Here is a 56,359-nt window from a genome sequence, read left to right as displayed (position 1 = left end):
GCGCAACAAGGAGACTGGAATGTCGGTGATTGAAACGGTCGAGCAGCTTGAGGCCATCTACGGCGTCACCAACGACGCCTCGACCGTGAAAGTCGCCGACCACGTCACCCCGCTCTATCGCGTCTTCATCGAAAAGGCGCCGTTCGCCGCGCTCGCCACCATCGGACCCGAGGGGATCGACTGCTCGCCGCGCGGCGATCTCTCCGGCTTCGTCCGCATTCATGACCCGAAGACGCTGATGCTGCCGGACCGCCGCGGCAATAACCGGGTCGATTCCTTGCGCAACATCGTGCGCGATCCCAGGGTGTCCCTGATGTTCCTGATCCCCGGCTCCGGCAATGCGGTCCGGGCCAATGGCCGGGCGCATCTTTCGATCGATCCCGAGCTGCTGGCCTCGTTCAAGGTCGAAAGCAAGGCGCCGCGCAGTGTCATGGTGATGACGGTCGACGAGATCTACTTCCAGTGCGCCCGCGCCATCGTCCGCTCCGATCTCTGGAATCCCGACAAGCGCATCGACCCCAAGACGCTGCCGACGCCCGGCCAGATCCTCGCCGAGATGAGCGAGAACAAGGTCGGCGGCGCGGAATATGATCGCGCCTGGCCCGAGCGGGCGGCCGCGACGATGTGGTGATGCGTCTTCCCTTCTCCCGCAAGGGAAGAACTCATCGCGAGATGAATTCGTTTGCCTGCGCTCGCGCCCGGAGAAGTGCCGATGCGCGCCGGTGGCAATTATAAATGGCCATTTCATTGATCGATCGCGCTAAACGCTCGATATTCCAGGCATCGACACTGCTCCTCGAGCCGAAGCCGCGATATGAGAAACGATCACCAGCGCAGTAACAATGACATGCATGCGTGGATGACGCTGCGCTGTTTCTCAGCGGCCACCGGCGCCTGTTGTTGTTGCTGACCGCCGTCTTCTAGCAGCACCTCACCCAGCAGATCCCGAGACAGGAAACGCCGAGACCCCGGTGGACGAGCAGTCATGTCCAAAATTCAATCGAATGCCTACATCATCGAAATCCACGACCGCGCCGCCGGCATCGTTACGAGGGAGACGCGCGGCTTCCGCTTCTTCTCCTCCGAGCGTCTGTTCGACAGCCTCGAGGGTCGCCAGTTCCGCTCGGCGCGCGAGGCGGAGCGCGCCGCACGCGCGGTGTTCTCCGAGCGGAGCCGGCGCGCGAACTGATCAACTCCGGCGGCGCGCCCTGGTGCGTGCCGCCTTCTTTGCGGCGGTGGAGCGGACCTTGGCGCCCTTGGTGCGGCTCGCCTTGCGCGCGGCGGCTGAACGCGACGCGGCCGATCGCTGGCTCGCGGCACGCTTGCCCTGTTTCGACAGTGCGCCGCGCGACGCGGTCGAGCGCGGCTCCTTCTTCAAGACTTCTGCGACCGCCCGCGACACGCGCGGCCGGCGTTTCGGGGTGCGCTTGCCCTGACCGACCTCATAGGCATATTTGGCGCTGCGTCGCGTCGCCTTCTTGACGCGTCCTTTGCGCGGCGGCGGCAGATCGACGCCGGCGCGGCGCGCTTCGGACAGACCGATGGCAATGGCCTGCTTCGTCGAGCGCGCGCCATGCTTGCCCTTGCGGATCTTGTTGATCTGGTCTTTGACGAATTCGCCGGCCTGCGTGGTTGCCGATTTCCCGGCACGCTTGTCTTGCCTGGCTTTGCGAATGACTTCCTGTCTTGGCATGGTCCAGTTCCCTCTGCAATTCACAGGGATGTCTGACCGCAACGCGCAAGACGGACGATTGATCCTGTCAGTTCCTGAGCGCAGCCAGCAGTTCGTCCGGACGTTCGGCCATGATCATGTGGCCGGCCCCCGGCACCACGACGGTCTTCGCATGCGGGATCGCCGCGGCAAGTGCCTTGCCGGCCTTCACCGGAGTCATCATGTCCCGCTCGCCGAGGATGAGCGTCGTGGGCACCGTCACGCTCGCGGCTGCTTGAAGCGCATTCGCGTAAGCATTGCAGGCTGATAAATCCCTGAACAGCACGCCCGGCTCGCAATGCTTCAACACGGCCTGCGCGCCGCCATGCATCCACAGGCCCGGTGCGAGGCTGCCGCCGAGCTCGGCGTTGAAGCCAAGGCCCCAGATCGAGACCATGTCGTTTGCATCCTGCGAATTGGCTTCGGCCGCCTTCAGCAGATCCGGGCCGACAGTCATCGTCGCGGCGGTGCCGATTAGGCTGAGCGCGGAGACCTTGTCGGGGTGACGTGCAGCCGTCTCCAGCGAGATCAGCGATCCCATGGAATGGCCGATCAGATGCGCTTTCGTAACTCCGGCCGCATCGAGCAGGGCCGCCGTCCAGTCGGCCATCTCGGCGATGCTGCCGAGCGAAGGTCCGGGGGAGCGGCCGTGACCGGGCAGATCAGGGGCCAGCACGCCAAAACCGTGATGGGCGAACCAGCGCGTGTGCAGCGCCCAGGTCGAATGATCGAAGCCGGCGCCATGGAGGAAGACGACCGCGGGCAGGGCCTTGTCGAAGTCGCGGCCGCCGGTTGCGACCAGCACCTCGGCGCCGTTGACGGAGAGCTTCATGGTGTCAGACCTTTTGCGAGATGCGCAGCGCCTGCGCGAGATCGTCGATGATGTCGCTTGCAGTCTCGATGCCGACCGAGAGCCGCACCAGCTCCTCGCCGATGCCGGAGGCCTTGAGCTGCTCGGCGTCCATCTGCTGATGCGTGGTCGACGCCGGGTGGATCACCAGCGTCTTGGCGTCGCCGACATTGGCGAGATGGCTGATCATGCGCAGCGATTCGATGAACTTGCGCCCCGCGGGCCGCCCGCCCTTGATGCCGAAGGAGACGATCGAGCCGGCGCCGCGCGGCAGCAATTGCTTTGCGAGCTGGTAGTCCGTGTGGTCTTCCAGCGAGGGATGCAGCACCCAATCCACGGCCTTGTTGGCTTTCAGTGCGTCCAGCACGAGGTGCGTGTTCTGGATGTGGCGGTCCATGCGCACGCCGAGCGTCTCGACGCCCTGCAACAGCTGAAACGCGTTGGTCGGCGACAGGCAGGCGCCGAAATCGCGCAGGCCTTCCGTGCGCGCGCGCATGATGAAGGCGGCGGTGCCGAACTGCTCGTCGAAGACGATGCCGTGATAGCCGCCATAGGGCTCGGTCAGCACGCCGAACTTCCCCGACGCGCGCCAGTCGAAACGGCCGCCGTCGACGATGGCGCCGCCGATCGCGATGCCGTGGCCGCCGATCCATTTGGTTGCCGAATGCATGACGATGTCGGCGCCGAGCTCGATCGGACGGCTGAGATAGGGCGTGGCAAAGGTGTTGTCGATCAGCAGCGGAATCTTCGCGTCATGCGCGATCGCCGCGACCTTCGGAATGTCCAGCACCTCCAGCCCGGGATTGCCGATGGTCTCGCCGATCACCAGCTTCGTGTTCGGCTTGATCGCCGCGCGGAAGGCGTCGAGATCGCGCGGTTTCACGAACGTTGTGGTGATGCCGAAGCGCGGCAGCGTGTGCGCCAGCAAATTGATGGTGCCGCCATAGAGCGAGCTCGACGCGACGATATGGTCGCCGGCGTTCAGGAGCGTCGCGATGGCGAGATGCAGCGCGGCCATGCCGCTCGCGGTGCAGATCGCGCCGACGCCGCCTTCCAGCGCCGCAAGCCGTTCCTCGAGCACACCTGTGGTCGGATTGGAGATGCGCGTGTAGATGTGGCCGGCGCGCTCGAGGTTGAACAGCGCGGCGGCGTGATCGGAATCCTGGAACACGTAGGACGTGGTCTGATAGATCGGCACCGCGCGGGCGCCGGTCGCGGGATCCGGATGCTGGCCCGCATGCAGGCTCAGGGTCTCGAAGGCGGGCGGTTTTGGCGCGGGCATGCTGGCCTCGTTGCTCGGTCGCGGAGGCGGCTCTTGTGCCACAAAATGGTGCGCGAAGTCAGCCCATTGACAGCGTTGTCTAACCCCCGATCGCCTGCTCGATGATCCGCGCCTCCCGCAGCAAGATCTCCGCGACCTCCTGTTCGCGGCGTGGACCGAGCCTCGTCCGAACGGCGGAGACGGTCATCGCGGCAGCGGGGCGGCCGTCCGGGGTCTTGATCCAGGTCGAGATCGATTTCGTGCCTTGCACCAGACCAATTTCCCTCATGCCATACCCCAGCCGTCTTGCGGCGGTGACCTGGCCCAGCACTGCTGCGGCGTCGGTCCGGTAGGCCTCCAGCCTCTTCTCGTTGGCTGCGACGATTTTTCGCGCGTCCTGCGCCGGCATCGCGGCGAGGATGGCGACGCCCGCGCTGGAGACGCCGAGCGGTCGGCGCGCGCCGACCTCGATGGACAGCACCTGGATCGGATAGACACCGATCCTGCGATCGACGCACAGCGTGTCGTTGCCGGTCCGCACCGTCAGGAACAGCGTGTCGCCGATCTCGGTCGAGGCGCGTTGCAGCGACGGATTTGCGGCGATCAGCAGCCGCGACGGCCGGGCCCGTGCGAGCTCCGGCACCTGATTGCCGATCGCGTAGCGGCCGGTCCTGTCATGCCGTTCGACGATGCCTTCCTCTATCAGCACGTGGACGATGCGATGCACGGTCGGGCGGGTGAGGCCGGTTGCCCGCACCACCTCGGCCAGCGGCACGCCCTCTTCGCGGCCCGCGGCCAGAATGCGCAGCACCGCGAGCGCGCGCCGGATTGCCTGCGCGCCCTGTCGCGGCTCGGTCATGCGGCGGGCGGATTTCGCGGAAGAGGCCTTGTCCATAATATGGACAAGAACGCCACAATTTCCTCGACAGGTAAAGCGCGCATCTGGAGATTGCGCTCCGAATCGAGATGCCCGTGTACGACGTCAAGCAAATCGACGTAAAATTGGAAGCGCCGCCGGGAGGTTAACATGAGATTAATCTGGATTGCCATAGCTGCCGCAGCGGCGATGTTGACGGGACCGGCGTCGGGCCAGCAATGGCCGGCGCGCAACGTCAAGCTGATCGTGCCCTATCCGGCCGGCGGCAATGTCGACAGCGCCGCGCGCATCATCGCCGACAAGCTTCAGGAAAAGCTCGGCCAGCCCTTCATCATCGAGAACAAGGCGGGTGCCGGCGGCATGATCGCGGGCGAGGCCTTCGCGAAATCGGCGCCCGATGGCTACACGCTGTTCGTCGGCGCCAACGGTCCGGTGCTGTTCGCAACCGAAATCAACAAGCGCGACGCCTACAATTGGAAGAAGGACTTCCTGCCGATCACGACGATCTCGATGACGCCCCTGGTGCTCGAGGTGCATCCGTCGGTGCAGGCGACGAATTTCAAGGAATTCATCGACCTCGCCAAGCGCGAGCCGGGCAAGCTGACGATGGCCTCGCCCGGTCCCGGCACCACCAACCATCTGCTCAGCGAGCTGATGCAGTCCAGCCTCGACCTGCAATGGGTGACCGCGCACTATCGTGGCAATGCGCCCGCGGTCAACGATCTCCTGGGCGGGCAGGTGCAGTTCGCGTTCGACCAGCTCACGGTCAGCCTGCAGCACATCAAGGCCGGCCTGTTCCGGGCGCTGGCCGTCACCAGCCCGCACCGCCTGAAGTCGCTGCCCGACGTGCCGACCTTCGCTGAGCTTGGTTACAAGGATTTTGACGGCCAGACCTTCACCGGCCTGTTCGCGCCGGCAGGCACGCCGGCGCCCGTGATCGACAAGCTGCACGAGGCGCTGACCGCGATTCTGAAGGATCCCGCCGTGGTCGACAAGTTCGAGAAGCTCGGCGGGGAAGCCGTCGCGATGACGCCCGACGAATTCAAGGCTTATCTCGCGCGCGAGGACGCCAAATGGATTCCGATCGTGCGCAAGGCCAACATCAAGGCGGATTGATCGATGCGGATCGACCCCACCGAGCTCGGCGCCGAGCGCATCTACCGGCTGATGACCGGCATCGTGGTGCCGCGTCCGATCGCCTGGGTGACGAGCCTGTCGCGCGCGGGCGTGCTCAACCTCGCGCCGTTCAGCGCCTTCACCTTCGTTTCGCAGAAACCGCCGATGTTGGCCATCAGCGTCGGCCGCAAGGGCGCGGACTACAAGGACACCGCGCACAACATCCTCGACACCGAGGAATACGTCATCTACATCGCCGACACCCCGCTGATGCAGGCCGTGCACGACTCATCGGTCGAGCATCCGCCTGAGATCAGCGAGGTCGCGGAGCTTGGCCTTGAGACGATCGCGAGCGAGCGCATCAAGGTGCCGCGTCTTGGCATTGCACCCGTCGCGATGGAATGCCGCTTCCGGCAGTGCCTCGAATTCGGCGATGCCCGCAGCCGCCTCATCGTCGGCGAAGTCGTGATGTTCCACCTGCGCGACGGCCTCGTGAACGACGGCAAGGTCGAGACTGCGGCACTCGATCCGATCGCGCGCATCGGCGGGCCGCGTTACGCCCGACTCGGCGAGATCGTGACGCTGCGTGGCGTGTTCCAGACTCCCAAATCGAAAGACTGAACGCGCTGCCCCGGCCGCACCTCAAGACCATTGGAGAACGACCATGCGACTCATAAGCTATCTCCTGGACGGAGAGCCGCGCTATGGTGCCGCCATCGAAGGCGGTGTCGTCGATCTGACCCGGCGGATTGGCCGCGACTTCTCCGATGTGAGGGCGCTGATCGCGGCCAATGCGCTGGCTGACGCGCAGGAGGCCGTCGCCGGACAAAAGCCGGACTACGCGCTCGACAATCTCGTGCTGCTGCCGCCGGTGCTGGCGCCGGAAAAGCTCTGGTGCATCGGCGTCAACTACGCCGAGCGCAATGCGGAGTATAAAGACAGCTCCGACCTGCCCAAATATCCCAGCCTGTTCGTGCGTAGCATGTCCTCGATGACGGGCTCCGGCCAGCCGCTGGAAAAGCCTCATGTGTCCGACCAGCTCGATTACGAAGGCGAGCTTGTCATCGTGATCGGCCGGGGAGGCCGCCACATCCCGCGCGAAAAGGCCTGGGCGCACATCTTCGGCATGACCTTGTGCAACGAGGGCACGATCCGCGACTGGCTGCGTCACGGCAAGTTCAACGTCACGCAGGGCAAGAATTTCGACCGCTCCGGCAGCATCGGTCCCTGGATCGTCACATCGGACGAGCTCGACCCGCGCGGCCCTCATGACATCATCACGCGCGTCAACGGCGAGGTGCGACAGCAGGACACCACCGAGCGGCTGATGTTCCCGTTCGACTTTCTGATCTCCTATCTCTCGACCTTTGCGACGCTGAAGCCCGGCGACATGATCGTGACGGGCACGCCGACCGGGGCGGGCGCCCGCTTCGACCCGCCGCGCTGGCTGAAAGTCGGTGATGTCGTCGAGGTCGAATCCAGTCGCATCGGCGTGCTGCGCAATACCGTGGCCGCGGAGAGTTAAGCCATGCTGGATACTGCCACGATCGAACGCCTTGCCGCGCGCCTCGACGAGGCCGAGCGCACCAAGACGCTGATCACGATGTTCACCAAAGACTATCCCGATTTCAGCATCGAGGATGCCTATGCCATTCAGCGCGCCTGGACAAAACTCCAGCTCGGACGCGGCCGGGTCATCAAGGGCCACAAGATCGGCCTGACGTCGAAGGCGATGCAGAATGCGGTCGGCATTTCTGAACCTGACTACGGCGTGCTGTTCGCCGACATGTTCTATGCCGATGCCACGCCCATTCCGTTCGACCGCTTTCACGCGCCGCGAATCGAAGTGGAGCTCGCCTTCGTGCTGAAGGCGCCGCTGCGCGGGCCCGATTGCACCATCTTCGACGTGCTCAACGCCACCGACTACGTCACGCCCGCACTGGAGATCCTGGAGACGCGTATGCACCGCGTCGATCCCCAGACCGGCAAGGCGCGAAAAGTCATGGACACGATCTCGGACAACGCGGCGAACGCCGCGCTGGTGCTTGGCGGCCGGCCGTTCCGTCCGATGGATGCGGACATGCGCTGGATCGGCGCGCTGCTGTTCCGCAACGGCGAGGTCGAGGAAACCGGCCTTGCCGCCGGCGTGCTCAACCATCCCGCCAACGGCATCGCCTGGCTCGCCAACCGCCTCGCGCCGCATGACGAGCATCTCGCCGCCGGCGAGGTGGTGCTGGCGGGATCATTCACGCGTCCAGTCGACATCCGCCGCGGCGACACTTTTCATGCCGATTATGGCGCGTTCGGCTCGGTGTCGTGCCAGTTCGTCTGAACCAATAAGCAAGAGGGAGCGCATCATGACCGGTCACACGCGGCGCAAGAGCATCCATATCGGCGGCTTCAAGCACGCCAACCCGATTCCGAACGCCTGCCGCATCGGCAATCTCGTGATGTCGGGCGTCATCCTCGGCCGCGATGCGGCTGGCGCAATGCCCGAGAGCCTGGAGGCGCAATGCGCCAACATGTTCGCGCATATGAAGGCGACGGTCGAGGCCGCCGGCGGCACCACGGACGACATCATCAAGATGACGGTGTGGCTGAAAGACCGTACGCAGCGCGGGCCCGTGAATGTCGAATGGCTGAAGATGTTTCCGGACGAGCATTCACGCCCGGCGCGCCACGCGCTGCCGATGGACAACATGGATGGCGGCGCGCTGGTGCAGTGTGACTTCACCGCAATGATCGACTGAGGGAGTTTCGCGTATGCCGACCTATCTGCCGTTCGACCCGAACCCGCGCCGCCCGGTCAAGGCGCCGCCGCCCAAAACCGTCGACAGCCAGTTTCACGTGCTCGGCCCCGTCGACAAATATCCGGAACGACCCGGTGCGGCCTATCGGATGCCGACCGCGACCTGGGAAGCGGTGCTGCGCGTGCACAAGACGCTCGGCATCGAGCGCGGCGTCATCGTGCAGACCACCACCTATGGCGCCGACCATGCCGTCGTGCTCGACGGTCTCGCCGCGATGGGCCCGAACTATCGCGGCTGCGCCAACGCGCTGGTGTTCGCGGAGGCGAACGACGCATATCTCGCCAAGCTGCATGATGCTGGGGTCCGCGGCGCGCGCTTCAGCTTCCGCCAGGAGCTCGGCGCCGTGCTGTCGGATGCCGATTTCGCCCGCGCGATCGCGCGCATCCGCGAGCTCGGCTGGTACGTCAAGATCCAGCCCGAGAAGGACGGCATCATGTCGAGCGTCGCCAAATACGAGAATCTCGACGTGCCCGTGCTGATCGACCACATGGCACGGCCCGATCCGGAAGCCGGCAGAAACGATCCGAACCTGCGCAAGATGCTGGAGCTGCTCGCCAAGGGCAATTTCTGGGTGATGCTGTCGCTCGGCGAGAAGACCTCGAAGCTTGGGCCGCCCTACGACGACGTCATCCCGATCGCGCGCGCCTATATCGAGGCGGCCGTCGACCGCTGCGTCTGGGCCAGCGACTGGCCGCATCCGGTCTCGGTGAAGCAGCCGCCCAACGACGCCGATCTGCTCGAGCTGATGTATCGCTACGCGCCCGACCAGGCGGAGCTGGAGAAGATATTGGTGCACAATCCGGCAAGGCTGTTCGGCTTTCCGGATTAGGGCGACCCGTCATTGCGAGGAGCGAAGCGACGAAGCAATCCAGACTTGCTTCCGCAGAAGCACCCTGGATTGCTTCGCTGTGCTCGCAATGACGGACGCGCCATTGCCAAGTCGACCGCGCGAGACTCTGCGCTCACACCGCCAGCCGATCCCTTACCCCAGCTGCAATCTCGAACGAGCGCAGCCGCGCGGCGTGGTCGTAGATCTGCCCCGTGGTCATCAATTCGTCAGCGCTTGTCTCAGCGATCAGCGCCTTCAGCTTCTGTTCGATCACTTCAGGCGAGCCGACCACCGAGCACGACAGGGACTGGCCAACCATCGCCTTTTCGGCCGGCGACCACAGCGCGTCCATGTCGTCGACCGGCGGCGGCAGCGGGCCGGGCGTGCCGCGGCGCAGATTGATGAACTGCTGCTGCAGCGATGAGAACATCCTCTGCGCGTCCGCCTCGCTGTCGGCGGCAAACACGTTGACGCCAACCATCGCGTAGGGCTTGTCGAGCTGTGCCGAGGGCTCGAACCGCGCGCGATACTCCCGCAGCGCCGGCATCATCATCTGCGGCGCGAAGTGTGAAGCGAACGCGAACGGCAGCCCGAGCATGCCTGCGAGCTGCGCGCCAAAAGTGCTGGAGCCCAGGATCCACAGCGGCACCTTCGTCCCCATACCCGGTACGGCGCGGATGGTCTGGTTCGGTTGCACGTCGCCGAGCAAAGCCTGCAGCTCCAGCACGTCCTGCGGAAAATTCTCGGAGCTGGTGGCGAGATCGCGCCGCAGCGCCCGCGCGGTGAACTGGTCGGTGCCGGGCGCCCGGCCGAGCCCGAGATCGATCCGTCCGGGATAGAGCGAGGCCAGCGTGCCGAACTGCTCGGCGATGACCAGCGGCGAATGGTTCGGCAGCATGATCCCCCCGGATCCGACCCGGATCGTCTTGGTGCCGCCCGCGACATGCCCGATCACCACCGACGTCGCCGCACTCGCGATGCCCGTCATGTTGTGATGCTCGGCCAGCCAAAAGCGCTTGTAGCCCCAAGCTTCCGAATGCTGCGCGAGATCGAGCGAGTTACGGAACGCTTGTGATGCGTCGCCGCCCTGTGGGATGGGGGCGAGGTCGAGCACGGAGAAGGGGATCATGGGCGGGTCCGGATGGAGCATGCGATGGAAACGTGGACTCGACATGTAGGAGCCGGCCCCGGGAATACCAGCCGAAACGATCATGGTGCTGCGCCGGCGACTCCATTGCGTGGAGGCGAAGCCATCGCTGCGCTGAGGCATGCGGCAAATTCGCCTGCATGGAAACCGCGGGCCGCATTGCGGCGTTGCCGGCCGGTTTGATCAATGGCTACGATTTTCATTTCGGGGGCTTTCTTTGGACAGATTCAACATCGGCGTTCATGTCGTCGCGCTGGCTGCGGCCTTCGCGCTCGCCGTTCCCATTGGCTGGGACCGTGAGAAGCGGGCTCGAAGCGCGGGCTTGCGCACCTTTCCGCTGGTCGCAATGGCAAGCTGCGGCTTCGTGCAGGCCAGCGAAAGCCTGCTCGTGCATTCGCCTGACGGGATGGCAAAAGTGATCGAGGGCCTCATCACCGGCATCGGCTTCATCGGCGGTGGCGCGATTCTCAAGCAGGGGAATTCGGTGCAGGGCACCGCGACGGCCGCGAGCCTCTGGGCCACCGGCGCCATCGGCGTCTCCGTCGGGCTCGGCGCCTTTGATGTCGCGGTGACTGTCGCGGTGTTCACGTTCCTGACGCTTCGCTTGTTGACGCTGGTCAAGGAAGACGACGATCACTGATGCAGGTGCGGGCGGCCTGCGCCCGTTCACAACACCGTCATCGCGACCCGTTGCGTCCCCCGGCCCAACTGGGCGTCTGGCCCCTGTTGTTGTACACTCACTGAGCCATTGGACGCTCGCCAGGAGGAACCGACATGACCACGGTCGTACTCAATCGCCGGAGCCTCCTCGCCGCGGGCGGCTCGATCCTCGCAACCGGGCTTTTGGCAACCGGCGTTCCCGGCCTGCTGTTGCCTGCCCGCGCGGACGGCCTTGCACCGACCGAGACAATGTCTGGCGGCGCGAACAACTACCGCAAGGGCGCGGCGATCGTGGAGCGGATCGGCAAGGGTGGTTTCTGGATGAGCGGCACCGTGCGCCGCGCCGGCGACGGGGCGCCGCTCGCAGGCCAGCGCATCCAGATCTGGGCGCACACCACCGAAGGGCAGGAGCACGAGCCGCAGAGTCACGGCGCCACGCTCACCGACAAGGACGGCAAGTTCCGGCTCGAGATGCCGCAGATCATTCCGATCTTCGGCCAGCCGCATGGCCACCTCGCCTATGACAGCGGTGAGTTCAAGACGGTCTTCCTGCGACCGATCATGCGGAGCGCAAAGGAAACCAGCCTCGAGGCGCACTTCGTCCTGCAGCCGGCCTGATCGCATTGGAGATGAAGGGGCGGAGATCGGCAAGAGCGCCCCTGATCTGGGTCGCCCTTGCCTTGGCCATTGGGGTGCCGATTGCGCTCGCTGCGGGAAGCGAACAGCTCGCATGGCGCGGCCCGGTCTACATCCTTGCCGGCTTCGCGGGGATCATCGCGCTCGGTCTTGTGCTCGTTCAGCCTCTGCTGATCGGCGGATACCTGCCGGGACTGTCGGCCTATCGCGGCCGGCGCGCCCATCACTGGATCGGCGGCGCGCTCGCTCTGGCAATGGTGATCCATGTCGCCGGCCTCTGGATCACCAGCCCGCCCGACATGATCGACGCCCTGACCTATACGTCACCGACGCCGTTCTCCCCCTTCGGCGTGACCGCCATGTGGGCCATCTTCACCGTCGCGCTTCTGGCGCTGCTCCGGCGGCGCTTGGGATTGCGGCTGCGCACCTGGCGCATCGTCCATCTTCCCCTCGCGGTCGTCATCGTCGCAGGCAGCGTGGCCCATTGCCTGCTGATCGAGGGAACGATGGAGACGATCTCGAAGGCGGCGCTGTGCGCAGCTGTGCTTGCGGCGACCGTCAAGGTGCTGGTTGACCTCTGGAGAAGGCGAACGTTGCGCGGCGAGAGTGCGTAGGATGGGTAGAGCGAAGCGAAACCCATCGCACTTGGTCTAGGCGGAAGCATGATGGGTTTCGCAAGTTCTCTACCCATCCTACGAAATTTCGCCGACCGCCTTGTTCCAACACGTTGAGCATCGTCAGCGCCGATCTGCTCTGCTTGCCGCAGATGGCCATGAAGATTATCCTCACGAGATGGCCGTCAGTGTCCCCGACGTGAAGGCATTCCTGCTCGCCACACCGTTCTTCGGCGGTATTCCGGATCAAAGTCTCGACCTCCTGATGTCGATGCTGGTCGAGTGCCGATTTGATACCGGAGCAACCGTCGTGACGGAGGGCGAGCCTGGACGCTCGCTGTTCATCGTCAAATCCGGTCGCCTTGCGGTCAGCAAGCGGGCGAATTCTGGGAGCATCATTCCGATTTCAGTTCTGGAGCCCGGCGATTTCTTCGGTGAAATGACGCTGATCGAAATGCAGAATCGTTCTGCCACGGTGATCGCGGAAAGTCCGACCGTGCTCTACGAGCTGACCGCCCAGAAGCTCTACGCCTGCTACAAGGCGGACATCCACGCCTATGTGATCGTCCTGCAGAACATCAATCGCGAACTCTGCCGGCGGCTTCGCCGTTCCGACGATCGCTTCACCGGACAGAAATTGGGTGAGGACAGTGCGTAGGATGGGTAGAGCACTTGCGAAACCCATCATGTTTCGCCACCGCACGATACTTCGATGGGTTTCGCTTCGCTCTACCCATCCTACGAGTTTGCGATCAAGCATGCTTGGCCACCGAACAATTCCTTAGCTGCGCCAGGACTTGACGAGGCGGGTGGCGCCTTTGGCCCCTGCAACTCCACCCAACGAGGATTCCAAGGAGCACAACGAGCGTCCAATCGCTGTGAAATGCCTCCCTGTACGCCACCTAGAAACGAGGTCCCGATCAGCATAGCCGCGAATCCGAGAACGGCTCCGCCAAGCGTGAAGCCCACCAATCGCGCGAGCAGGGCGAGGACGTCCGTTTCACGTCACTCATTTTTTGCGATGCCCCATTTTGTGCCCGGCTCCGGGATGATTCGCATTTGGCCAAGCATCCCTTTCCATCCACAGTTCGGACATAGAACCGCGGCTCTTTCGTCGTCGTGAGGATTTGCGCCTCCTTGATAGTCAAAGCCAGGGCTTTGACATTCTGGGCAACAACCCACCCCAATTCGCTTGACGATCTTTTCCCACGCCATTTCGACTATTCCAGATTGTCGAATTTTTGTTGCTCGCAGTGCGCTGAGAAATTCCTGTCCCAGGATTGCGTCTTGAATCCACCGATAATGGCGAAAGGAGTACGCGCAGCCAAGGGCGACCCGTCGGGCAACACACCCGCTTCCCATAAAACCCCGTCAACCCTCCTCCATAAAAATATTCCGCTTTACCGAAATTCGGAATCGCAGTATCAAATCCGCCATCCCGGTCCAGGGAGAGGGGCGGTCGTCCGTCGTAACGAACGTGGCTCGGGGGGTGGTGGACGCGGCAGCGTCGGGCACGAAGACGGGACCAGGGCGAGATGAACCTCGTGAGGTCTTGTCTAGCGTGCGGACGACCGGCGCCAACGCCCTGCGAAGCCCTTTTGGGCGAAGCAGGACGTGTCCGGCGAAGCCTCTTGGCGAAGCCGGATCGCTGCGTACGGCAAAATCGTGTGGTCCTGGCCGTCGTTGCTACGGTCAAGCCTTGCGGAGATGGATCGGGGCTCAACCGGGTCTTTGTCCATCGTCAATTCGCAAGGCGACGGTGACAAAAAGGAACTCGTCGCCGGGGAGAGCGCGGCATAAGCCGTCAACCCACTGTGCAGGGAAGGCCGAGTGTTCGGCGTCACCTGTATGCTGCTGTGCGGTCTCTTTGCGCTACACCTTCGCGCAGCGGACCGCGGGTGCCAGCCGGCACCCGGTCTTACCTGCGCCCTCTCCACGGAGGAGGGGTACGGAGAAGCAAAACTCGGGCGCTTTGAGCCGCGAGAATGCTGATCTGTGCGTGATTTGACCCAGGGAATGGTGCTGCCAGACAGGATTGAACTGAGTCGATTGCCCTGGCAGCTACTGATTTCATTGAACTTTTCGGTCCAGCGAAAATTTTTGTGTGGCACTCTTGAGAGGCGCCTCGCCCAGTTTTGATACCACACTCGGCGCGAGCTGGCCAGGCAGACTCCGCACTGGCCGGCCCTTCCAAGGGCGTGAGCCGTGCTGTCCCCCGCATCGCCGAAGGCGTTTCTGCTGGCCATGGCCATCATTGACGGATCTGATGGCGATCATCGTCAGCGCCATCGCCGTAGGATGAGCTGTCAGCGGTCGTCCTCATGCTAGGCGCGTTCGGGCCGGCCGTGCATTGATTTTTCCAATATCCGGAAGCCCTCGATCTATGCCGTAGCGCGGGGTGTCCACGCGAATCTGCGTCTTGAAGTCAGGGGTACACGCGACGCTTGCCGGAGACGCTGTCGACATGCTTCTCGTCCGCGACGGAGCCGAGAGCCGCTGGAGCGAGTTGAGCACGTGCTCAAGCCGTGGGTCAGTAAGCTATCGTACCGATCTCTACGTTTGCCAATGCGGGTGTGCAGCTTGGGGCATTTCGCTTTCCACCCTGAGCTCGCCAACCCCTTGGCGTATCGCCGTTCTGTTCCTTGGCAAGCAAATGGGAGTATTCGGAGCCGTCACGCTCGCTTTCAAGCTCAGGATGGGCAAGCCGCCGGCTTACTTCGCTCGCCCAACTATACGGCCTCGCTGTCCTGACGGGGGTCGCATTCACGTCTTGCATCGAAACTGCCGGGTGTAAGATTGATCGATCCCACAATTGCACGCTTTTCATCCGCAAGCAGCATTTTGCCGTGCAGCTTATACAGCTATTCTCGGTAGAGTCTGCGCTTAGCAGGAGCCGCGAGGAGTGGCATCGACCTGCCACCCGAGTCCGAACGGAAGTTCCGGCGACCTTCGAGACGTTCTGTCGGGCAGGGGCGCAACGTAGGTGCTTGAACCCAATGGTGAGCGCCCCGAAACAGAATGCCTGCCTTCTTGGTGTCACGCCGGGCTCTTTGCGCGTCGTCGATCCAGCCCGGTTGCGAAGTGGGACTACGATGTTGGGAGCTTAACGAACTCCTCTGCGTCGGCTATGCAAAAAAGGCCGAGGCGCTGATTTGAGCGACTGCCCGCTCGAATGGACGAGGCACACATCCTGCTACGGCCGTATTTGCATAGACGAGGCCATGCTTCGATGACCATTATGGCGGCCGGCCTCATCGTGGCCGTTGGACCAAGCACCAGGAGGGAAGAAATGCCCATGTCGATTTCAATGATCGTGCTTGGCTCGCAGCTGGTCATGCCAGTAGCAGACACTGTGCCGAAATTCGATGTCGCGCGGAGCTGCAAGCTTGATATCGCTGCCGCCGCCGGACTCTCCGTCGGCCAGCCGCTAAAGAACTGCATCAGTGACGAACAGAAAGCTCAGCAACAGCTCGCCAGCGGGTGGACGAAATTCTCTGCCTCGAGCCGAGCAAGCTGTGTGCCGCAAGAGAGCATCGGTGGGACGCCGAGTTACGTCAGCTTGCTAACTTGCCTCCAAATGGGGCAGTGGCTGCGACAGCAACCTCAGCCGAAGTGATCATATTCGCTCAGCGCAATCCGGACTTCACGGGCAAAATCGATTAGCGCGATTGTGAACGCGCCGAGCGAAATTATGAAGAAGATAGCGACGCCGCGTTCGTGCTGTATCTGAAGGAATGCCGTAACAAAGCGACGATCACGAGCAGCGTCACCGAGATACTTGCGATCACGGCCCAGAAGATCGCCCGATTCATCATCGCCGCGCGCTGATCAGACGTGGCAGATCCGCCGAGCCGGGATCGCAGTGTATCGTCATCGGGGATCCCGTTGATTGCCGTCCGGTCAACGATCCGGTTCAGGCGGGAGATCAGGATAGCGATGAAAGCCCCCAGTGCGCCCAGCAGGAAGGCCGGGGCCGCTGACTGTGATATGACATGAGATAGCTGGGTTACCGAAGGGGTATCTGTCAACATTTAGCGGACAACCCGTTCATGGACAGGCCCGGGCGAATAGGCCTCCCGACTTATTCCCCGTCACTAAGGCACCATCTCCGGGTCGACTATGCAAAATCGGTCCCGTGCATTGAGCCTTAGATGGCTCTGCAAGTAATCAGGAGCGCGCGTCGATCATGGTCCGATATCGGATAGGCGGGTGACTAGGCCGCCTCGTAGAGCTACTCGCGAACATTGGCCCGAGTGGGGTCATCTGGCCAACGCTGTGAGCATCGCGGGGAGTGATCCACGATGCTCAGCTACCATTTCGTCCGCTTAGTGAGCCTTGCCGCTTGCTCCCGCGTTTGCGTCCGCCACGCACCCGCCCGCGGGCCGGACATTCGCATGCCGCGGCATGCCGAAGCTGCCGATAGGCTCACAAGCCGTGCGGATTCACGTGTCGTGCGGCGGTGAGGCAATTGACTTTAAGTTTTCCGGTCGGTTCGATTTTGCATAGCCGCTGCTTCACCGCGCACTCATAGTGCTGGTTTGCGGGAGCGATCGCTGACGACATTAGCGATGCCCCGAATGCCGGCAGGAGAAGTAGGGATGATGATTGCAAGATTTGTTCAGATGACGGGATTGCTCGCGGTGATGGCGCTGCTGGGCAGCATGGCGACGGCTGGCGCCCAGACTGCACAGGCGCCGTCCGCGTTGAAAACGATTGGTGCGCCTTCCGCCGCAGCCAAACCTGAGATGGTGCCCTCGCTGTTCGTGCTCAATTCCCGCGCGGCGACGTTGCAGGGTGAGACGCTGGTACTGACGGGCATTGCCCCGAGCTCTATCATATTTGCCGATCGCCCGGTGCGATCCGCCGGCCATCAGCCCACGGCCGACGTCATCGCGGAATGGGGATCGGGCGACGATAGCTTTAGCAAGAATCCGCCGAACGCGACCTTGTCCGTGTTCGGCAAGGACGGCACCGTGAAGGACGCGGTCGTGGTGCTGAAGAACCCAAAGCTCGAGGGCGACAAGCTGACGTTTACCGTTCAGACCCTCGAAGGGGACATTGCCGGCGCGGACGGCGGGGCAGCGCTCTTCATTGACATCATCGGCCGGCCGTTCACGCCGATGTCGTTTGCCGGCGTCGCGCGGCGTTCGGCTTTCCGGGGCGCGATGTATGCCGGCGCCGTTGGTGCCGCTGCCTATGCTGCGCCTTACGTCGCGCCATATGCGTACGCGCGGCCTGTGTGCGGCTACTACCCCTATCCGCCGTGTTACTGAGAAGAGTGGAGGCTGAGGAGATGCAGACCTCCCCAGTCTCGATGCGGCGACCAGGCGACGAGCCTCAGCAGGAAGTTCTAGTGGAGCAAAAGATGTACAGGGCCTTGATCTTCGCAACGTTACTATCTGCGACCGGGATTCCAGTTGCCCGCGCCCAGGTCGATCTCAGCACTTATGCCGACGCAAACGGCTTCCTGAACGTACAGAAGCTTACATGCGCTCAGTTGGCCGGGACTTGGCAAGGTGACGCCGACCGGCTGACAGCCTGGTACAGCGGGTGGTACAATGGACTTGCTCGCAAGCACTATATGGATATCCTCAAATCTAAAGAGGCCGAGCACGAGATCATCGTTTATTGCAGAGCAAATCCTGGTGAATTGATCATCGAGGCGGTGGCCGTCGTGTTCAAGGACATGCGGGCGAGGCTAGGGATCGAAATGCGGCCCTAGCGGTTTCACAATGATCTTGGCCGCCCTGCGCCGAGGCAGCATTGTGCATAGCGCCCTCCGGGAAGGCGGATGCAGATGGCTTCCGCGTCGGCATTAGAATCTATTCTGATCGCGATCAGTGACTGCGAATTACGTTCCTTACCGCGACGATGACCACAAACACCCGATGATCGTTTTTTCGCCATGCGCACCATAGCTGTCGTCGACGACAATCCGAGTATCCTACAAGGTCTGGACCGCCTATTATCGGCCCATGGGTTCCGTGTCTGGACTTTTGCATCAGCGGAGTTGTTTTTGGAGGCCCACGCCGAGTGCGAGGCGGATTGCTTGCTGCTGGATATCCACCTTGGCGGCATCTCGGGCCTAGATCTGCAACGGCAGTTGATCGCATCAGGCAGGGATTTGCCCGTCATTATGATGACGGCGATCGATAGCAAGGAGACCCGGCAGGCGGCATTCGACGGGGGCTGCATTGCCTATTTGAAGAAGCCGTTTCTGTCAAAACTACTGATCGATGCGATCGGCAGGATTCCCTGAGAACTGAATCGAAACTTTCAACGATTGCAGCCAGCGGCAGTGTGCAAAATCGTGTAGGATCGGTTCGAAGCCAATTGTGAGCTTCCTTTTTAATCACCACCGCTTGTCGCATGACAACTCGTATTATTCAAATCGATCGTCCTGCTCCTGGCGCTGACCGGTGCGGCTTTCTCGCAGCCAAAGCGAGTGATCATTCTCCATTCAGTCGGCCGCGATTTCTCGCCCTGGGCGACTACGCCCGAAATATTCCGGAAGAGTTGAGGCTTCAAAGGATCCGATCGACATCTTCGACGTCTCGCTGTCGACCGGGCGCTTCCCCGACGCGAATGAAGACGCTTTTGTAAGCTATTTGAATGCGGTGTTTACCCTGCGCAAACTCAACCCGATCGTGACCATCGGCGGCCCCGCGGCACGGTTCATTCAATAAAACCGTCAGCGGATTTTCCGTCGATCCCTATCTTGTGCGGCTCTCGCCCAGCAGATGTCTTCCAACGCATCGACGACCGATGCAATGGTCTCGGTTCTGTCGACGTATTGAGTACTCTCGAACAGATACTTAAGGTAGTTCCGGAGACGACCAAGGTCTTCATCGTAATGGAAGCCCTCCGATCGAGAAGCTGTGGCTCGAGCAGATGCGCAAACTGTTTCAACCGCTGACAAGCCGTATCCGCGCGCGCAAATGCGGCGGGCATTGTCCTGCTCCGATCGTTCTCCTGGCCGTCATGATCTCGAAAGGGCGCGCCCCCCGCGAGGGTGCGCTTTGAGGTCGCCCTTGAGCCTGAGACAAACTGCTCCTTGTCCTTCAACTCCGGAGCAGCGTGGCGATCGCTCTGACGGGGTCGAACGCGATACGGTCTGGTAGCTGCTCGGCGCCGAATGGAGTGCCATCGCTGTCAAAGGTGGCAATCCTCTGGCAGGCGGTGCGAGATCGCGAGGTCCTCGCGTGGTCACGAGACCACGGACGTTACGACAGCGTTTCGGTGTTGCATCCTTCCAGACAGCAGATGCGCGTGGAAGTGTGCGCCAGGGTGGACATGACATGAAGCGCCGCGAACGCCGCGAATCCGGACAGCGTCGAGCGACAACTCGATCGAATAGCTCTCTCGCGATATCAAGTTGGGCTCCGCTGGATCACACCCGCTGCAATGGCGGCTGCTTCCACTTGCCGTCCGTTGCTGCTTCTTTCGGCCAGTACAGGCGCATGATCATGGAGAACGGCCCCTTTGGTCCGGGTAGCCAGTTGGCTTCCTTGTCCTTGCCCGGGGATTCGTTCTGGATAATCAGCGTCAGCCCGCCGTCCGCATCGCGGTTGAGCTGCGGCAGCATCGGTGAATTGATCAGATATCGATTAAGCGGATTGGCCACCAGCAGGCTCTGCGGCTCATCATACATCGTCAGCGACCAGAATGCGTTGACGGGCGGCAATTGATCAGGCGCAAAGCGCAACGTGTAACGGTTGGCACCGTCCAGCTTTTGTTTCGTCGCATCCAAATAGTAAGTCGGATATAGCGCCTCCTGCTTCGAATTGCCGTAGATTCCAAGAACGGCGGCGCCCATGCGGTAGAGATAATCCCCTTTTAGGTACGCGCGCGTGCCGAAGACTTCGCCCGAGTTCAACCTCCCCTCCTCAAACTCTTTCTTCAGGCCGGCGAAGGCAACCCAGGCGTCGGCCATGCCTTGTTCGATGGCCGTCTTCATCTCGGGTGATAGCTTGCTCGCGTCAAAGGTCTTTCCCGCGCCGACGCCGATCATGGCGAAGCGCTCCATGAGTGCCTTCTCGGAAGAGACCGTCGGGCAGAACTGCAGGATGAAGTTCAGGATCTCGAAAAACTGCGGCGAGGTTTTCTCCTCTGCAGGTGTCAGTGGCTTGATGAAATCAATGGCGGGGGCTGTCTTGGGTGCAGGCTGGCCGAGAAACGCGGACAGTGGCTGCACCTTATAGCCGGCCTGGACCTTCTTCACGTTTTCGATGTCGCTGGGGTCAAAGAGCTGCGTGCGATAGGTGGGGAACGCGAGTTCGGTCTCGCAGCGAAACACCTTCTCCACGCCCTTGGGCATTTCGCCTTTCCATCCCGGGCCGGCGAGCAGGAATCTGCCGCCTCCGTTGCCGGAAGTGCGTGTACCGATATAATCGAAGTTGAACGTGTAGTAATCGATGAGCTGGACGCTGAAATAGCGCTCTTTTTCCATCGACGGTACGGTGAGTACGAGAGGTTCGGATCGCAGGTCCGCGCCCATGAATGAGTAAAGCGTGTCCGAGTTGGGTGTCTGGATCGCCGTGTCAGCGGGCGTGTAGAGACGTGCGCTGTTCCAGATTTCGTTCCAGGGCCCCTTATATTCCGGGGTCGCCTTATCCACCCAATAAGCGTGCTGGACCCGGTAGTTGTCCACCATCGGGAAGCCATAGATATAAGCTTCCTTCGCGATAGCGCGGGCTTCCCCCGGACTTACGCCGGCTTGGGCGTGGGCTGCCGCGAAATCGAGTGCCGGGAGCAAAGCAACTCCGCCCACAAAGCCTCTCCGTGTGATGGTCTTCATAACTCTGGACCTTTCATTTCGCTATTTCAGACTTGCTGCTCTGGCTAGATGGCGGTGCGCACGATCGCTGGTGGCTGCCATGAACCCTCACCGGCCGGCAGCACCGAGGGAGCTGAGGTCTTCGGCCAATATAGGCGCATCACCAGGTACATTTCGCCGTTCGGCGCCGGCAGCCAGTTGGATTCCTTATCGGCGCCGGGTGAGTCTTTCTGGATATGCAGCGTGAGAGAGCCGTCCGGATTCTTCTTCAGGCCTGACAGCATCGGCGAATTGATCAGGTATCGGTTGATTGGATTTTCGATCAGCAACTGGCTCTTGCCATCGTACATCGTCACCGACCAGAACGCTTCGACCGGCGGGTATTGTCCTTCCGGGAAAGTGACTGCGTAGTTATGCTTGGAAGCGTCGAGCACCTCGCCGTTGGCAAGGGTTTTTGTCATCGGGTAGACGGCTTCCACGGCGTCATTGCCGTAAATGCCGCCTTTTGCGGCTGCCGCCCGCTTCAGCCAATCACCGCTATAGAACAGCCGGTCTCCGAACAGCGACCCGACTTTCCACCCGTTGATGTTCTTGCTGCCGCTCGCGAGGTACTTTTCGACTTTCTCCTCGCCGTCTTTCATCCCGAGTCCGACTTCAAGCTTATGCGTCAGCGGAAGATCTCTGAATTCGAAGGTCTTGCCCGCGCCGACGCCGATGCGCGTGAGTTTTTCGCGAATGTCGCGCTCTTCCGGCCCGGCTGGCGCAAACTGGAGCGCGAAGTCGAGATACTCGAAGAAGTTCTTTTTCACGAGCTCCGCATCCGCCTTGGGAAAGTCGATAACAGGCGCCGCGGGCGGCGCCGGTTGCTTGAGATAGGCCGACAGCGATTGTGCCTTGTAACCGCCCTGGACCTTCTCAACATTCGGCATGTCTGCCGGATTGAAGAGCTGCGTGCGAATGGCCGCGAAAGAAAACTGGGTCGAGGACTGAAACACCTTCTTGATGCCGGGCGGGCTTGTGCCCTGCCAGCCTGGTCCAACGACCATATAATCTCCGGCGCCGCTGCCGGTCGCGCGGCTGCCGATATAGCCGTAATTGAACGTGTTGCCGTCGATAAGCTGTACCGTGTAATAGCGGGACTTCTCGACAGCTGGCACCGAAACAACGATTGGCTCGGCGCGCAGATCAAACCACAAGATGGAGTATGGCGTGTCGCTGTTGGGTGTCACGACAGCGGTGTCCTTGTATGTTGCGACATGCGTCAGGTTTTTGATCTGGTTGAACGGCGCCTTGAATTGGCTGCCTTTCGCGTCCACGGCGAACTCATACATCACCGCATAGTTCATCACGATCGGCAGGCCGTAGATGAAGCCTTCCTCGGCGATGGCCTTGGCTTCGCGGATATCGGGCCATCCTGCTTTGGCCTGCGCGTTCGCCGGGACGGCCTTCGCCGCCGTGACGGTGATTGCAGCCAGCGCTGCGGAACGTAGTAGACCGCGTTTCGTGATCATGTAAGCAACTCCTCCGCCTTCACCGCTTGGACTCAAGCTTGAATTCGATCCCGGATGTCGGGGCAGCGCTGAACACGGAAGCCTCCCGCAAACGCTACTGCGACGCCACGATTGCCGGCGGCTGCCAGGTGCCACTGCCCGCGGGCAGGATCGACGGGAATTCGGTCTTTGGCCAGTACAGCCGCATCACCAGATAGATTGGGCCGTTCGGTGCCGGCAGCCAATTGGCTTGGCTGTCGGCGCCTGGTGACTCCTTCTGGATGTGCAGCGTGAGAGAGCCGTCCACATTCTTCTTCATCCCTGACAGCATCGGCGAGTTGATCAGGTACCGGTTGATCGGATTCTCGATCAGCAACTGGCTCTTGCCGTCATACATTGTCACCGACCAGAACGCCTCGACCGGCGGATATTGTCCAGCGGCGAAGGTGACCGTGTATTTGTGCTTGGAAGCGTCGAGCACTTCGCCGTTGGCGAGCGCCTTGGTCATTGGATAGACGGCTTCGACGGCGTCATTGCCGTAAATGCCGCCCTTGGCGCCGGCAGCTCGCTTCAACCAGTCGCCGTTGAAGAACGCCTGGTCTCCGAACATCGATCCGACTTTCCACCCGTTGATATTCTTGAAGCCGCTCTCGAGGTACTTGTCGACCTTCTCCTCGCCGTCTTTCATGCCGAGGCCGATCTCGAGTTTGTGCGCGATCGGAAGATCCCTAAAATTAAAGCTCTTGCCTGGGCCGACGCCAATGCGCGCGAGCTTTGCCCGGATGTCCGTTTCCTCCGGTGTGGCCGGGGCGAACTGCAGGGAAAAGTCGAGATACTCAAAGAAGTTCTTCTTCACCAATTCCTTGTCGATTTTGGGGAAGTCCACCGTGGGCGCGGCGGCGGTCGTCGATTCCTTCAGATAGCCTGAGAGCGGCTGCGCCTTGTACCCGGCCTGGACCTTCTCGACATTGGACATATCGTCAGGGCCGAAGAGCTGGGTTCGATAGCCCGCCACAGAGAACTGTGTCGTGGACCGGAACACCTTCTTGATGCTGGGCGGCGTTGCGCCGTTCCAGTCGGGGCCAACCACCATGTAGTCGCCCGGCTCGGCGCCGGTGGAACGGGAGCCGATATAGCCGTAATTGTAGGTGTTGCCGTCCTCCAGTTGCACTGCGTAGTAGCGGCCCTTTTCCACCGCTGGCACTGACAGCACCATCGGCTCGGCACGCAAATCCATCCAGAGGAAGGAGTACGGCGTGTCGCTGTTCGGGGTGACGATCGAGGTGTCCCTGTAGGTGAAGACGCGCGCTTCGTTCTTGATCTGATTGAACGGCGCCTTGAATTGCCCCGAGTTCCTGTCGACGGCATACTCGTACATGACCGCGTAGTTCATCACGATCGGAAGGCCGTAGATGAAGCCTTCCTCGGCGATGGCCTTGGCCTCGCGGATATCAGGCCATTGCGCGTACGAGACGCTCGGCGTCATGGCGCAAAGTGAACCGGTCATGACCGCTGCGAATGCGCTACTTCTTAAGATGTTCATGTCGGGTCTCCCGCGCTCCGGCTACCGAGAGTGTCCTTTGAACGCGAATGGCATATTTCTCGGATTTGCGGCGGGCGACTATGCAAAAACGACCCGTTTTCAGATCGGGACGCGTTTTCCAAGCAATGGCAGCCGAAAAGAATGGTGTCGGCCGCCCCTTTTTGCGTAAAGTGCCTTGCTACCGTGGATTGACAAGGACAGCCGTATTGCCCGAGCCCTCGGAGGAGCATCAATTGCTTCTGGCTACCCTGTCGCCGTCAAAGGGGCAGAGTCGACTGGCGCTCAGCGTCATCATGGGTCTTATTGTCGCACTCGCCGTCACGATACCGTTCACGAACGTTCAGCTGGCACGTGTTGACGCCTTCATTCCGGCGTTCGAGACAGCAATTGTATTCACCGACCTCGTCACTGCGGCGCTGCTATTCTCTCAATTCTCGATCCTGCGCTGGCGTTCTCTTCTGGTGCTGGCGAATGGGTTTCTTTTTACCACTCTGATTGTCATCCCGCATGCGCTGACCTTTCCCGGGGCCTTCACGCCTGCCGGCCTTCTCGGTGCTGGATTGCAAACGACGGCTTGGCTCTACTATTTCTGGCACGCGGGAGCACCGCTGGCCGTGATTGGCTATGTGCTACTCAAGGACGTGGACTACAGGGAAGCGAAGTCCCAGCGCCCGCCGGCGGCTGACATCGGCTGGAGCGCGGCGTTCGTCGTCGTGATCGTATGCATACTGACCTGGATTGCCATTGGAGCGGAGACATTCCTGCCAAGAATCATGGCCGGGACCAGTGAGGCAAACCGGCCTGTCCTCGCACTCATTGGCTTGCTGATTGCCTCATTGAACGCGGGGGCGTTGGTATTGCTGTGGGTTCGGCGGCGTTCCGTGCTGGATCTATGGCTCATCGTGATGTGTTGCGCGTGGCTGGCCGAAACCTTGGTCACGGCGTTTGTCTCGGGCCGATTCACCCTTGGGTTTTATGTCAGCCGGCTTTACGCATTCGTCGCGGTGTTTTCGGTTCTGCTTGCACTGCTTTCCGAGACGATGATGCTCTATTCGAACCTCGTGTATTCGACGTTGAGGCGGCGCAGCAACAGCGAAGAACGACAGATTGCCATGGATACGATGGCGGCTTCCATCGCTCACGAGGTCAATCAGCCAATTGGCGCAATGAGCTTCAACGGCGAAGCTGCGCTGACGTTGCTCTCACAGACTCCACCGAATATCGATGAAGCACGCGCCGCGCTTGAGGCAATCGTCAGTGACGGCGCGCGCGCAGCAATGGTGATTGCAAGCCTCCGGTCGATGTTCAAGAGAGATATCCCCCAAAGATCGCACTTCGACGTGAATGACATTATTCGGGAGGTCATCAAGCTCGTCGACGCCGATTTGCGGTCGCACAAAATAGCGGTCTCGACCGAACTGCGGGAGGCTCTCCCGAAATTGCGAGCCGATCGAGTTCAGTTGCGGCAGGTGTTTCTGAACCTCTTTATGAACGCGATCGAGGCGATGCGCCCCGTGAGGGACCGGGTTCGGCTGTTGCGGATCAGGTCGGATTTCATCAAGGACCGTTCGGGCGTGCTAGTCACCGTTGAAGATTCCGGCACCGGCATAGTTCCGGCAGACAAGGACCGTATCTTCGAGCCGTTCTTTTCGACGAAATCCACCGGCACGGGGATTGGACTAGCGATCTGTAAATCAATCGTCGAAGCCCATGACGGGCACCTCCGCGCAGCGGCCAACCATCCCTATGGAGCCATCTTCCACGTTGCGCTGCCACAAGCCGAGTGAGCCGACGACTGAGTTGCAAGCTTTCGACCTGCTCCCGCGGCACTCGAGTCGCGAGCGAACACCTTCCGCCGCAGAAATTCTGATCGCCGGGTTCGCAAACTGAACCAATTCCAGGTCCCGACGTCCGAATTTGCATAGGCAGGTGATTGATCAGGTTCGTATAGATGCAGGCCGCCGCATCGGCCCGATATTCCCGACCATGAGCCGACCAGGCCCGCAGAAAGCGATCATCATGAATCGTCGTAAATTGGCATGCGTGACGATACTTTGGCTCATCGGCCCGGCGGTGGCATTCTCGCAGCAGCCGCCGCCGGGCGTGCAGGCGGGGATGCTGACTTGCAATCTCGCACCCAGCATCGGCTTGATCGTCGCCGAAAGTCAGCGGATGAGCTGCCGCTTTGCGCCAAACGGTCCGTTTCCATCTCAGAGCTATAGCGGAGTGATGAATACGGTCGGGATCGAGCTCGGGATCAGCGCCGGCGGGATGATGGCCTGGGGCGTATTTGCGCCGACCGGAGGGACCCCGATGGGCGCGCTGGCGGGTGAATATGTGGGAGCAAGCGGCGACATTTCGGTCGGTATCGGCGTAGGGGCCAACGTGTTGTTCGGCGGGTCAAACCGGACGATTGCCTTGCAGCCGTTGTCGGTCGAAGGCCAGGCGGGCCTGAACGTTTCTCTCGGTGTTTCCGGTCTGACGCTGGCCTACGTGCCCTGATAGGATGACAAAGGTCGCGGTCAATCTATGGCCTCGTTGGCTCCGGGCGCTGCTCGTCGGGGCCGCCACCGCCGCCATCATAGGCGGCAGCTGGCTCACCTATCGCCATTTCGCAAAGCCGATTTACTTGACAGTGGCCGCAGGATCGGCTGACGGCGAGGCGCTGGCGCTCACCTCGGCAATCTCGGCGCGCCTGGCAGCGTCGAAGTCGCACATCCGGTTGAGAGTCAACGATAGCAGCACATCAGCGAAGGCAGCCGAGCTACTCGCTGCGGGCAAAGCCGACCTTGCGATTGTTCGGGGCGATACCGGCGGGCTCGCGGACGCACGGAGCGTCATGCTTCTGACCCACGGCGTGGTTCTGATCATGGCGCCAGCGACGGTCAGCGCCGACAGTCTGGGAGATCTGCGCGACACGACGATCGGGGTCATTGGCGGCGCCATCAACCGGCAGATGGTTGATGCCCTGAAGCAGGTCTATCAGTTCGACCGCGCCAAGGTCCGCTTTCAGGATGTCGCCATCGCCGACGGCGCGGCCGCGCTGTCATCGGGACAGGTCCACGTGCTTCTTGCGGTCGTCCCGTTGACGGAGAAATACCTCACGAAGATGAGGCAGCTCTTCCAGAACGCAGCTGCAAAGGCAGCCGTGCCCAAGCTGATCGAGATTGAAGCCGCCGGCGCCATCCCCAATGTCGCGCCGTATTATGAAAGCTACGACATTCCAAAGGGGACCCTGCGGGGTGCCCCTCCAGTTCCTTCAGACGATCTGACGTCGCTGCGCGTGTCGTTGTTTCTGGTCGCCAACAAGTCGGTGGACGCGGACACCATCACTGACCTGGCGCAGGCCTTGGTCGATGTCCGACGGGATCTGCTGTCGCAGTATCCGATACTGGCCCAGGCTGGCGCCCCCAGCACCGACCCCGACGCGCTAATCCCGATCCATCCAGGCGCGGCAACTTACTACGGCGGAAACCAGCAAAGCTTTCTCGATAAATACGACGACAAACTCTATTATGGCTCGTTGCTCCTCGGATCTTTGATCTCGATCATCATCGCAGCCTGGCGCTTTGCTGGTTCAGACGCCGAGGCGCAAAGCATGCTCGAACCGCTCTACGAACTCCGCCATGAGATCAAGAACGCTAAAACGGAGCCTGAACTCGACGAAACTGAAAAGAAGATCGACGACATTCTGAAGGCGGAGCTTACGAAGAACGCGAGGGGTGACGGTGCCGACGGCTCCGAGATGGGTGCGGTTAGCCTCGCAGCTCAAAGGCTCCACCATTTGATGAGCCACCGCCGGGCGCGGCTGCGCAAGTCCTAGCCTGGCGTGGGGCTACCCCGCCTGCTTCAAACCGCCACCCGGAGGGTCGATCGCCGCGCGTTTTCCGCATTCGTTGAGCATGAACTCGGCAACCGGATCGCCGGGAAAGCTACCTAGAATAGTGCCGTAGGCGAGCTCCGCCGCTGCTAGGTCATCCGCCTCGAAGTGCTGCGAGGCTTGCCAAGTCATCACGCTGAGCTGCTCATCCCGATCGCGGGCCCTCAGGTCCGGATCGTCGCTCGTGCGGAGTGCGAGCAATTCATAGATCATGAATCGGGTCTTTCGACCCTTCACCTGAACCCGCTTCAGCGGCCGAGCGAGGATATCGGCCTTTGCCTGGTCATAGATGCTGTCGCTGATGCAGATGGTGGTGCCAAACAGCTTGTTGATCCCTTCAAGGCGGGCGGCAACATTCACGCCGTCCCCCAGGGCGGTGTAGCTCAACCGGGTTGAAGACCCGACATTGCCAACAAGGACGTTGGCGCAATTGAGCCCGATCCTGATCTCAATTCGCGGTCGCCCTTCCGCCTCCCAGGCATTGTTGACGCGCTCCATACGGCGGGTCGCACGTACGGCAGCGGCGCAAGCGCGTAGAACGTGGTCAGGACGCTGAACCGGAGCGTTCCAGAACGCCATGATGCCGTCGCCGATGAACTTGTCGACGGTGCCGCCTTCTTCCGAGATCGCAGACGATACTTCCTCAAGATAGGTTGAGATCTGGACTAAAAGGTCGGCAGGCGCCAGCGCTTCGGAGTGGCTGGAAAAATTCTCCAGATCGGAAAAGAAAACAGTGAGGTATCGCGGTTCGACGCCCAAGGTCAATGGAATGCCCGACTTAACGAGCTGACGGACCACATCGAGCGGAACGAAGGAGGAGAACGATTTCAGCGATGTTCGCAGCAGCGAGGCCGCCGCTTCCAGTGTCGCGATCTCCTGGATGTTCGAAGGCGGACGGGCGGGCGTATCGAATTCGAGGCTTTCAATCGCCTGCAACTGCTCGGACACGCTTTCGACGGGACGCGACAGCCGGCGAGAGGCGAAGAAAATGAAAAACAACTCGATCGCGGTGAGACCAATGATCACGACCATCATCAACCGATTGGTCTTCTTCAAAGTGCCGACGAAATCGTCGATCGGCGTCAACGTGATCACCTGCCAAGGCTGACCAAAGCCGCCCGGGAAATTGGTGAAGGCCGCTATAAAATCCTCTCCATTCGTCGGAGACTGAAAGGTAAAGCTGCTGGCTCCGGTCCGGGCATGCTGGCGGTGAGCTTCGCGCACATCGGGATCGTCGATGTCAGCGAGGGTTGCGATCTTGAGCGCTCCATTCTCGACCCGAACGCCCTTCTGCTTGTCCGGGAAGGCGATGATCTTGCCGTTGCTCCGATGCGCAATGAGCGTCGTGCTGCGCGCGCTGGCTCGATGCTTGTCGAGAAAGCGCGACAGAATGTCTATCGTGATGTTGGCCGTCGCGCAGCCGACGAACTCTACCCCGTGGAATATCGGAACGCGCAAAAACAGAATGGGGAACCCGGTGTCCGGGTTGATCGAGGGCTCGGTCACCGCGAGCGTCCGGGTCGTTTTGGCGGTCTGATAGCCGGCCAGGAAGCGAATATCGACGTCAGTGGGAACATTATAGGCACCGACTGGATGGGGCCATATGTCGTAGAATGTGCGATGGCGGACCCGTGAGAACGCAAAGGTGATCGCATCGATGTAGCTGGCGTGCCAGTTGGCCTTTGCAGGAATCCGAGGATCGGAACGCCGTCGGTCCTCGTCGATGCGGGTGACCACCCGGTGGTAACCATCCTCGAAGCTGACGTAGATAGCGTCGATATGTGCTGCCGAGGTAAGCGAGCGATACAGCAGGTCGTTGCTTTGCTCAGTTCGGAAGTATCCAGGATCGACCGACGTGACTTCGGCGAGAAAGCGCAGCGGGCTTTCCGTGCTCTCGATCAAATTCTCGGTGCGCTCGATGCCGGCCAGGCTGGTCTGCGCAACGGCGTCGTTCAGGATAGCCACCATGCCGGCCGAGTTCTTGTGGTAGTTGTAGAGCAGGATAAAAACGAGAACGGGAATGCTGAGGCCGATGAACAGCAGCGACATGATCAGGCTCAGTCTCGGCCGCCCCGCAAATCGCGGAAGCGGGCCCAACCAGGCCATCGTGATCCGCAGTGTAAGGCCCCTTCGATACGCGAGCAGCGCCGCAATCAGGAATCCGAGCGGTACCAGAATGAGTGGAATCAGCCAGGGCCGCAGTTTGCCGTCATGTCCGTCCCAAATCAGGGTGGGGGGGAGGGTATCATCGGTCAACAGTCCCAGTTGCCTGTAAGTCGCGGCAATACTGCGCCAACGCGCGGGATCCTGCTCGCCGATCCGGTCCGGATCGCGCCCGACCAATGTTTCCGTCTGCTCCGCCTCAAACAGCAGGGCCTCGCGGCTCTTTTTGCCCGAATAGCTCTTGAGGATCAAATCGACCGTCGCCTCTTTGTGCGCGAAGGCATAGGCCCAGCCTTTCACGCTGGCCGCCCTGAACGCCGCGACCCGGTCTGGATGGGTTTTCACCTCCGCTTCGGACGTGCACAAACTGTCGCCGTAAAAATCGATTCCGGATGCCGCGGGCGCGAAGGTGCGGTAGGCTGCACCTAGCTGCTCCAGGATAAAGGGCTCGCTGGTGCTGTATGCCACCATCGCATCAGCCCGGCCGGCCAGGAGATCGCGCGGGTCTCCCCCGTGATCGACGCGCGGCAGGGCTTGATAGTCGACTCCTTCGCGCTTCAACATCGCGGCGATCTCGTCGCTTCCCGGCGTGTCCATCAGCGTGCGGCCGCGGAGTTCCGAGACATTGCTGATATCGGTCCGGCGTGCGACCAGGATGACGGCCGGGGAACGTTGGAAGATGGTGGCCAGCACGACCAGTCGACGGCCCACGCTCCACTCGCGCAGGACGCTGGCGCTGCAGACGCCAAAATCCGCCTTGCCGCCGGCAACCGCTTCGGCGACATCGATCCCCGGACCACCCTCACGGATGGTGACGTCAAGGCCCGCGTTCCGGTAGAAGCCCTGCTCAAGCGCGGCGTAGTAGCCGGCAAACTGGAACTGATGCTTCCATTTGAGTTGCAGAGAGACCGGCTCGAGTGCGGCGGCAGGATGCGATGACAGAAGGGCAAGGCAGGCGGCGAAGGCCAGCCGTCTCAGCATACCGCGCTCCCGCACACGCGCGATGAGCGGCCAGGCTGCCGTCACAATCCAAAAGCCTTGATAAACGCGCCTCGTCGCATGTGACCTCATCGAGGGTATTTTATGAGCAGCGAGGTTGTGGTGACGCAGTATGCCTTCGCAGCTGGCCATGGAAGGCTACCCACGCGGGAAGTGGCAGCCTATGCAAAATCGGACAATTCGCTCTCGCTGCGCCAGTCTCGATGAAGCTATTGCTCGACGGTGCGCCAAGCGGCCGCTGCGAAATGCAGAGACGGCGTCTTCACGGATCTTCACGGGTCTTGTCCGAATTTGCATAGTCAGGCCCACAAACCGGTCGATAGGCTACTGCCGGGCGCGGCATTTTGCGCCACAGTTCAAGCGCAAGGAGCAAGCCATGATCAACCTAAAAGTTCTCGGCGCGGTCGTGATTGCGGCATCTGCCTTGTCCAGCTCTGCTGCACTGTCGCAGGCGGCCCTCTCGAATCCGGACGAATGCCAAGCTGAATTCGCCAGCTGCACCGGTCTTGGAACCGGGGGTACCCCCACCGGCGGCTATCGATATCGGCAATCAACTCGGCGAACGGCGTATCGCCAGCCGGCGGCGGCGGACGCTACCGTCGGCAGCTGGGGCAATTCCTACGCCATGTCCGGCGAGATGGGCTGGCACGGCAAATGGAATGCGTATGCTACCCGCAACGGTATCGTCTGCCGGCCCGGCACCTATTTCAAGGGTGCTGACGGTCTCCGGCATCTCTGCCAATAGGTCGTCTGCGCTGAGGCTAAATCAGGCGGTCCCAAAGGGCCGCCTGATTCATGGCAAACTTTGGCTCTCGTCCAGAGCGGGCCAGCATGGAAGTGGCCAAGCGCTCGTCTACTAACTGATGACCGCTGGTGTGAGTTGGCCGACTGCCTACGGCGAACTGGCCATGTCCGCTCTTGAGGATCGAACGGACACGGCCAAGGCTTCGCCCAGGCTGATCGGGTTTGACGTACACGCCCTAACCCGCACCGAGGCGAACCCACCGTTGTCGGAGACGACGGCGGTCCCTGCTCGCGACGATGTCTTTACTTGGTCACTATTCGACGTGTCGGTGCCACCGTGCTGGTGGGTGCCATTGGCGAGATCGAGAACGTCAGCCAGGTATTCCATCCCGCGGGCCGATTTTCGGCGGCGAATTCGCCATAGCCTTTCAGGTTCAGATATCCTTGCATGTCGCCGACCGGAAACAGGAAACCGATCTGCGGGCCTACACCCACCACCCTCGATCGGAAACCACCCAGGATCGGGTGTTGACCGAAATCATCGGTGATCTGTTGATACGCATACCCAACGAGACCGACGAAGACCTGCTTGGACAGAAACTGGGATGCGCCCCAGTCGACGTGGAAATCGATGCCGTTTTGATAATTGGTATCCTGGTTCTTGAAATTGTAGGTGAAGCCAGCGACCGCGGAAAACTCGTGACCCGTCGCTGGATTGAAGTAGGTGTAGCCGCCGCCGCCGTCGATCGCTGCGTGCCCGATGCCGAGATTGGCGAGACGGGTGGACTCGTAGGCGCCCACGGGAATGTCGCCCGTCACATAGGTCATGAAATTGTGCACGCCGGCGTTCCACTTTAATGTCGCCTGCGGATAAAGGTCGCCGACCGAAGTGATCGAATCCCCAATGACACCGGTGCGCGTCGCGAACAGCGGCCCAAGCGCCGCCGTCAGGGTCCCGTCAATGCTGGCGCTCGACCGTCCGAAAATGCCGGTTATTCCAACGGCGAGTTGTCCGCCCAGTACCGGTGTTCCGAACGTGTAGGTGGGATTGAGCAGCAGCAGATCGGCCTGCGCATTCAGATGGGCGTCCAGGCTGACGTTCACGGTTGCCGGAATTCTGCCGATCTGAATCTGCCTGGCCGCCGCAACGGCGCCGAACGCCGATACGGACGTGTGATAGTAAACCTCGGCCATCGACCAGCCCGGCACCTGGGGCGTTGCTGCGAGGCTGCTGAAGCGACCGGGAAGCCAGTAGGATACTCCGCCTTCGTCGGCGTAAGCCGCCCCGGGCAGGGATCCGAATATTAGCAAAGCCAGGCTGACGTGCTTGAGCCAAGGGCAGGGATTTCGTTCGGATATGCGGTACTTCATCTGTCTGCCCTCTTCCTCGAGATCGGCACTTCAACCTTAGATTGGCATAGATCGAACGTCTCGTGGCAAGCGATCGCTATGCAAGATCGGTTCAGATCCAGAATCAGCCGCGGATGTTGCGCCAGAGCCACTCCAACCATCGCGGACTATTCACCCCAAAGCCAGTGCGGAAACCACGCATGTCCTCAAGCCACAAGATCCGGGCGGACCTGGCGTGGGACGTGACTGCTGACGGTAGTCCGATCGATCGGAGATACGCGCGACAGCGTCTGCGAAGGACTTTCGCCGAACACTTTGCGGTATTCGACCGAAAATCGCCCCAGCTCCACAAAGCCAAAGCCTGTTGCGATTTCCGTCACGGTGACGAGCTTGCCGTCCGCCGACAACAGGGCACGTCTCGCCTGAGACAGCCGCAACATCCGAAGGTGCCGGCACGGCGGGATGCTATGAATTCTGTGAAACGCCTTGCGAAGGGTGCGCTCGCTGACCGCAAGCGCATGGCAGAGGGCTGAAATGTGAAGTGGTTCGTCCAGATCGGCGAGAGCCAGCTTCTCCGCGTGCTCGACGAGAGCGCGCCAGGACGTGTCGGTCCGGGTAAAGGGCATTTCCGCTATAGTTGCGGTCCAGCCATGGATGGTCATGGAAAAGCCCCCCACGTGGCGAACCGCTAAGATGGGCCCGTTGGGAGCAACTCAGCACGCGAGCTGACCGGGTTATATTGTCCTTCGGGGCAAACGTGGAGTTGCACGCTGGGTGCTATGCAACAGCCGACTTTATACCGAAGTCTCGGGTGAGGGCGCTATCGTCAACAATCCAGAGCGTTCCGCTACGGAAACCGCTTCCGCAAAGGATCGAACCTGCAGCTTCTCCATCACCATGTGCCGGTGCGCTTTGACGGTGCGTTCCGACGTGCCAAGCAGATGGGCTATCTGTTTGTTTGGTCTGCCGCGGACCATCAGTGAAAAGACCTCGCCTTCCCGAGGCGTCAGTGTCGCGATCAGCGATCTAAAGGAATTAAGTTGATCCTGGCTCTCGCGCATCTTCGCATAACGGACCAGCGCCCGTTCGATCGCTTCCAATAATGTGTCCTTGGGCACAGATTTTGAGAAAAAGTCTTCCGCACCAGCTTTGATGGCGCGCACGCTGCTGGGGATATCGCCATGGCCAGTCATGAAAATGATCGGCCAGCTCTGGGGCAATTTTGCAAGTTCTGCCTGTAACTGCAGTCCGCTCAGCGATGGCATCTGAACGTCGAGCACGAGACAACCTGGCTTCGCGTCTGGGATAGCCCGTAAAAGGCTACCCGCCGACTCATATTCCGCAACCTCGTAGCCCGAGGCCCTCAGGAGGCGCGAAATGGCGCTGCGAAAAGATGCGTCGTCGTCCACGACATGAATTACAGGGCCACCGGCCATTCCGTCTCTCGCCTTTGTTCAGAGCAGCCGGCAAAATCCGAAAATGCTCCGAGCGGCGCCGTTCAGGCTCAGCGTCAGGCAGCGACAATCACTACGAGTGCAAGCCCGCGGGCATGGAAAAATCCAATATGTTGAGCATACCTTGCATTCGTGAGACGTCAACACCATTGGTTGTCGATCGAGCCAACGGCTGCCGAAACTATAGGGCTGGCTAAAGGTAAGCAGTATAGGCGCTGATCCAGACCAGAATGGAGGCGAGGAGGCCGACAACTCCTGCTTTTTCCGAGAATGCTGTCGCATTTCCCGACATGCCGAGGCGCAGCGAATCACGGCTCATCTCATCGGGGATCGAGATGGCCGCCGGAAAGACCGTCGCGCCGCCGATCGCGTTGGTGCGCGCGATCGTTCCGGAGTTGGCGACCTGTCCCTGACCGACACCTTTCGGAATGTTCGTAATCCTTGCATGGTAGATGCGTCCCGGGTCGTTGTCGAAAACGATATCAACGGGAGTACCGACCCTGATGGTCTGGAAGCCATTTTGCGCAAACATTCCGATAATCGTAACCTCACTGTCGACAATGAACGGCATAACCGCACTCGCCGGTAGTGCGCGATCGCCGATGGTCAATGCCAGAACGGGCGCGTACCCGTCCGCGGGCGCGCGTACCGTGGTCTGCGACAACTCCCACGTCGCGTTGTCAAGTTGCGCCTGAATCTGGGCGACAGTCGTATTGACGCCGCCGATCTCTGAATCCATGGAGAGCTTGGCGGTTTGCTGCGTTGCTTTGGCCGCGCCGAGTTGTGCCGTTACCGTCTCGAGCTGAACCTGGGTATCCTGCTCCTTGAACTCAGTGTTGGCGCCGCTCGCATAGAGCGTCTGAATATCGGAAAGACGCTTCGTGTTGTACTTGAGCTGGGCCGTCAGCCCGGCGACATTTGCGGTCGACTGCGCGTAGTTCGATTTCAGGATATCGGTCTGTTGAAGCGCTGCGGCCAGCGAAGCCCGGAGCTGTGCGACCTTGTATTGAAAAGGAGCCGGATCGATCTGAAACAGAACATCGCCGGCCTTCACCGACACATTCGCCTTGATCGGAATGGCGACAATCTGCCCGGCGACATTTGGGGTCACCTCCATCACACGACCAGCCACGGTGACCTTGCCCGACGGCGTCAGGTAATTGAATAGGCCGAGAAACGTCCCGAGAATGAACGCGCCCACAAGGACCGATACCGTTCCCGAGAGCCAGCCCCAGCGCACCAGCTTGAATTTCGAGAACACCAGCCACAGCGCGACAACGTAGAGGCAAAGGATGATGAGCACGGCGCAGCCCCTGTCACTCGTTGGTGGAAATATCTATTTGCGCGATATTCGTTAGCGCGCGCTATGCAAAATCGGCCCGGCGCTAGAATCTTCTCGTGTGTTTTTCGGTTTGCCCGTTGCTGCGACGCTTTTTTATTCTTGCCGATGAGCGTGACGCTCCGGCGGCTTTGGTGGGGAATACCGTATAGTAAGCCTCGTTGGTCCGTACACGATGTGCAGATCGGGAGCTCCGCAGGGCGCCCGCCGTAATCGATCCTCCGCATCGGTGAACTTGCCGTATCGTCGAAGCCCCAGATCACGAATGCCCATCGGCGCGCCTCCTACATGCCGCCGGCGGCAAGTCGCGCCAGCACCTCTTCCGGACCTTCGCTGGCGAGCCGGCCGACGAGCAGGTCGAGGCGGGCGTTTTGAGCCGGACAGGTTCGAGGACCACCAAAAAACTGCTCTGATCGACCTCATCAACCAGAAGCGTGCCGGAAAGCCGATCGCGCCCAAGTGCAAGCCGACGGCGAGCAAGGTCGTCGATCTGATGGACGCGCTGCGGCGGAGTGTCGGCCAGGACGCAGAGGAAGATCGGCCTGATTCCGAACTGCTCGGCCTCGTATCGGCTCAGGCTCCACGTCTCGTTTACTTGGTCACACTAACATCTCGGCTCATGGATATTGACCATGACCCTCAGGTCGAGGCAGAGGCCGCAATGAAGCAGGCCGTGCGCACGGACGGTCCAGAGCGGCAGCGCTGGATCGAGCTTGCGCTGGCTTGGTTCGGAATCGCCCGCATGCGCCCCGACAAGGTCGGCACAGGCCTTCGCTGATGACACTCGACAGCTGTCGCCGATCAAAGTCCAGCACGTCCCACATTTTGCGGACGCGGCTTCGGACTGGACAACAAGGGGGCGGATGTGGCGCTCGCGCGCATGCGGGTCGGCGCAGGTCCTACATCCAGCCCGGACGGCGCCTGCCTCTTGCAGCAGGATTATCGCCCAGCCGGTCAGCGCCCGATCGCTCGATTACCTGGCGGAGTCTTGTGTTCACTGCCATCGCGGCAGCGACGAATGAGATCTCCGATAATAGAGGTTGTGTTCGTCGGTCTAGAGCTTAGAATACGCGAGCGCCATTTTCCGGGGGAAATTGATAATCTATGGCACGCCGCAAGCCGGATGAGTTGCCTCACATCATTCTCAACATCGCGACCAAACGGCCGATTGAGCTAGGCGATTTTGTTTCAGCGTTCTCGTCCATCGCGAGTCAGTACGACAAAGTCGTGCGAGCGCAGTATCCGGAATTGTCAGGGGACGCAAAAATTTTCGTGCGTGAGGTTCGCGCGGGCTCCATTGAAGCTGACCTCATCCCTTGGGCAGTCCAGGGGTTAAGCGCTGTTGTCAACGTCATCGAGCAGATTCAAATCGTCGAAAAGTTTGTGAAGACCTACAGGGCAGTACTTGGCAAATACTTGGAGGGTTCGAAAGAGACGGATGCCACCCGGAGCGATCTGAAGGACTTCATGGGCGCGGTGTCGGCGATAGCCAACGACCCGAATGGACGCTCGACATTGCAGGCCGTCGCCTATGAGGACGGCAAGAAAAAAATAAAGGCGGCTCTAGTATTTGATACGTCTCAAGCTCGAGAGGCGCAGAAGCAGATTGAAGACCAGAAGCTGCTGCTGGAGTCATCTACGAGCGCGGATCACCAGCGCGTGCTGATGACGTTTAAGCAGTCCAATGTGAAGGACGGCGTAATGGGCAAGAGAACTGGCGAGCGTGTTGCAATCGAAGACATCTCACCCCGTGATCTGCCGCTAATCTACGCTTCGGAGCTGGCCGAGCAAAGGATCAAACATGAGGTTCGCGAGGCTGACGAAAACGTCTACAAAAAGGGCTTCATTGTTGATGTGAATGTTCAGCTTGTCGGCGGCCGTCCTGCGGGTTACCGCGTTACCAATCTGCATCAGGTTATCGACCTGCCAGATTAGTCCAGGTCGGCCGCGACCGGCGCCGGCGACGCCTCATAGACCTCCTGGGGCCGCCTGCGCATGCCGGATCAAGTGTAGACATTGAACAAGCCCTCCAAGGCTCAGGACGAAGAAGTTCATCACCGGCAGTCATGTCTACCGCCATAAATAAAATAGTTCGCGGGCCAGAATCAGAACAGCGCTCGGTTAGCGAATGGATCAAGCTGCAAATCCGTTCCACAATCAGACGAAGACTAGCCAACAGCTTCTTTGTCCGCCGGCTCGTGTTCGACGATAAAGCGAGCGCGGTGCAACAGTTCGTCAAAAGTCAGTATCTCCGGTCGCCAAGTATTCTTCCGATAAAGGTCGAACGAACGAAATTTGGAAGTGTTCACGCCGTTCTCAGTCTTGAACTCATCGAGACTGCCGATAACGAGGCAAGATCGCGGCTCGATGCTGAAAAGAATCTCTCCCGTTGGATCCCCCAACTCGTCTTCGACCGATAGCTTGTCACCGATTGCCTCCACAGCTGCATGAACGGTCGTTTGAGTCTGAGCCACGCCGCCTACCAATTCGGATGAAGGTGGCCATGCTCCTGAGCGGTACTGGCTTGGTCCAAGCAGCGGAGTATCGTCCCGCTTGATCTCAACAAAGCAGAGAGAGCTCACGATGCCGCGCGTTTTCATCAGTGCGTCCGCTCGCTTGCCAGGACCGGTCAAGTCTCGTCCCCTCACGATTCGCTCAAGCTTGCCTTCATCGAGTTTCGAAGCGAACTGGTAGGATAGGCCGTACCCAAATATCCAGGTGTTGGCCTCGAAATACTGCTGCCACAAAGCCTCGGGCTTGCAATCGAGCCGAACTTGCTCGGCAGCAAAAAATTGCCGGTCTCTTAGCAGTCTCTCGAAGTAACGAAGCTGTTTGCGTCTGTATCCGACGGCTATCAAATCACGTGTTAGGTCTTCCTGCTGGGCAAGCTGCAAGAATACCTCCGCATTTTTAGCGAAGATGCGTCGAGCCTGCCCTTGATCAAGAATGATGTCGCGCAACATGTCATCGGGTAGATGCACCTTCGATCCATCGTCGAATGGCACCGTCTTCAGGCCCGCCAAGAAATTCAACAGCGTGGCGATTTCCGATCCAACAAATGAGAAGGACTGCTTTTCAATCGGGCCGGTTCGCTTGCTGTACTTCTGAAACGTCAGCGTTCTTACCGACCTGTCGTCCTCGACGAAGGTCGCCTTTATCTCGTATCGCCCAGACGGCGTTTGCCGCAGGACAACCTCGTCCTTCACCTGCGCGAACGCGAGGCCGGGATCGCCCTGCACAATGTGCGTAGCGATGCGGAGCATCTGCCCCGAGGGGGCGCTGGGAAAGCGCTTGCTGATAATCGTCTTATCAGTGCGCCGTTCGAAGAACATCTGCCTTTCATCATAGTCGTCGGGCACGGAGCTCCCCCGCAAATTGGGAGTCAATCCCATACCACAAGTTGAGCGCACTCTCCATGATTTACGGAGAACCGGCGCTCGCGGAAGCGCTGGGCAAAGTTTTGGACCGTGCAGCCCGACGTCCCCTGAAGTCTTTGCACACGTCTAATATGACCTGCAGGAGCGGTTCGAAACCGGAGAAGTTGATTGTGGCTCGCTCGGGCTTCACAATGTCAGTTGCGAACTCGACCTTGGAGTACCACTTGCTGCGATCCTTCTCCTTGCCTGTTCTATCAAAGTGTCGGCCCTTTATAGTCCTGGCAAGAAGAGCCGGTTCAAACAGGTCCTCGATGGCCGCCTCAAGGGTTGATATGACCTTCGGGACTGGCACGACATAAAGATTTGCGCAAACGTAGTAGGATGGATCGAGCCCCCCGACGACCCTGCCGAGCATCCTGGTCAATTTCCTAAACAGATCGGCTGATCCCTTGTCGTTGTCGACGATCATGATCACGGGTTGCTCTGGCGAGAGCTTGAAGGGCGACACTCGTGCGGCATAGTGCGACAGGAGCTTGGATAGGTCGTTGGTGCCGCCGGATAGATCCTGAAAGGTGGCGGCCGCTTCGGTGTAGTTGAAAAGCTCGACCGTGAGACCCACCTTGGGATCTGGATGGATAAAATCCGGAAATTGAGCTCTTAGTCGCTGGAACGCGCATCGTAGATAGATATTGTCGGTCTTTCCCTCGCAAATGATTTTGGGGCGTGTGATTCCGTGGAACGCAATGTAATCCAAAAACGTCCGATTTAGCTTGAAGAAGCTGCTCTGCTCACTCTGCCAATCTTTGGTCTTGAGTCCGCGTATTTGGCGAATGAAACCCATCGTCCCCTCCAAGGCGTCATCGGATAAGGGCCTTCGATCTCTATCTGAAAAGCAGAAGCCGTTTTTGAACAAATGGTCGCACTTGGCGCGTGCTGTCTTATAGTATTCGTTGCGCACGTTGACCTTCTTGTTAACGACGAGACCTGTGGTGTCCTGGCGCGAGTCCCGTCGCTGCATTCGCGTCTTGTCGTAGTTCAGCGAATAGCCGGATGAATACACGCGCTTGACGAGACTGTCCCCCGGAACCCACTTGTCTATCGAACCACGCACCAGCCTCGCGATCGAGGACGGGAATTCTTTTTCATTTGTTGAGAATGTGATGTCGTCCACGTAGCGGGTGTATGTGCACCTACCGGCCCGAGCTAACCTATTGAGATGAATATCAAGGATATGCGCTATCAGATTTGATACCACAGGCGAGCACGGGCTTCCCTGAGGCAGCTGATTGTCGCGGCAAGCGATCTGCGCGATTATAGTCGCGACCTTTGGATCGAGTAAAAAGTTATTGTCCCGCTGGAAGAAGCCGCGAACCCTCCCGAAGTTGATTGAGGGAAAGAAGTCTTTCAGGTCAGCGTTGAACACGAACCGCTTGTTTCGGTGCGCCGTGGCGTTCGTGACGATTGAAAAGCCCCTTTTGAAGCCGTGTGCCAGCTGGCACTGACTTCGGGAGCGGGACTGTTCCAACTCGACGTGAATGTCCAAAAGAAGATCAGCCAACTTTGTCTGAATCATCTTGAGGCGGGGCTTGGGGGCCGTGATTAGTCGCCAGCCACCTCCTTTCTTGGGTATAGTGAACTGCTCGTACTTCTGCTGATCAGGGAGCCAGTACAAAACGAACGACAAGGATGCTGGTTGGACTCCCAAAACTCGTGCCAGTTGGGGGAGCGTTGTGACGCCTCTGAGTCTAGCCAGCTGTGTCATGAGGAAAGAGGCTCGCGGATACTCGTACGCCAGATCGGACGCATCGTCGCAGCGAACTGCAGGGAGCACGCATTCCTACGTGCATTCATATCAACTGTCGCGAAGCACAACAGCAAAATCTATCCGCAAGCCTTAGTTGCAGTTGATCAGCCCACTCTTGCTGGAGCAAGGTTTGCGGCTACTTATCAACAAGAGAGCGCTCTTGGACAACGAAGCGCGCGCGCTGGCCGGGTGTGTGCCGCCCACCAAGAAATAATTCCACGGTGAGGCAGCTTGAGGTCAGGATGGTTGAAGCCCGCGCCATGGGCGGCCTGCTTGCAAAGAGGTACAGGTCCCCGTTGGACCCCGCATGATACTTAGCGTATATGCTCTCGGAAGATTCCCCTGGACGCTGCGCGTTTCGAGATGCGTCACCCAAAAGGCGCTAAATGCCGAGCAACGCTGTGTGCGCCCCTACCTATGAACGCTGTGCCGGATGAACATCGCCGAAATCGTATTGCAGCTTGCCGACCTCGTGAAGGAGCCGTTTGACCAAGGCGAGTTCGCGTTCCGAGTTCTGGAAGTCTACAACGCTCCCAAGGCGACGCTCACGAAGTTGCGCTCAGGCACCCAGAATAAGGGCGAGAAACCGATCGATGTGCTCTGGTCGCGAAAGCTTTATTATCGAGCCGCCCCAGCCGGAAAAGTTGCAGAGACACTGGACCAGCTCAGGGAAAGCAAGGCGTCGAAAACGCAGAAGCCGCGCTTCCTTCTTGCGACCGATGGGCACGAGGTTGCCGCCTACGACACCAATGTCAATCGGCGTTCAAATTTGGCTCTGACTCACTTTTGATGCAGTTCGGGGGATGTCTGGCGTTTTGATTGGAGGAGAATCAGCGCCATGCAGCAAGCACTCCACCGCTCCAGTCTGGTGCCGCGTGGGTTTGTTGTAGAGAGTGCGTGCTACGAAGGTGATAAAGCCGTCATCACAGTCCGGGGATCCGGAAGCGTCGGCATTTGCCCGTCGTGCGGAGCGGCTTCTCGACGTGTCCACAGCCGCTATCGGCGCCGTGTGACCGATCTGCCGCTTTCGGGGCGGGTCGTGAAGCTCCTGGTGATCGCACGCCGCTTCCGCTGCGACTCCGTCCTGTGCGGACGCCAGATCTTCACTGAGCGTTTCGCCGAGGGGATATTGGCTCCATCAGCGCGACGCACGGCGAGGCTGGACTCTATCGTCCATCACCTTGGTCTGGCGCTTGGCGGCCGACCGGCGGCAGGCTTCGCAAAAAGGCTGATGTTGCCGGTGAGCAAGGACACGCTTCTGCGCGTGGTCCGACGCCGTCACCGTCCGCCGGCTGACCCGCTCAAGGTTATCGGCATCGATGATTGGGCCTGGCGTCGCAATCACCGATACGCCAGCATCATCTGCAACCTCGAAAGGCGCCGGGTAGTCACCCTGCTGCCGGATCGTGAGCCCGCGACGGCCCGAGCCTGGCTCGCTGCGCATCCCACGATTGCAATCGTCGCCCGCGACCGTGGCGGCGGATATGGCGAAGCGGCGGCCAAAGCCTTGCCGCACGCGGTGCAGGTCGCCGACCGCTGGCATCTGATGGAGAACGCCAGTCGGGCCTTCCTTGACGCCGTCCGCAAATCGATGCGCCAGATTCGCACCGTCATCGGCGCGACCACGATCGATCCTCAACTGCTGACAGCAGCCGAGCGCCTCCAGTATGTCGGCTACTTGCGCCGCGAAGAGACCAATGCAGCCATCCTGGCACTGTCGAAGAACGGCATACCCATCAAGCAGATCGTGCGTCAGACTGGCTATAGCAGGAAGCTGGTACGGCAGGTGATCCGCGGCGAACGCACCGATGTCTTTCGGACCAGGCAAAGTTCGTTGGATCTACATTTGCCATGGCTCGATGATCAGTGGGTGTCCGGCTGTCGAAACGGGGCTGAACTCTGGCGCCGCCTAGCAGCGCGTGGCTTCCGCGGCTCGCTCCGTGTCGTCAGCGAGTGGGCGACCCGCAGACGACAGGCCGAAAAGGCCGATGCACAGAACCTCCATCGGATTCCCTCTGCCAGAACAATCGCTCGCCTCATGACTATCGGGCGGGACCAGCTCACGAAAGCGGAGACCGTCACGGTCGCGGCGATCGAAGCTGGCGTGCCAACTCTGGTCGAGGCACGCGAGATCATCGCCGAATTCCACCTGATGATTCGGCGCAAGACCGAGGCGGGCTTCATCCCATGGATCGGGCGCGCCCGCGCCAGTCTCGTCGCCTCGTTCGCCAGCGGCGTCGCGAAGGACGAGGCGGCGGTAAGGGCGGCAATCACCTCACCATGGTCCAACGGACAAACTGAAGGTCAGATCACGCGCCTCAAGCTCGTCAGACGTCAAATGTACGGCCGCGGGAAAATCGATCTGCTTCAAGCCAGACTAATTGGTGCCGAATAGTCGGCGCTGCACCAAACTTGCGTCAGAGCCAATATTGCAGGCCGAATGACACTCGGTGGCTTGGCACGCGAATGCGCCCGCATTGATGTGTGGATGGCCTACGTCGACCGCGAGTGCAAAGAGGATTGAACGGATTGCGGACTTGGAAGGCCGCTCCTCCAAGCTTGAGGCCGGTTGCTAAGGTCTTGAGCACTACCGCTCGGGGTCGTCTATCATGGACGAGAATATGGCTACAGGTTCAGCATTGACAGGCGTCACTCCCGTCATGACGACCAGTTGCTCAGCTTCCTGAACGCCCGTCGTGAGCCTGTAAGTGCGGATTTCTTGCATACCACTGCTTTGCTCCCCGGTCTTGCGCGGAGCTAAACGTTCAAGGAAGAGCGTCTCTACATTGTTGCTGTTCACGCCCACGACCGCCATGGTGCAAGTGAGGACAGGTCGTCCATCTAGGCGGCCCTTCGTCACAGCGACAAGGGTGTTCTTGGGATAGCCCTCGCTGTTGACCAACCAGCCTTCGAAGCGATCGGGAGTCTGAGGGGGCGCGAGCATTGTAAGCGCTTCAAGGGGTAATGGCTTCCACTTGAATAGATTAGCTGCTGCCTTCGTGCGGTCGAAACTTGGTCCCTGTGCAAGGCAAGTATCGTAGAATGCCTCCAGCGTCTTCAGAGCGTCGTTCGCGGTGGCGGGGACTGTCACCGCCAGCAAGACGGCCAATGTGAAAGCGTACCGTAGCAAAATCCTGCTTCCCTTCGTGCGTGTGCAGCTCGTCCTGTATCACGTTCTTACAACTCTCCCGTATCCTCCCAATTGCTAGTTGATGGCCGCGCCTAAAGTTGCGGACAAAGTCTCGCACAATCGCAGCGAGAACCCCAGGGGCGCTGCCCAGGTCAGAATCGCCTGCTGCTGACGGCTCTGTGTTTTGGTTGTCAAGAGGAATTTGACATATTTCAGAAATATGATATACAGACCGTGAACATCACCCGTGGCCAGACCCAAGGCCCACGACAATGGAGCTACAACTTGCGAATGTTTTACGATCCGATGGCAACCAAGTTCCAGATCAACTGTCCGGCTTCCAAGGAACTAGCTGCCGCCGTCGATGCCGCCCGCATTCCGATGCGCCTGAGCCGTGCCGAGTTTACCCGTCGTGCGCTTCAAGCCTACGTCGAGCAGGCCTCGCGGAAGGTCGCCTGATCCAGAAAACGAAAAGCCCCAGCGTTGGCGCGCCGGGGCTTGGGAAGCAAGTCAACAGAGAATTGGTAAGCTGATAATGTCACATGACGAGAACGAAGGCAACCTAGATCCGACTCCGATCATCACGTCACCGACCGGACGCCGAATCAAGATCACGCAAGGGGCCAAGCTGGCTTTTGACGCCGCCGTCCAGGGGGCTCCGCAATACGAACTCAGCGGGTTTCAAAAGCGTCTCTACAGTCGCCTAGTCGATCGGACCAATGAGGGCCGTAAGGCGTCGCCGGAGAAACACGGATACGCCTTCCCCAGCGCCGTGACGCTGGCGAAGGAATTGGGTTGCTCGGTAAGCGCCGTTAAAGAAAACCTCACCGCTCTTGAGCTTGGGGTGATGGCGGGACGCAAGCGCGCAGACGGCTCCAAAGCTGCGGATAAGATTATCCCCGAGCATTGGCGGATCATGGTGAAGCGCAAGGTGGAGCGGGGTAGGGGCGGGGCCGGAAATTCCAACCTTTACTGGCTGCCGATGTGGGACATATTCGGCGCGGTAGACGAAGATGGCAAAACGGTCCGCGGCAAAACGGTCCGCGGCGCAACCGAAACGGTCTGCGGCGAAACGGAAACGGTCCGCGGCGCATCAACAAACGGTCTGCGGCGCGGACCCGACTCACCTTACTTACCCACCTCACCTACCCACCTCAAGGACGCACACTCAAAATTCGCTCCGCTCATTGGCGCACCCGCCTCCGGCGAGCGCTGGCTGGTTGATTTTAATGGGGAGTGGGCGAACCACCCGCAAGGATTCCTCGCGTGGGATTGGACGTGGATCGATCGGGACTTTCAGCCAGCGATCGATCTGCTAGGCCTCGACGAATACGAACTTGATGCTGAGATCGATCGTTTCGTCGAGCACCATCCGGGCGAGCGACGCCACGATTGGCATCCCGGCTGGCTTGAATGGATTCAAGCCCTGAAGGCGAGCCAGTCGTCGGACGGGCAGCCGGAGCCAGCAACAGCCGGTGACTACGGGCCGGAGCGCTGCGACGAAGACCCGCCCTTTTAGACACCCACCCTGCCGGTGCCCTGACAAGCCACCGGCCGTCCACCCCATCAATCCATGCCGGTGTTCTGCGCCGTAGGGCGTCACCGGTTGCCAAGGAAATATCATGACCACCGCCGCCACGACGACCATCACCCACATCAAGGCAGTTCGCCGCCCCTCCGACATCGACGACGCGCTAGACTGGCTCGCTCATGGCGCTGAACTCGCCCGCGATCTCAAGGGCGACAGGGCGACGCACCGGGACGTGATTTGGCAGCTCCTCATCGAATCCGTCGAGACCATCGACAAGACACCGGACCAGGAACGTCGCTGGCTGACCTCCGGCAAGCGATCGAACTGGACGCTTTCGACCGGCATGTCTCACACCGAACTGGCGGCACTCGAACGCAATCGCGTCCTGTCCGCGATGAAGCCATTCGACGGCCAAGCGACGTGCTTGCCCCGGCGCGATGAGGGACGCGCCATGGGCGTCTTGGAGTGGATGCGATGGGTCCGTGCGGCGAAGTCCGGAGACCGGCTCAGCAAGGCTGCCGTCGCCCTTGCTCGCGGTGCCGACAGCGAGATCGTCCAGAGGATTTATTGCCCCGGCCGCAAGCCAAGCGCCCAGAACGTATTCGAGGTCAAAACCAGGACGGTGGGCTTCATCCTGACCGGCCTGAAGAATGATCTGGGCATCGTGCCTGCGGACGGCATCAGCTTTCACCGCCAGTAGGAGGCCGTTTCCCAGCCCCTCAGAGCCGCCGTACAGGCGCTCTTCTCGACAGAGGGCTACTTCGCAACCTCAAACCATTCAGGCGCCTGTACGACCACGCCAGAGCCTTCTAGGGGATGTTACTATCTGTTCACATCGGGAACCGAATATGGGATGATGGTCGTCATATCGCATGATAGTCGTCATTTCTTGAACAGCATGCAGGGGGCTACCGCCTAGACTTTGCACATCCCATAAAAGGAGCAATTACAGATGTGCTAATTCTTCTGATACAACTCAAACTCTCTTGATTTTGGAGGGGGACTGTGGTAGGAAATACTCCATAATGCCCGTCGATTAACATGGACTGACAGGGCAACATCGCAAGGGGCCGCGCTGGCCCCTGTTCATTTCCACCACCACCTTCCACCCCGCCCGCTGCCTCCTCCGGCACGCGGGCTTTTCTATTTTGGAGACCGCATGAAACCTCAATTCGACCCTCATGAACTTGTGTCGTCGCCGATGCGGCACGTCACCTTGCTGTTGCCGGAAATCCTGATCAACCGCATCGATCAGGCTGCATCGCTCGATGATCCGAGCGCACCGAACCGCTCAAGCTGGATGCGCCGCGCCATGATCTCTGCCCTTCGCCGGGAGGCCGCGTGATGACAAACGCAATCGAGGACGCCGTTGTCTCTGCCGCACACGCGAACGGCTTTCAGATCAACTCCGCGACCATGTCAGTTGTGGCGATCGACTTGGCCGGATCGTCCTTGGACGGCGCCATGATCACGATCCCGAACAAGGGGACGTTGTCCATCAGGGATTATCTCGCAGACCTGCACGCTAGGGCACCCAGCGGCTTCAGTCGCCTGCAACAGCCCGATCAGCCGGACGATGAACGGACCGTCAGCCAGATGCGCAGGCGACGTCCCGCGATAACCGCCAACGACATCGACCGGTATAGCGGTATCACCCGCGACTTTATGGCAGAGCTTGCTGCTTCTCGCAGCGCCAAACGATAGGAGTTACCCACTATGTCTCGCAGACTACGAAGTGCGGTTGCCACCCGGCAGGATATCGAGCAGCTTTCACCGATGGTGCGGCAGAGTCGTGCCGCCCATCTGGTCGCCCGTGATCGGATGCAGCGACTGGCCGATGCCCAGCATGAGCTGGCCGTCGTTACGCAAGCACATCAGGATGCACTTGCTCTAGTGGCTGAATCAGCGGCAGCCATCGAAGCGACCAAGGCGACGATTGCCGCCATCGAAGCGGAGGTCAACGCAACGAACATCTTGATGGCCGGTTGACCAAGATCGGCCGGCCGTGGAACTCACACCGTGAGCAGGCCGCAAGGGAGGCGCGACCACATGACGATTCTGAGACTCGCATTGCATGGCGCGGTGGCTCTCGCTGTGGCCGCGCCTCCCGCTTTCGCCGCGTCAGCTTATCCGACACCGACTCGAGATGGCCGGGAGCGCGTCCAGCGCACTGGCACTTGCCCGACCGGATACGTCGGTGTCTCGGTGACAAGTGCGAGGCGCTGCATCGGGACACGCCGCACGCCGTGCCGAAAATTGAAGGCCGGGCTTGTCCGTCTGGCTTTTTCACCAGCGGCGGCTACTGCAAGGCATTCCGATGATCTACGCCGCGCGGTCCAGGATGTTCTTGACCGTTGTCGGATGCCAGTTGCCACCGTTCGCGGTGTGAATACCCCTCGCGTTGAGCGCTGCCGCGATCTCCCGTAACGTCTCTGAGCCGGCCTTCCGAATGGACTCGATCACGGGCAGGATGTTCGTGGCAAACCGGTCAGCTTCCGCCTTCTTTGCCGCCACGGCAGCTACGCGAGCCTCGGCCAGCTTGGGTCCGCCAAGCTTAGCCCCATCGGCCTTCTTCGCCTGCAATGCCTCACGGGTCCGCATAGCGATCATGTTGCGCTCTTTCTCAGCCAGGGCGGCGAAAATGTGCAACATGAACGGATCAACATCCTTGCCGAGTTCGGCAACCACAAACGAGACCCGCTGCGCCATGAGGCCGGACACAAAGGCAACGTCTCGCGAGAGTCGGCACAGCTTAGCGACGCACACCATGGCCTTGGCCTTGCGGGCCGCTTGTAGGGCCGCTGCAAGTTGAGGACGGCGCTCCAAAGCATCAGCCCCTTTGCCCGTCTCGACTTCCTCATGCCAGCCGATAACCTCGAACCCCTCGGCGTCGGCGAAGCGCTGGATGGCCGCCCTCTGGGCCGCCTTGCCCAGCCCGCTCTTGGCCTGCTTGCCAGTGCTGACGCGAACGTAGCCGATGAGTGGAGTCTTGATTGCTGAGCCGGTCATTTCAGGTCCGTGTATAAGATTAGATCGAACGTATTGATCTTATACAGACGGGATTTCAGGCGTGGCAAGCGTAATCTCGCTGGCAACGAAGTCTTTGAGATCGCGGACCGGCGGTAGTCACCGGTCCGCCTTCGATCCCGAACTTCTAGCCGGCGACGGTCTCGCCCGTGCCCAGCACGCCAGCGTCTCGGCACCAACGCTCCACTGCTGTCAGGTCTCCAACATCCATGATGGTGCTGCCCTCCACCAGGGCGAAGGGAGAGCCGCCCATGCCTTGCCTCTCGGTTTGGCTCATCTTGCTTATCGTTCGGTGATTGTCGTGGGCGCGCTCGAAACGGCGTCGGGCAGCGCTGAATGTGATCGTGCTCATACCAATGATCCTTCGTTCGCCATGCCGGTGTCCGGTCATGGCGGTGTGCATGCTGATGCGTTGGAAGATCGTTGCGTTGAGCACGGTACCCACAAGGGATGCGGGCGCACAGGTCGATAGCTCGACTTGGTTGTTATTGTACCCGACCAGAATGCGAGAGGTCAAATAGTAGACCGCACGCCTCTGGTCATCCTCACCCATCGCCAATCAGGTTTCCCAGCACTGGAAAGCGAGAGAGGGTGAAGGCGCGAGTCTTTTATTTGGCATAGCCCCTCGGTCGGCCAAGCCCCTCATACTTCGAATCTCCAAAAGGCAATTTTCAGCACCCCACCCCCGAAATAATCGGGCGTCACCATTCCATGCGCCGCATCAGCGCATTTTCCAAAAGGCGATTTAGTCGCCTCAACCAAGAGACCCGATCAATGTCCGAAAATCTCGACATTCGCGCCAGACTCACCGGCGTGGACGAATTGTCACCTGTGCTCCGCAAGGTCATCGCGGATATCAAAAAGCTGGAGTCCACCGCGAAGAGTTTCAGCGCTTCATTCAGCAGTGTCGGTCGCGCTGGCATGCAATCATTCGACGGGCTCAGCCGCTCGACGAAAGCGGCAACAGACCAGCTGCGAGGCATGGCCAACCTCAGCCGGTCGGCCGCCCGTGGCTATTCGACCGACTGGGCCAAGGCAAGCGCTCAGCGCGTGAGCGACGCACGGAGAGCCTATGCAGTTCTCGAACGCCTGGAGTCTAACTACCTTCGCCAGATCGAACGCCGCGCTGAAGTGGAACGTCGTGCCGGTTCGGGACGCTCGTACGGCGGTGGAGGCGGCCGACTGCCCGCTCCTCGCATTCGCACCATTGCAGCCGGGGCCGCCATCACGGGAGCAGGTATTGAAGCGCATGGACACCCAGGCAGCGGAAGTCCGTGCCGAGATGTTCGGTGACCTAACCAAGGGCGAGGTTGCAAAGCTTCGTCAGGACTTCGGGGACAAAGCCGGCATCAAGTACGGAGTCGGAAGCACCAAGGTCATAGACACAGCGGTTGAAGGTCTCAAGGCCGGTGTCGCCAAGCAGTTCGCGGGCGAGTTCGCGGAGCTGGCTCTGAAGGCGCAGGCAGGTCTCGACGTCAACCCCGAAGCAGTTGGCAAGCTACTCGGTCGCCTCTCGACTCAGATGCCGTGGGACACGGGCCGCTTCGGCAAAATCTTGAACGCGGTCGCGGTCGCGAACAACTCGACCGCCGCAGATGGAAACGAGATTATCGAGGCGATGCGCCGCAGTCTGTCTGCGCTCGCGACCACCCAGATGACGCCGGAGCAGCTTGCGGCCTTCGACGCGACCGGCATTTCGCTTGCCGTGCAACCGTTCAAGATGGGCACGTTCACCAGCTTTTTGACTTCGCAGATCGCTGGTGCGGATTCCGCCAAGGGTCAACAGGCCAGTGACCTCAATGCTGCCGCGAATGCGCTGGGTTTTGGTGGCCGTGGTGCCATGGCGAAGGCCATGCGAGACCGGCCGATGGAAGCCATTCAGCAAATCCTTGATGGCCTAGCCAGATTGCCGGAGAAGCTGCGGACGAAAGTCGCGAAACAAATCGGTGGTCGCGAATGGATGGACGAACTACTTACGATTGTATTGGGTCGCGACAAGCTACGCGACGTGCTGAAGGACATCGAGAGCAAGCCCGGCTTCCTCGACAAGACAGCGTTCCAGAAAATTCGATCGATGCAGGGTCGGTGGGCGTCCATCAGCGCGGCGCTGGGTCTCGTTTGGGAGAAGGTTGGTGCTGGCCTTGAGACCTGGTTCGAACAAGTCTCTGACTCCATCATCAACTTAGCGAACAGCTTCAACTTCGACTCGATCCGCGAACATTTTGCAGCACTAGTTGATGGTGCTCGCGAGGGCTTCGGACTCGAGGATTGGGGCGAAGTCGTCAAATCCATGGCCGACAACTTCGATGCCGGGACCGTCGCGAAGTGGCGAGAGTTCGGCAAGGGCTTCGCGGAAGGCATTCGCGAATTTGCCAGCGAACTCAAGACTGCCTTCTCCGCATTTGGATTCCTCGCTGGAAAGAACCCGGCGGATGCACGCGAGATGGGCAATCTAGTCGCGCAACTGACTGGACTGACCGTCGCCTTGGCAGCGTTGTCGCCTGTCATCTCAGTTCTGGCCGCTGTCACTCTCGGACTAACCGGACTTGGAAACGCTCTCGCGTTCATTGCCGGCATGCCGGCTGCCGTCGCATTGCTGAGCATGTTCGCCGCCCGTCACCAGAATGACGGTGTGCCCGACGCCAACATTAAACGCCCCGGCGAGTCCACCAACGATTGGCGCGCCCGCCAGCGCGAGCACAGGAAGGGATTATACAAAAAGTCCAGCTTTGAAGGTCCGACCGACTTCTCCGGCATGCGTCGCACCAGCGGCCTGTCCGACAGCCTGAACAAGTTCACGGGCAAAGTCGAGCGCGCCGCATTCGTCAACAGCGGTGTCGGTGGCGGCTTGCCATATGCTGCCGCTGGCGGCCCAGGGCTCAATAGTTCCGGCAGACTTGGGGGCGGTCTCAGTGGTGGTGTTCGCAGCTTGCTGAAGAGCGTTCCGGGTGTCCCACTGCCTGATTTCGGAGTCGGCCGCAGCGGCAGCATCATCGGTCGAGACAAAGTCCCGTCATTCAGCGCTGGCACATCGAGCCGGTCCGCTTTCGAGCGCAAATTCGCTGGCACCGCACTCGCCGGCAAGTACGATCAGGTCGTCGCGGCAGCGCGAGCCAATGGCATCTCGCCTGAGTTGCTGGCCGGTGTCATTGCGCACGAAACCGGAAACGGCAACGTGCTATCCGGAAACAATGTCGCCGGATTGATGGACCCGGCAACCGGCTCTCGCCGCAAAATGCAGTTCGGTAGTCTCGACGACGGCATCAGCAAGGCCGGCCAAGTTGTCGCAAAGAACTATCGGCGAGCCGGTGGCGATCTCGACAAGATGGGTAATGTCTACGCGCCGCCCGGTGCAGCGAATGATCCGCGCGGGCTTAACGGTGGCTGGTCCGCAGGCGTTCGCAAGCAGATGAATGCGCTCGGTAGCGGCGGTGGATATGCTGGCAGCGGTGACGCTCTCGCTTGGGCTCAAAAGTACCAAGGGATGAGCGAGAACGTCCCAAACGAATCCCGTGTATTGGCCGCTGCTCTCGGTGGCGATGTACGCGGTCGTAGCAATGCGTGGTGTGCTCGTTTCGTCAACCATGCGCTTGCGGCGGCTGGCGGCAAAGGCACCGGCTCCAATGTCGCGAACAGCTATCAGCATTGGGGAAGCAGGATCGATCCATCGCAGGCACAGAGGAACGACGTTGTATTGATGACGAACGGTCACGGCGACAATCAACCAGGTGGTCACGTTGGCATTGCGACCGGTGAAACGCGAATGGTGAATGGTCGCCTACAGGTTCGCATGCTTGCCGGAAACGACTCCGACCGCGTGCAATACCATTGGGTTGACGCTGGTCCGAACACGCAAGTTCGTCGGGGGAATGTTGGCGTCAACGTGCCTCAGGGCGTTACCTCCCAGGTACCGCCTGCCAGCGTGATCCAGAACGTTCCGCCTCCGGCAGCGCCCGGTGCTGGCGCTGGTGCGGGTGACGTTCGCTCCATGGGGCCGGTCGCGATCCACATCAACGGCTCATCTCACGATCCGGAAGCACTGGCGACGCTGGTGCAGCGCCGGATCGACGAGAGCATGAATTGGCGCACGCACGATGCCGCATCTGAATACACGTAACCGCTACACGTAGGTGGGGAGGCCGGCCGTTAGCTCGGACGTATAGCAACGGCTGGCATCTCGCTTGCTTGAATGCAATTTCAAACCCGAAACTGCAAATGGACGTATCGGAATGCGCACCTATGATGCTGCTGTTCACAAGGAAGTTGTCAAATGAACTATCGCGGCTATTCGATCAATCAAGAAAGCGGACTGTGCGTTGCCCGCTCCCTCGACGGTGACGACCTCGCCATCGTTTCCAGAGACCTGAACCGCGTCACTAGCGCGGTGTGCGATCTTTGGGTCGCGCTCGACTATGTCGACCAGATACGTCTCGGAGAGGCAGACCTGATCCCAATCTCCCGCGTCATCAGGGAATGGGTCGCCAACCCCACCCCCGTCATCTACCTTGATGCTGCCAATGCGCGCGGTGCTTGCTGATGCTGATGCAAGAGATTGCGAACGATCAGAACATGCGGCCGGTGGATCGCACCGTTGCTCAGGTGTTGCTTGGCTCACTCGACGCCAAGCGGGGAGACGCGCAGATTTCGCATCCGGAAATCTGCCGTCGAACCGGTCTGAGTCTCGGCAAGGTGCGAGGCGCAATCAGGCGCCTCGCTGCGGGCGGCTATTTCGCCGTGATCGAGCCGTCTGGGAAGGAGTTGTATTACGGCGACCACTCGCGGCGGTATCGACCGCGATCCGCGGAATAGCGGCGATTACGCGAGCCATGGCCGTCACGGACACGTCTCCGTAGTCCTCGCCGGCCGTTCGCGGGGCGTGCCCCTGGATGGCATCGACGACCCGGTGATCCAGCCCAAGGTTTCGGGCGATCGTCTTGAGGCGGTGTCGCCAAGCGTGATTGGGTTGGACGCGCTTGTCGGTAACGACCGCCCGAACAAAATCCACGACGCGCTTGTAGCTGCCCTTTGCAAACAGAGGTCCTTCGTCAGAGTCTTCAACGAAGCGCAGCAAGCCCAAATCGATGAGGTGCTGATGCACGGGTACTAGCCGATACAAGCCTGATTTGATGCTGCCGGCAGCCGGGTTGAAATCGAAGACGCGATGTTGGGTATCCTTGCGGACATCCTCTTTGCGAAGTTGCAACACCTCAGCAATCCGGCAGCCGGTGTAAGCCGCGATGAGCGGGCCCCATCGCTTGGCGGCGGCGGTCTTGGCATCCTCTTTCGGCTTCCGCACGTATCCCAGGCAAGCAGCGAAGACCGCGGTGGCTTCTGCATCCGTGAAGCCCTTCGATCGGGTCCGGATTTTCTTTTCCGATTTGACTTTGATTGCGTCCGCCGGATTTTTTGTTAGCTTTCGATTGTCAACCGCCCATCCGAACACGGACTTTATTCCGGGTAGATCGCCGTCTTTCAATGTTTTGGCGCTCACCACTTTGAGGCGGGCATTCTTGAACGCAAGCATATCGTCTTTAGAGACGCGGCCGGCATCGTCATGTCCGAGGTGCTTAATCAGCCTATCGATTGCGCCCTTGTAAGTGTCGTGTGTGCTCTGAGAGCGGCCAGTTGCCTTGGCTTCTTTCCACCACAAGTCAAATAGGCCGCTGATCGTCTGCTTCGGTTTGACCACCTCGATGGTTTCGATTGGGGGGAAGCGCTGCGCCAAAGGATCAGGCCGGTAGTCACCTTCGGCATTTCGGCGAAGCTGCCAAGCCGCATCTATTGATGCAGCCGCAACCAGTTTTAGAAAGTGCTTCCGTTGATCGGAGGGGAGGTGCACGCGGTGTCGGATCAAAGCCCAATCTGCCAGCAGACCGAAGCGACCCTCAAGTCCATCATGCTGACCGGCGGGCAGGGCGTTGATAGCTTCCGTCAAATCGCCGGAGCCAAACATGACGAGGCCGGTATCTGCATCGTCAACCTTCAGCGTGGCTGGCGGTGCGTCTCGTATGCGGCCTTCATAGATGGCGCGTGAGAGTCCTTTGTGCCACGCCCATCTTCCCGGCTCACCTGGATTGTCTTCATGGACCCAGACATAGGTGTGATAGACGGCGCCAGCTAAGGCGACCATTTCGCGATGAGACAAGTTGATTGGTGCGGTTGCGGTTAGATCGAACAGACGCTGCAAGTGCTCCAGAGCGTCAGCGTGACGCGCGGCGGCAATCGTTTCATCGGTGGTCTCAAGGCTGAACGCAACGTCGGTGCCGATCGTCACGACCTTGATGCAGGCCGGTTCAGTCCGACGTGACAGATGCAGCAAAATTCTCTTACCGCGTAGCTGATCAACCAGTTTAGTCGGGACGCGACAACGAAATTGGGGAACGGTAGAAGCGGCGCGCTTGTCCATGCGAAGTTTTAAGGAAACCATTGGTCTGTGTGGCACTCTTGTGTGGCACTCAGGACCGAATTTCTAATAAAATCAATGCATCCAATGGGATAAATGGTGCTGCCAGACAGGATTGAACTGTCGACCTCTCCATTACCAATGGAGTGCTCTACCACTGAGCTACGGCAGCATGTGCTGGGGTAAGAATCGGCCGCCACGAGGGGCCTACCAAGCGGGCCGATATCTGCCACAAGCCCCCCTCCTGTGCAAGCTTGCTAGCTCCGCCAAAGCGATAAAATCGGGTCGATATCGGGGCCAAAGTGCCTGTTTTGGCTCGAAATGGCCGACTTTCCGCGGGTTCGGTTCCGATATCCCCACCCAACTGGCCAGTTGCCCGACGCGCCGGGTTCGATCCATTTCGATTTTCGCACGATCGGATCGCGCGGGCCTCTTGAGCTGCCTTATTCCTCGGGCATGTTATCGCCGATCGCTGTAATGGACCCGATGGCTGACCAGAACGACAAGAGCGAGCGGCAGGACTCGAGACAGGCGAGGGCGTCCCGCGACGACCGGCTGAAATCGGCGCTGCGCGAAAACCTGAAGCGGCGGAAGGTGCAGGCGCGCGAACGCGCCACAAGTGTCGACCCCTCGCAGAATGAAGATGGTTCCCTAGATGAGGGGACCGCCGACAAGACCGGCGGCTAGAATCCGACGGCTGGAATTTCTTTGGAGAGCATGGACGTGGCAATGGGGCAGGACGAATCGCAACGACCCGAGAGTGACGCGCAGATGTCGCGGTTCACCCGCCCTGAACAGACCTTTCCGACGCTGACATCGGCCGAGATCGAGCGTGTCA

The 56,359-nt window shown here is 60.3% G+C and carries 54 protein-coding genes, 1 tRNA gene and 1 pseudogene (1 of these 56 running past the window's edge); 35 read left to right on the top strand and 21 right to left on the bottom strand.

Going from position 1 to position 56,359, the window contains the following annotated elements; genetic code table 11:
• Positions 1-19: 19 nt before the first annotated feature.
• A complete protein-coding gene (locus IVB48_RS34080; RefSeq protein WP_247285664.1) occupies positions 20-631 on the top strand; it encodes a pyridoxamine 5'-phosphate oxidase family protein in 612 nt (203 codons plus the stop codon).
• A 354-nt stretch (positions 632-985) separates the two neighbouring features.
• The gene (locus IVB48_RS34075) at positions 986-1,189 is read left to right on the top strand and encodes a hypothetical protein (RefSeq protein WP_247407076.1); all 204 of its coding nucleotides are present in this window, start codon (positions 986-988) and stop codon (positions 1,187-1,189) included.
• Here IVB48_RS34075 and IVB48_RS34070 read toward each other — a convergent pair whose 3' ends face one another.
• The 4 genes from IVB48_RS34070 to IVB48_RS34055 form a co-directional block, all read right to left on the bottom strand.
• Positions 1,190-1,693 carry a DUF6496 domain-containing protein gene (locus tag IVB48_RS34070; protein WP_247407073.1) on the bottom strand — a complete coding sequence of 168 codons (504 nt, stop codon included), beginning with the start codon at positions 1,691-1,693 and terminating at the stop codon, positions 1,190-1,192.
• Between the two features lie 67 nt (positions 1,694-1,760).
• On the bottom strand, positions 1,761-2,543 hold the full coding sequence (locus IVB48_RS34065; RefSeq protein ID WP_247407070.1) for an alpha/beta hydrolase: 783 nt from the start codon (positions 2,541-2,543) through the stop codon (positions 1,761-1,763).
• A gap of 4 nt (positions 2,544-2,547) precedes the next feature.
• Positions 2,548-3,843, bottom strand: a complete 1,296-nt coding sequence (locus IVB48_RS34060; RefSeq protein ID WP_247407067.1) for an O-acetylhomoserine aminocarboxypropyltransferase — start codon at positions 3,841-3,843, stop codon at positions 2,548-2,550.
• Positions 3,844-3,922: 79 nt separating this feature from the next.
• Positions 3,923-4,717, bottom strand: a complete 795-nt coding sequence (locus IVB48_RS34055; RefSeq protein ID WP_247407065.1) for an IclR family transcriptional regulator — start codon at positions 4,715-4,717, stop codon at positions 3,923-3,925.
• A gap of 132 nt (positions 4,718-4,849) precedes the next feature.
• On the opposite strand from IVB48_RS34055, the gene IVB48_RS34050 reads away from it, so the two are divergent.
• The 6 genes from IVB48_RS34050 to IVB48_RS34025 are packed head-to-tail and all read left to right on the top strand — an operon-like array spanning position 4,850 to position 9,454.
• The gene (locus IVB48_RS34050; protein WP_247407062.1) at positions 4,850-5,815 is read left to right on the top strand and encodes a tripartite tricarboxylate transporter substrate binding protein; all 966 of its coding nucleotides are present in this window, start codon (positions 4,850-4,852) and stop codon (positions 5,813-5,815) included.
• Between the two features lie 3 nt (positions 5,816-5,818).
• Positions 5,819-6,436 (top strand): flavin reductase family protein, encoded by a 618-nt coding sequence (locus IVB48_RS34045; RefSeq protein WP_247407059.1) that lies wholly within the window; start codon positions 5,819-5,821, stop codon positions 6,434-6,436.
• 43 nt (positions 6,437-6,479) lie between these two features.
• Complete coding sequence (locus IVB48_RS34040) at positions 6,480-7,340, top strand: fumarylacetoacetate hydrolase family protein (protein ID WP_247407057.1); 861 nt, start codon at positions 6,480-6,482, stop codon at positions 7,338-7,340.
• Between the two features lie 3 nt (positions 7,341-7,343).
• Positions 7,344-8,147 (top strand): 2-oxo-hept-4-ene-1,7-dioate hydratase, encoded by an 804-nt coding sequence (gene hpaH, locus IVB48_RS34035; protein WP_247407055.1) that lies wholly within the window; start codon positions 7,344-7,346, stop codon positions 8,145-8,147.
• Positions 8,148-8,172: 25 nt separating this feature from the next.
• A complete protein-coding gene (locus tag IVB48_RS34030; RefSeq protein WP_247285675.1) occupies positions 8,173-8,565 on the top strand; it encodes a RidA family protein in 393 nt (130 codons plus the stop codon).
• 13 nt (positions 8,566-8,578) lie between these two features.
• Positions 8,579-9,454, top strand: a complete 876-nt coding sequence (locus IVB48_RS34025) for an amidohydrolase family protein (protein WP_247407053.1) — start codon at positions 8,579-8,581, stop codon at positions 9,452-9,454.
• A 133-nt stretch (positions 9,455-9,587) separates the two neighbouring features.
• Here the strand turns inward: IVB48_RS34025 and IVB48_RS34020 are convergent, their stop codons facing one another.
• Positions 9,588-10,583 carry an LLM class flavin-dependent oxidoreductase gene (locus tag IVB48_RS34020; protein WP_247407051.1) on the bottom strand — a complete coding sequence of 332 codons (996 nt, stop codon included), beginning with the start codon at positions 10,581-10,583 and terminating at the stop codon, positions 9,588-9,590.
• A gap of 235 nt (positions 10,584-10,818) precedes the next feature.
• On the opposite strand from IVB48_RS34020, the gene IVB48_RS34015 reads away from it, so the two are divergent.
• The 5 genes from IVB48_RS34015 (at position 10,819) to IVB48_RS33995 (ending at position 16,127) form a co-directional block, all read left to right on the top strand.
• Positions 10,819-11,241 (top strand): MgtC/SapB family protein, encoded by a 423-nt coding sequence (locus IVB48_RS34015; RefSeq protein WP_247285681.1) that lies wholly within the window; start codon positions 10,819-10,821, stop codon positions 11,239-11,241.
• A gap of 134 nt (positions 11,242-11,375) precedes the next feature.
• On the top strand, positions 11,376-11,879 hold the full coding sequence (locus IVB48_RS34010) for a Twin-arginine translocation pathway signal (protein WP_247407049.1): 504 nt from the start codon (positions 11,376-11,378) through the stop codon (positions 11,877-11,879).
• An 11-nt stretch (positions 11,880-11,890) separates the two neighbouring features.
• Complete coding sequence (locus IVB48_RS34005; protein WP_247407048.1) at positions 11,891-12,511, top strand: ferric reductase-like transmembrane domain-containing protein; 621 nt, start codon at positions 11,891-11,893, stop codon at positions 12,509-12,511.
• Positions 12,512-12,689: 178 nt separating this feature from the next.
• Complete coding sequence (locus IVB48_RS34000) at positions 12,690-13,169, top strand: cyclic nucleotide-binding domain-containing protein (RefSeq protein ID WP_027565724.1); 480 nt, start codon at positions 12,690-12,692, stop codon at positions 13,167-13,169.
• A gap of 2,631 nt (positions 13,170-15,800) precedes the next feature.
• Positions 15,801-16,127 (top strand): hypothetical protein, encoded by a 327-nt coding sequence (locus IVB48_RS33995; RefSeq protein ID WP_247407046.1) that lies wholly within the window; start codon positions 15,801-15,803, stop codon positions 16,125-16,127.
• A 73-nt stretch (positions 16,128-16,200) separates the two neighbouring features.
• Here IVB48_RS33995 and IVB48_RS33990 read toward each other — a convergent pair whose 3' ends face one another.
• Positions 16,201-16,542 (bottom strand): DUF2721 domain-containing protein, encoded by a 342-nt coding sequence (locus IVB48_RS33990; RefSeq protein WP_247407044.1) that lies wholly within the window; start codon positions 16,540-16,542, stop codon positions 16,201-16,203.
• Between the two features lie 591 nt (positions 16,543-17,133).
• Here IVB48_RS33990 and IVB48_RS33985 point away from each other — a divergent pair.
• The 3 genes from IVB48_RS33985 (at position 17,134) to IVB48_RS33975 (ending at position 18,770) form a co-directional block, all read left to right on the top strand.
• Entirely contained in the window at positions 17,134-17,784 is a 651-nt protein-coding gene (locus IVB48_RS33985; protein ID WP_247407302.1) for a hypothetical protein, read from the top strand.
• A 92-nt stretch (positions 17,785-17,876) separates the two neighbouring features.
• Positions 17,877-18,233, top strand: a complete 357-nt coding sequence (locus IVB48_RS33980) for an HdeA/HdeB family chaperone (RefSeq protein ID WP_247407041.1) — start codon at positions 17,877-17,879, stop codon at positions 18,231-18,233.
• Positions 18,234-18,416: 183 nt separating this feature from the next.
• Positions 18,417-18,770 carry a response regulator gene (locus IVB48_RS33975; protein WP_247407039.1) on the top strand — a complete coding sequence of 118 codons (354 nt, stop codon included), beginning with the start codon at positions 18,417-18,419 and terminating at the stop codon, positions 18,768-18,770.
• Positions 18,771-19,901: 1,131 nt separating this feature from the next.
• Here IVB48_RS33975 and IVB48_RS33970 read toward each other — a convergent pair.
• From IVB48_RS33970 to IVB48_RS33960, 3 genes are all read right to left on the bottom strand, one after another.
• Positions 19,902-21,308: a DUF1254 domain-containing protein gene (locus IVB48_RS33970; protein ID WP_247407036.1), complete on the bottom strand. Its 1,407-nt coding sequence runs from the start codon at positions 21,306-21,308 to the stop codon at positions 19,902-19,904.
• Positions 21,309-21,352: 44 nt separating this feature from the next.
• Positions 21,353-22,798, bottom strand: a complete 1,446-nt coding sequence (locus IVB48_RS33965) for a DUF1254 domain-containing protein (RefSeq protein ID WP_247407033.1) — start codon at positions 22,796-22,798, stop codon at positions 21,353-21,355.
• 94 nt (positions 22,799-22,892) lie between these two features.
• Entirely contained in the window at positions 22,893-24,284 is a 1,392-nt protein-coding gene (locus IVB48_RS33960; protein ID WP_247407029.1) for a DUF1254 domain-containing protein, read from the bottom strand.
• A 269-nt stretch (positions 24,285-24,553) separates the two neighbouring features.
• Here IVB48_RS33960 and IVB48_RS33955 point away from each other — a divergent pair, with 269 nt between their 5' ends.
• From IVB48_RS33955 to IVB48_RS33945, 3 genes are all read left to right on the top strand, one after another.
• Positions 24,554-26,107: an MASE4 domain-containing protein gene (locus IVB48_RS33955; protein ID WP_247407026.1), complete on the top strand. Its 1,554-nt coding sequence runs from the start codon at positions 24,554-24,556 to the stop codon at positions 26,105-26,107.
• Between the two features lie 142 nt (positions 26,108-26,249).
• Positions 26,250-26,822, top strand: coding sequence for a DUF992 domain-containing protein (locus tag IVB48_RS33950; protein ID WP_247407023.1), 573 nt, complete (start codon positions 26,250-26,252; stop codon positions 26,820-26,822).
• A gap of 4 nt (positions 26,823-26,826) precedes the next feature.
• Positions 26,827-28,143, top strand: coding sequence for a TAXI family TRAP transporter solute-binding subunit (locus tag IVB48_RS33945; protein WP_247407020.1), 1,317 nt, complete (start codon positions 26,827-26,829; stop codon positions 28,141-28,143).
• Positions 28,144-28,155: 12 nt separating this feature from the next.
• Here IVB48_RS33945 and IVB48_RS33940 read toward each other — a convergent pair whose 3' ends face one another.
• The gene (locus IVB48_RS33940; protein WP_247407017.1) at positions 28,156-31,344 is read right to left on the bottom strand and encodes an ABC transporter substrate-binding protein; all 3,189 of its coding nucleotides are present in this window, start codon (positions 31,342-31,344) and stop codon (positions 28,156-28,158) included.
• 394 nt (positions 31,345-31,738) lie between these two features.
• Here IVB48_RS33940 and IVB48_RS33935 point away from each other — a divergent pair, with 394 nt between their 5' ends.
• Positions 31,739-32,107, top strand: a complete 369-nt coding sequence (locus IVB48_RS33935) for a hypothetical protein (protein WP_247407014.1) — start codon at positions 31,739-31,741, stop codon at positions 32,105-32,107.
• Between the two features lie 302 nt (positions 32,108-32,409).
• Here the strand turns inward: IVB48_RS33935 and IVB48_RS33930 are convergent, their stop codons facing one another.
• The 4 genes from IVB48_RS33930 to IVB48_RS33915 all read right to left on the bottom strand — a co-directional run bounded on the left by IVB48_RS33930 (position 32,410) and on the right by IVB48_RS33915 (position 36,213).
• The gene (locus IVB48_RS33930) at positions 32,410-33,477 is read right to left on the bottom strand and encodes a transporter (protein WP_247407012.1); all 1,068 of its coding nucleotides are present in this window, start codon (positions 33,475-33,477) and stop codon (positions 32,410-32,412) included.
• Positions 33,478-33,662: 185 nt separating this feature from the next.
• Positions 33,663-34,118, bottom strand: a complete 456-nt coding sequence (locus IVB48_RS33925; protein ID WP_247407008.1) for a helix-turn-helix domain-containing protein — start codon at positions 34,116-34,118, stop codon at positions 33,663-33,665.
• Positions 34,119-34,250: 132 nt separating this feature from the next.
• Complete coding sequence (locus tag IVB48_RS33920) at positions 34,251-34,892, bottom strand: response regulator (protein ID WP_247407005.1); 642 nt, start codon at positions 34,890-34,892, stop codon at positions 34,251-34,253.
• Between the two features lie 211 nt (positions 34,893-35,103).
• Positions 35,104-36,213, bottom strand: a complete 1,110-nt coding sequence (locus IVB48_RS33915) for an HlyD family secretion protein (protein ID WP_247407003.1) — start codon at positions 36,211-36,213, stop codon at positions 35,104-35,106.
• Between the two features lie 382 nt (positions 36,214-36,595).
• Here IVB48_RS33915 and IVB48_RS33910 point away from each other — a divergent pair.
• Positions 36,596-36,775: pseudogene (locus IVB48_RS33910) on the top strand (Ku protein); the annotation flags it as partial.
• A gap of 578 nt (positions 36,776-37,353) precedes the next feature.
• Complete coding sequence (locus IVB48_RS33905; protein ID WP_247407000.1) at positions 37,354-38,184, top strand: hypothetical protein; 831 nt, start codon at positions 37,354-37,356, stop codon at positions 38,182-38,184.
• 233 nt (positions 38,185-38,417) lie between these two features.
• On the opposite strand, the gene IVB48_RS33900 is transcribed toward IVB48_RS33905, so the two are convergent.
• Together IVB48_RS33900 and IVB48_RS33895 are read right to left on the bottom strand one after the other, a co-directional pair.
• Complete coding sequence (locus IVB48_RS33900; protein WP_247406998.1) at positions 38,418-39,608, bottom strand: Shedu immune nuclease family protein; 1,191 nt, start codon at positions 39,606-39,608, stop codon at positions 38,418-38,420.
• 61 nt (positions 39,609-39,669) lie between these two features.
• Positions 39,670-41,388 carry a retron Ec67 family RNA-directed DNA polymerase/endonuclease gene (locus tag IVB48_RS33895; RefSeq protein ID WP_247406996.1) on the bottom strand — a complete coding sequence of 573 codons (1,719 nt, stop codon included), beginning with the start codon at positions 41,386-41,388 and terminating at the stop codon, positions 39,670-39,672.
• Between the two features lie 475 nt (positions 41,389-41,863).
• Between IVB48_RS33895 and IVB48_RS33890 the strand changes: the two genes are divergently transcribed.
• Together IVB48_RS33890 and IVB48_RS33885 are read left to right on the top strand one after the other, a co-directional pair.
• A complete protein-coding gene (locus IVB48_RS33890) occupies positions 41,864-42,220 on the top strand; it encodes a type IIL restriction-modification enzyme MmeI (protein WP_247406993.1) in 357 nt (118 codons plus the stop codon).
• A gap of 48 nt (positions 42,221-42,268) precedes the next feature.
• Entirely contained in the window at positions 42,269-43,825 is a 1,557-nt protein-coding gene (locus IVB48_RS33885; RefSeq protein WP_247406992.1) for an ISL3 family transposase, read from the top strand.
• Positions 43,826-44,017: 192 nt separating this feature from the next.
• Here the strand turns inward: IVB48_RS33885 and IVB48_RS33880 are convergent, their stop codons facing one another.
• Positions 44,018-44,539, bottom strand: coding sequence for a hypothetical protein (locus IVB48_RS33880; protein WP_247406990.1), 522 nt, complete (start codon positions 44,537-44,539; stop codon positions 44,018-44,020).
• A 255-nt stretch (positions 44,540-44,794) separates the two neighbouring features.
• Between IVB48_RS33880 and IVB48_RS33875 the strand changes: the two genes are divergently transcribed.
• From IVB48_RS33875 to IVB48_RS33850, 6 genes are all read left to right on the top strand, one after another.
• Positions 44,795-45,019: a ribbon-helix-helix domain-containing protein gene (locus IVB48_RS33875; RefSeq protein ID WP_247406988.1), complete on the top strand. Its 225-nt coding sequence runs from the start codon at positions 44,795-44,797 to the stop codon at positions 45,017-45,019.
• 76 nt (positions 45,020-45,095) lie between these two features.
• The gene (locus IVB48_RS33870; RefSeq protein ID WP_247406987.1) at positions 45,096-46,079 is read left to right on the top strand and encodes a helix-turn-helix domain-containing protein; all 984 of its coding nucleotides are present in this window, start codon (positions 45,096-45,098) and stop codon (positions 46,077-46,079) included.
• Between the two features lie 103 nt (positions 46,080-46,182).
• Entirely contained in the window at positions 46,183-46,791 is a 609-nt protein-coding gene (locus IVB48_RS33865; protein ID WP_247406986.1) for a hypothetical protein, read from the top strand.
• 459 nt (positions 46,792-47,250) lie between these two features.
• Positions 47,251-47,436, top strand: coding sequence for a hypothetical protein (locus IVB48_RS33860; RefSeq protein WP_247406985.1), 186 nt, complete (start codon positions 47,251-47,253; stop codon positions 47,434-47,436).
• Positions 47,436-47,795, top strand: a complete 360-nt coding sequence (locus tag IVB48_RS33855) for a hypothetical protein (protein WP_247406984.1) — start codon at positions 47,436-47,438, stop codon at positions 47,793-47,795. The genes IVB48_RS33860 and IVB48_RS33855 overlap by 1 nt, the downstream gene beginning before the upstream one ends.
• Positions 47,796-47,807: 12 nt before the next feature.
• A complete protein-coding gene (locus IVB48_RS33850) occupies positions 47,808-48,080 on the top strand; it encodes a hypothetical protein (protein ID WP_247406982.1) in 273 nt (90 codons plus the stop codon).
• A gap of 333 nt (positions 48,081-48,413) precedes the next feature.
• On the opposite strand, the gene IVB48_RS33845 is transcribed toward IVB48_RS33850, so the two are convergent.
• Together IVB48_RS33845 and IVB48_RS33840 are read right to left on the bottom strand one after the other, a co-directional pair.
• Complete coding sequence (locus tag IVB48_RS33845; protein WP_247406981.1) at positions 48,414-49,100, bottom strand: recombinase family protein; 687 nt, start codon at positions 49,098-49,100, stop codon at positions 48,414-48,416.
• A gap of 145 nt (positions 49,101-49,245) precedes the next feature.
• The gene (locus IVB48_RS33840; RefSeq protein ID WP_247406978.1) at positions 49,246-49,677 is read right to left on the bottom strand and encodes a hypothetical protein; all 432 of its coding nucleotides are present in this window, start codon (positions 49,675-49,677) and stop codon (positions 49,246-49,248) included.
• Positions 49,678-49,892: 215 nt separating this feature from the next.
• Between IVB48_RS33840 and IVB48_RS33835 the strand changes: the two genes are divergently transcribed.
• The 3 genes from IVB48_RS33835 to IVB48_RS33825 all read left to right on the top strand — a co-directional run bounded on the left by IVB48_RS33835 (position 49,893) and on the right by IVB48_RS33825 (position 53,655).
• Positions 49,893-50,411 (top strand): hypothetical protein, encoded by a 519-nt coding sequence (locus IVB48_RS33835; RefSeq protein WP_247406976.1) that lies wholly within the window; start codon positions 49,893-49,895, stop codon positions 50,409-50,411.
• Positions 50,368-53,235 carry a phage tail tape measure protein gene (locus IVB48_RS33830; protein ID WP_247407300.1) on the top strand — a complete coding sequence of 956 codons (2,868 nt, stop codon included), beginning with the start codon at positions 50,368-50,370 and terminating at the stop codon, positions 53,233-53,235. The genes IVB48_RS33835 and IVB48_RS33830 overlap by 44 nt, the downstream gene beginning before the upstream one ends.
• Positions 53,236-53,388: 153 nt before the next feature.
• Positions 53,389-53,655 carry a hypothetical protein gene (locus IVB48_RS33825; protein ID WP_247406974.1) on the top strand — a complete coding sequence of 89 codons (267 nt, stop codon included), beginning with the start codon at positions 53,389-53,391 and terminating at the stop codon, positions 53,653-53,655.
• A gap of 165 nt (positions 53,656-53,820) precedes the next feature.
• Here the strand turns inward: IVB48_RS33825 and IVB48_RS33820 are convergent, their stop codons facing one another.
• On the bottom strand, positions 53,821-55,524 hold the full coding sequence (locus IVB48_RS33820; protein WP_247406972.1) for a site-specific integrase: 1,704 nt from the start codon (positions 55,522-55,524) through the stop codon (positions 53,821-53,823).
• Between the two features lie 94 nt (positions 55,525-55,618).
• A tRNA-Thr gene (locus tag IVB48_RS33815) sits at positions 55,619-55,693 on the bottom strand.
• A 314-nt stretch (positions 55,694-56,007) separates the two neighbouring features.
• On the opposite strand from IVB48_RS33815, the gene IVB48_RS33810 reads away from it, so the two are divergent.
• Together IVB48_RS33810 and IVB48_RS33805 are read left to right on the top strand one after the other, a co-directional pair.
• Entirely contained in the window at positions 56,008-56,208 is a 201-nt protein-coding gene (locus IVB48_RS33810) for a hypothetical protein (protein ID WP_247407297.1), read from the top strand.
• Positions 56,209-56,250: 42 nt separating this feature from the next.
• Positions 56,251-56,359 carry the beginning of an FAD-dependent oxidoreductase gene (locus IVB48_RS33805; protein ID WP_247406969.1) on the top strand. Its footprint extends 1,598 nt past the window's final position, so only the first 109 of its 1,707 coding nucleotides appear in the window; the start codon lies at positions 56,251-56,253; its stop codon lies off the right edge, out of view.

It is taken from the genome of Bradyrhizobium sp. 76, assembly GCF_023073025.1.
Lineage (GTDB): Bacteria > Pseudomonadota > Alphaproteobacteria > Rhizobiales > Xanthobacteraceae > Bradyrhizobium.
This window is presented reverse-complemented; position numbering and strand designations above follow the sequence as displayed.

Bases quoted from the DNA above. Each gene is read 5' to 3' on its own strand.
- IVB48_RS34005 (WP_247407048.1), top strand. From the start codon at position 11,891: ATGAAGGGGCGGAGATCGGCAAGAGCGCCCCTGATCTGGGTCGCCCTT.
- IVB48_RS33965 (WP_247407033.1), bottom strand. From the start codon at position 22,798: ATGATCACGAAACGCGGTCTACTACGTTCCGCAGCGCTGGCTGCAATC.
- IVB48_RS33895 (WP_247406996.1), bottom strand. From the start codon at position 41,388: ATGACACAGCTGGCTAGACTCAGAGGCGTCACAACGCTCCCCCAACTG.
- IVB48_RS33835 (WP_247406976.1), top strand. From the start codon at position 49,893: ATGTCCGAAAATCTCGACATTCGCGCCAGACTCACCGGCGTGGACGAA.
- IVB48_RS33975 (WP_247407039.1), top strand. From the start codon at position 18,417: ATGCGCACCATAGCTGTCGTCGACGACAATCCGAGTATCCTACAAGGT.
- IVB48_RS33850 (WP_247406982.1), top strand. From the start codon at position 47,808: ATGTCTCGCAGACTACGAAGTGCGGTTGCCACCCGGCAGGATATCGAG.
- IVB48_RS34050 (WP_247407062.1), top strand. From the start codon at position 4,850: ATGAGATTAATCTGGATTGCCATAGCTGCCGCAGCGGCGATGTTGACG.
- IVB48_RS33905 (WP_247407000.1), top strand. From the start codon at position 37,354: ATGGCACGCCGCAAGCCGGATGAGTTGCCTCACATCATTCTCAACATC.
- IVB48_RS33970 (WP_247407036.1), bottom strand. From the start codon at position 21,308: ATGAAGACCATCACACGGAGAGGCTTTGTGGGCGGAGTTGCTTTGCTC.
- IVB48_RS33825 (WP_247406974.1), top strand. From the start codon at position 53,389: ATGAACTATCGCGGCTATTCGATCAATCAAGAAAGCGGACTGTGCGTT.
- IVB48_RS34045 (WP_247407059.1), top strand. From the start codon at position 5,819: ATGCGGATCGACCCCACCGAGCTCGGCGCCGAGCGCATCTACCGGCTG.
- IVB48_RS33890 (WP_247406993.1), top strand. From the start codon at position 41,864: ATGAACATCGCCGAAATCGTATTGCAGCTTGCCGACCTCGTGAAGGAG.
- IVB48_RS34030 (WP_247285675.1), top strand. From the start codon at position 8,173: ATGACCGGTCACACGCGGCGCAAGAGCATCCATATCGGCGGCTTCAAG.
- IVB48_RS33830 (WP_247407300.1), top strand. From the start codon at position 50,368: ATGGACACCCAGGCAGCGGAAGTCCGTGCCGAGATGTTCGGTGACCTA.
- IVB48_RS33925 (WP_247407008.1), bottom strand. From the start codon at position 34,118: ATGACCATCCATGGCTGGACCGCAACTATAGCGGAAATGCCCTTTACC.
- IVB48_RS33960 (WP_247407029.1), bottom strand. From the start codon at position 24,284: ATGACCGGTTCACTTTGCGCCATGACGCCGAGCGTCTCGTACGCGCAA.
- IVB48_RS33980 (WP_247407041.1), top strand. From the start codon at position 17,877: ATGTACAGGGCCTTGATCTTCGCAACGTTACTATCTGCGACCGGGATT.
- IVB48_RS33885 (WP_247406992.1), top strand. From the start codon at position 42,269: ATGCAGCAAGCACTCCACCGCTCCAGTCTGGTGCCGCGTGGGTTTGTT.
- IVB48_RS33865 (WP_247406986.1), top strand. From the start codon at position 46,183: ATGACCACCGCCGCCACGACGACCATCACCCACATCAAGGCAGTTCGC.
- IVB48_RS34080 (WP_247285664.1), top strand. From the start codon at position 20: ATGTCGGTGATTGAAACGGTCGAGCAGCTTGAGGCCATCTACGGCGTC.
- IVB48_RS33985 (WP_247407302.1), top strand. From the start codon at position 17,134: ATGACGGGATTGCTCGCGGTGATGGCGCTGCTGGGCAGCATGGCGACG.
- IVB48_RS34010 (WP_247407049.1), top strand. From the start codon at position 11,376: ATGACCACGGTCGTACTCAATCGCCGGAGCCTCCTCGCCGCGGGCGGC.
- IVB48_RS33870 (WP_247406987.1), top strand. From the start codon at position 45,096: ATGTCACATGACGAGAACGAAGGCAACCTAGATCCGACTCCGATCATC.
- IVB48_RS34025 (WP_247407053.1), top strand. From the start codon at position 8,579: ATGCCGACCTATCTGCCGTTCGACCCGAACCCGCGCCGCCCGGTCAAG.
- IVB48_RS34000 (WP_027565724.1), top strand. From the start codon at position 12,690: ATGGCCGTCAGTGTCCCCGACGTGAAGGCATTCCTGCTCGCCACACCG.
- IVB48_RS34065 (WP_247407070.1), bottom strand. From the start codon at position 2,543: ATGAAGCTCTCCGTCAACGGCGCCGAGGTGCTGGTCGCAACCGGCGGC.
- IVB48_RS34070 (WP_247407073.1), bottom strand. From the start codon at position 1,693: ATGCCAAGACAGGAAGTCATTCGCAAAGCCAGGCAAGACAAGCGTGCC.
- IVB48_RS34040 (WP_247407057.1), top strand. From the start codon at position 6,480: ATGCGACTCATAAGCTATCTCCTGGACGGAGAGCCGCGCTATGGTGCC.
- IVB48_RS34060 (WP_247407067.1), bottom strand. From the start codon at position 3,843: ATGCCCGCGCCAAAACCGCCCGCCTTCGAGACCCTGAGCCTGCATGCG.
- IVB48_RS33820 (WP_247406972.1), bottom strand. From the start codon at position 55,524: ATGGACAAGCGCGCCGCTTCTACCGTTCCCCAATTTCGTTGTCGCGTC.
- IVB48_RS33860 (WP_247406985.1), top strand. From the start codon at position 47,251: ATGAAACCTCAATTCGACCCTCATGAACTTGTGTCGTCGCCGATGCGG.
- IVB48_RS34020 (WP_247407051.1), bottom strand. From the start codon at position 10,583: ATGATCCCCTTCTCCGTGCTCGACCTCGCCCCCATCCCACAGGGCGGC.
- IVB48_RS33940 (WP_247407017.1), bottom strand. From the start codon at position 31,344: ATGCTGAGACGGCTGGCCTTCGCCGCCTGCCTTGCCCTTCTGTCATCG.
- IVB48_RS33810 (WP_247407297.1), top strand. From the start codon at position 56,008: ATGGCTGACCAGAACGACAAGAGCGAGCGGCAGGACTCGAGACAGGCG.
- IVB48_RS33990 (WP_247407044.1), bottom strand. From the start codon at position 16,542: ATGTTGACAGATACCCCTTCGGTAACCCAGCTATCTCATGTCATATCA.
- IVB48_RS33945 (WP_247407020.1), top strand. From the start codon at position 26,827: ATGACAAAGGTCGCGGTCAATCTATGGCCTCGTTGGCTCCGGGCGCTG.
- IVB48_RS33855 (WP_247406984.1), top strand. From the start codon at position 47,436: ATGACAAACGCAATCGAGGACGCCGTTGTCTCTGCCGCACACGCGAAC.
- IVB48_RS33920 (WP_247407005.1), bottom strand. From the start codon at position 34,892: ATGGCCGGTGGCCCTGTAATTCATGTCGTGGACGACGACGCATCTTTT.
- hpaH (WP_247407055.1), top strand. From the start codon at position 7,344: ATGCTGGATACTGCCACGATCGAACGCCTTGCCGCGCGCCTCGACGAG.
- IVB48_RS34055 (WP_247407065.1), bottom strand. From the start codon at position 4,717: ATGGACAAGGCCTCTTCCGCGAAATCCGCCCGCCGCATGACCGAGCCG.
- IVB48_RS33845 (WP_247406981.1), bottom strand. From the start codon at position 49,100: ATGACCGGCTCAGCAATCAAGACTCCACTCATCGGCTACGTTCGCGTC.
- IVB48_RS33935 (WP_247407014.1), top strand. From the start codon at position 31,739: ATGATCAACCTAAAAGTTCTCGGCGCGGTCGTGATTGCGGCATCTGCC.
- IVB48_RS34075 (WP_247407076.1), top strand. From the start codon at position 986: ATGTCCAAAATTCAATCGAATGCCTACATCATCGAAATCCACGACCGC.
- IVB48_RS33930 (WP_247407012.1), bottom strand. From the start codon at position 33,477: ATGAAGTACCGCATATCCGAACGAAATCCCTGCCCTTGGCTCAAGCAC.
- IVB48_RS33995 (WP_247407046.1), top strand. From the start codon at position 15,801: ATGCCCATGTCGATTTCAATGATCGTGCTTGGCTCGCAGCTGGTCATG.